57 protein-coding genes and 1 tRNA gene (2 of these 58 cut by a window edge) are annotated in these 56384 nt (G+C 74.3%); 40 read left to right on the top strand and 18 right to left on the bottom strand.

Annotated elements, in window-relative coordinates:
• From DQ240_RS14295 to DQ240_RS14275, 5 genes are all read left to right on the top strand, one after another.
• On the top strand, positions 1-281 hold the 3' portion of the coding sequence (locus tag DQ240_RS14295; protein ID WP_113840267.1) for a hypothetical protein. The gene continues 127 nt to the left of window position 1, outside the view; 281 of the gene's 408 nt are visible here — the last part of the coding sequence; its start codon lies beyond the left edge, outside the window; its stop codon occupies positions 279-281.
• A 74-nt stretch (positions 282-355) separates the two neighbouring features.
• Positions 356-1957, top strand: coding sequence for a hypothetical protein (locus DQ240_RS23290; RefSeq protein WP_158548690.1), 1602 nt, complete (start codon positions 356-358; stop codon positions 1955-1957).
• Complete coding sequence (locus DQ240_RS14285) at positions 1954-4368, top strand: HAD-IC family P-type ATPase (protein ID WP_304550308.1); 2415 nt, start codon at positions 1954-1956, stop codon at positions 4366-4368. The genes DQ240_RS23290 and DQ240_RS14285 overlap by 4 nt, the downstream gene beginning before the upstream one ends.
• A gap of 166 nt (positions 4369-4534) precedes the next feature.
• On the top strand, positions 4535-4987 hold the full coding sequence (locus DQ240_RS14280; protein WP_113840265.1) for a pyridoxamine 5'-phosphate oxidase family protein: 453 nt from the start codon (positions 4535-4537) through the stop codon (positions 4985-4987).
• Between the two features lie 183 nt (positions 4988-5170).
• Positions 5171-6223, top strand: coding sequence for a TerC family protein (locus DQ240_RS14275; RefSeq protein ID WP_113840264.1), 1053 nt, complete (start codon positions 5171-5173; stop codon positions 6221-6223).
• A 60-nt stretch (positions 6224-6283) separates the two neighbouring features.
• Here DQ240_RS14275 and DQ240_RS14270 read toward each other — a convergent pair.
• Positions 6284-6368 (bottom strand) — tRNA-Leu (locus DQ240_RS14270).
• A 249-nt stretch (positions 6369-6617) separates the two neighbouring features.
• Between DQ240_RS14270 and DQ240_RS14265 the strand changes: the two genes are divergently transcribed.
• From DQ240_RS14265 to DQ240_RS14255, 3 genes are all read left to right on the top strand, one after another.
• A complete protein-coding gene (locus tag DQ240_RS14265; RefSeq protein ID WP_199589305.1) occupies positions 6618-7271 on the top strand; it encodes an SHOCT domain-containing protein in 654 nt (217 codons plus the stop codon).
• Positions 7272-7406: 135 nt separating this feature from the next.
• Entirely contained in the window at positions 7407-8726 is a 1320-nt protein-coding gene (locus DQ240_RS14260; protein ID WP_113840262.1) for a M20/M25/M40 family metallo-hydrolase, read from the top strand.
• Between the two features lie 20 nt (positions 8727-8746).
• Entirely contained in the window at positions 8747-9544 is a 798-nt protein-coding gene (locus DQ240_RS14255) for an SDR family oxidoreductase (protein ID WP_113840261.1), read from the top strand.
• 4 nt (positions 9545-9548) lie between these two features.
• On the opposite strand, the gene DQ240_RS14250 is transcribed toward DQ240_RS14255, so the two are convergent.
• From DQ240_RS14250 to DQ240_RS14240, 3 genes are all read right to left on the bottom strand, one after another.
• Positions 9549-10469 (bottom strand): intradiol ring-cleavage dioxygenase, encoded by a 921-nt coding sequence (locus tag DQ240_RS14250; RefSeq protein ID WP_199589304.1) that lies wholly within the window; start codon positions 10467-10469, stop codon positions 9549-9551.
• A gap of 131 nt (positions 10470-10600) precedes the next feature.
• Positions 10601-11173 (bottom strand): class I SAM-dependent methyltransferase, encoded by a 573-nt coding sequence (locus DQ240_RS14245; RefSeq protein WP_113840260.1) that lies wholly within the window; start codon positions 11171-11173, stop codon positions 10601-10603.
• An 82-nt stretch (positions 11174-11255) separates the two neighbouring features.
• On the bottom strand, positions 11256-11459 hold the full coding sequence (locus DQ240_RS14240) for a DUF5703 family protein (protein ID WP_113840259.1): 204 nt from the start codon (positions 11457-11459) through the stop codon (positions 11256-11258).
• 122 nt (positions 11460-11581) lie between these two features.
• Between DQ240_RS14240 and DQ240_RS14235 the strand changes: the two genes are divergently transcribed.
• The 3 genes from DQ240_RS14235 (at position 11582) to DQ240_RS14225 (ending at position 13442) form a co-directional block, all read left to right on the top strand.
• Positions 11582-11851, top strand: a complete 270-nt coding sequence (locus DQ240_RS14235) for a hypothetical protein (protein WP_199589303.1) — start codon at positions 11582-11584, stop codon at positions 11849-11851.
• A gap of 274 nt (positions 11852-12125) precedes the next feature.
• Positions 12126-12602 carry a hypothetical protein gene (locus DQ240_RS14230; protein WP_147261998.1) on the top strand — a complete coding sequence of 159 codons (477 nt, stop codon included), beginning with the start codon at positions 12126-12128 and terminating at the stop codon, positions 12600-12602.
• Between the two features lie 63 nt (positions 12603-12665).
• Positions 12666-13442 (top strand): DUF2470 domain-containing protein, encoded by a 777-nt coding sequence (locus DQ240_RS14225; RefSeq protein WP_113840257.1) that lies wholly within the window; start codon positions 12666-12668, stop codon positions 13440-13442.
• Here DQ240_RS14225 and DQ240_RS14220 read toward each other — a convergent pair.
• The gene (locus tag DQ240_RS14220; RefSeq protein ID WP_113840256.1) at positions 13439-14179 is read right to left on the bottom strand and encodes an alpha/beta fold hydrolase; all 741 of its coding nucleotides are present in this window, start codon (positions 14177-14179) and stop codon (positions 13439-13441) included. The genes DQ240_RS14225 and DQ240_RS14220 overlap by 4 nt on opposite strands.
• A 90-nt stretch (positions 14180-14269) precedes the next feature.
• Between DQ240_RS14220 and DQ240_RS14215 the strand changes: the two genes are divergently transcribed.
• On the top strand, positions 14270-15262 hold the full coding sequence (locus DQ240_RS14215) for a YafY family protein (protein ID WP_113840255.1): 993 nt from the start codon (positions 14270-14272) through the stop codon (positions 15260-15262).
• Positions 15263-15307: 45 nt separating this feature from the next.
• On the opposite strand, the gene DQ240_RS14210 is transcribed toward DQ240_RS14215, so the two are convergent.
• On the bottom strand, positions 15308-17257 hold the full coding sequence (locus DQ240_RS14210; RefSeq protein ID WP_113840254.1) for an AAA family ATPase: 1950 nt from the start codon (positions 17255-17257) through the stop codon (positions 15308-15310).
• On the bottom strand, positions 17254-18225 hold the full coding sequence (locus tag DQ240_RS14205) for an aldo/keto reductase (RefSeq protein WP_113840253.1): 972 nt from the start codon (positions 18223-18225) through the stop codon (positions 17254-17256). The genes DQ240_RS14210 and DQ240_RS14205 overlap by 4 nt, the downstream gene beginning before the upstream one ends.
• Positions 18226-18362: 137 nt before the next feature.
• Here DQ240_RS14205 and DQ240_RS14200 point away from each other — a divergent pair, with 137 nt between their 5' ends.
• The 8 genes from DQ240_RS14200 to DQ240_RS14165 all read left to right on the top strand — a co-directional run bounded on the left by DQ240_RS14200 (position 18363) and on the right by DQ240_RS14165 (position 24622).
• Entirely contained in the window at positions 18363-19262 is a 900-nt protein-coding gene (locus DQ240_RS14200) for an undecaprenyl-diphosphate phosphatase (protein ID WP_233498723.1), read from the top strand.
• A gap of 21 nt (positions 19263-19283) precedes the next feature.
• Positions 19284-19988 carry a histidine phosphatase family protein gene (locus tag DQ240_RS14195; protein WP_113840252.1) on the top strand — a complete coding sequence of 235 codons (705 nt, stop codon included), beginning with the start codon at positions 19284-19286 and terminating at the stop codon, positions 19986-19988.
• Positions 19989-20035: 47 nt separating this feature from the next.
• Positions 20036-20587: a DUF3090 family protein gene (locus tag DQ240_RS14190; RefSeq protein WP_113840251.1), complete on the top strand. Its 552-nt coding sequence runs from the start codon at positions 20036-20038 to the stop codon at positions 20585-20587.
• Between the two features lie 31 nt (positions 20588-20618).
• The gene (locus DQ240_RS14185) at positions 20619-21371 is read left to right on the top strand and encodes an SCO1664 family protein (RefSeq protein WP_113840250.1); all 753 of its coding nucleotides are present in this window, start codon (positions 20619-20621) and stop codon (positions 21369-21371) included.
• Positions 21372-21454: 83 nt separating this feature from the next.
• The gene (locus tag DQ240_RS14180; protein WP_113840249.1) at positions 21455-21841 is read left to right on the top strand and encodes a VOC family protein; all 387 of its coding nucleotides are present in this window, start codon (positions 21455-21457) and stop codon (positions 21839-21841) included.
• Complete coding sequence (locus DQ240_RS14175; RefSeq protein WP_113840298.1) at positions 21838-22287, top strand: SRPBCC domain-containing protein; 450 nt, start codon at positions 21838-21840, stop codon at positions 22285-22287. Before DQ240_RS14180 ends, DQ240_RS14175 begins: the two co-directional genes overlap by 4 nt.
• Positions 22288-22337: 50 nt before the next feature.
• On the top strand, positions 22338-23594 hold the full coding sequence (gene mshC, locus DQ240_RS14170) for a cysteine--1-D-myo-inosityl 2-amino-2-deoxy-alpha-D-glucopyranoside ligase (RefSeq protein ID WP_113840248.1): 1257 nt from the start codon (positions 22338-22340) through the stop codon (positions 23592-23594).
• Positions 23594-24622: an HD domain-containing protein gene (locus DQ240_RS14165; protein WP_113840247.1), complete on the top strand. Its 1029-nt coding sequence runs from the start codon at positions 23594-23596 to the stop codon at positions 24620-24622. The genes mshC and DQ240_RS14165 overlap by 1 nt, the downstream gene beginning before the upstream one ends.
• A 12-nt stretch (positions 24623-24634) precedes the next feature.
• On the opposite strand, the gene DQ240_RS14160 is transcribed toward DQ240_RS14165, so the two are convergent.
• Positions 24635-25075, bottom strand: a complete 441-nt coding sequence (locus DQ240_RS14160) for a VOC family protein (RefSeq protein WP_113840246.1) — start codon at positions 25073-25075, stop codon at positions 24635-24637.
• Between the two features lie 58 nt (positions 25076-25133).
• The gene (locus DQ240_RS14155; RefSeq protein ID WP_113840297.1) at positions 25134-25991 is read right to left on the bottom strand and encodes a PAC2 family protein; all 858 of its coding nucleotides are present in this window, start codon (positions 25989-25991) and stop codon (positions 25134-25136) included.
• Between the two features lie 119 nt (positions 25992-26110).
• Here DQ240_RS14155 and metH point away from each other — a divergent pair, with 119 nt between their 5' ends.
• Positions 26111-29893: a methionine synthase gene (gene metH / locus DQ240_RS14150; protein WP_369832011.1), complete on the top strand. Its 3783-nt coding sequence runs from the start codon at positions 26111-26113 to the stop codon at positions 29891-29893.
• 2 nt (positions 29894-29895) lie between these two features.
• Here the strand turns inward: metH and DQ240_RS14145 are convergent, their stop codons facing one another.
• Positions 29896-30465: a TetR/AcrR family transcriptional regulator gene (locus DQ240_RS14145; protein WP_113840296.1), complete on the bottom strand. Its 570-nt coding sequence runs from the start codon at positions 30463-30465 to the stop codon at positions 29896-29898.
• Between the two features lie 206 nt (positions 30466-30671).
• Between DQ240_RS14145 and DQ240_RS14140 the strand changes: the two genes are divergently transcribed.
• The 4 genes from DQ240_RS14140 (at position 30672) to DQ240_RS14125 (ending at position 35734) form a co-directional block, all read left to right on the top strand.
• Complete coding sequence (locus DQ240_RS14140) at positions 30672-31535, top strand: amidohydrolase family protein (RefSeq protein ID WP_113840244.1); 864 nt, start codon at positions 30672-30674, stop codon at positions 31533-31535.
• A 2-nt stretch (positions 31536-31537) separates the two neighbouring features.
• Complete coding sequence (locus DQ240_RS14135; RefSeq protein ID WP_113840243.1) at positions 31538-33706, top strand: acyl-CoA dehydrogenase family protein; 2169 nt, start codon at positions 31538-31540, stop codon at positions 33704-33706.
• A gap of 73 nt (positions 33707-33779) precedes the next feature.
• Positions 33780-34967 carry an amidohydrolase family protein gene (locus DQ240_RS14130; RefSeq protein ID WP_113840242.1) on the top strand — a complete coding sequence of 396 codons (1188 nt, stop codon included), beginning with the start codon at positions 33780-33782 and terminating at the stop codon, positions 34965-34967.
• The gene (locus DQ240_RS14125) at positions 34964-35734 is read left to right on the top strand and encodes an enoyl-CoA hydratase/isomerase family protein (RefSeq protein WP_113840241.1); all 771 of its coding nucleotides are present in this window, start codon (positions 34964-34966) and stop codon (positions 35732-35734) included. The genes DQ240_RS14130 and DQ240_RS14125 overlap by 4 nt, the downstream gene beginning before the upstream one ends.
• A 9-nt stretch (positions 35735-35743) precedes the next feature.
• Here DQ240_RS14125 and DQ240_RS14120 read toward each other — a convergent pair whose 3' ends face one another.
• From DQ240_RS14120 to DQ240_RS14110, 3 genes are all read right to left on the bottom strand, one after another.
• Complete coding sequence (locus DQ240_RS14120) at positions 35744-37453, bottom strand: class I adenylate-forming enzyme family protein (protein ID WP_113840240.1); 1710 nt, start codon at positions 37451-37453, stop codon at positions 35744-35746.
• Positions 37450-37755: a hypothetical protein gene (locus DQ240_RS14115; RefSeq protein WP_113840239.1), complete on the bottom strand. Its 306-nt coding sequence runs from the start codon at positions 37753-37755 to the stop codon at positions 37450-37452. The genes DQ240_RS14120 and DQ240_RS14115 overlap by 4 nt, the downstream gene beginning before the upstream one ends.
• 89 nt (positions 37756-37844) lie before the next feature.
• Positions 37845-38648: a thioesterase family protein gene (locus DQ240_RS14110; RefSeq protein WP_113840238.1), complete on the bottom strand. Its 804-nt coding sequence runs from the start codon at positions 38646-38648 to the stop codon at positions 37845-37847.
• A gap of 51 nt (positions 38649-38699) precedes the next feature.
• On the opposite strand from DQ240_RS14110, the gene DQ240_RS14105 reads away from it, so the two are divergent.
• Positions 38700-39404, top strand: a complete 705-nt coding sequence (locus tag DQ240_RS14105; RefSeq protein WP_199589300.1) for an HAD family phosphatase — start codon at positions 38700-38702, stop codon at positions 39402-39404.
• Positions 39405-39408: 4 nt separating this feature from the next.
• Here the strand turns inward: DQ240_RS14105 and DQ240_RS14100 are convergent, their stop codons facing one another.
• Genes DQ240_RS14100 through DQ240_RS14090 form a run of 3 tightly spaced genes read right to left on the bottom strand, consistent with a single transcriptional unit; the run spans position 39409 to position 41726 of the window.
• Positions 39409-39918 carry an HtaA domain-containing protein gene (locus tag DQ240_RS14100; RefSeq protein WP_113840237.1) on the bottom strand — a complete coding sequence of 170 codons (510 nt, stop codon included), beginning with the start codon at positions 39916-39918 and terminating at the stop codon, positions 39409-39411.
• Positions 39919-39962: 44 nt separating this feature from the next.
• Positions 39963-40751, bottom strand: coding sequence for a maleylpyruvate isomerase family mycothiol-dependent enzyme (locus DQ240_RS14095; RefSeq protein ID WP_199589299.1), 789 nt, complete (start codon positions 40749-40751; stop codon positions 39963-39965).
• Positions 40752-40778: 27 nt separating this feature from the next.
• Positions 40779-41726, bottom strand: a complete 948-nt coding sequence (locus DQ240_RS14090; protein WP_113840236.1) for a PD-(D/E)XK nuclease family protein — start codon at positions 41724-41726, stop codon at positions 40779-40781.
• A gap of 134 nt (positions 41727-41860) precedes the next feature.
• On the opposite strand from DQ240_RS14090, the gene DQ240_RS14085 reads away from it, so the two are divergent.
• The 6 genes from DQ240_RS14085 (at position 41861) to DQ240_RS14060 (ending at position 48043) form a co-directional block, all read left to right on the top strand.
• Positions 41861-42718, top strand: a complete 858-nt coding sequence (locus tag DQ240_RS14085) for a tRNA (adenine-N1)-methyltransferase (RefSeq protein WP_113840235.1) — start codon at positions 41861-41863, stop codon at positions 42716-42718.
• Positions 42719-42828: 110 nt separating this feature from the next.
• A complete protein-coding gene (arc, locus tag DQ240_RS14080) occupies positions 42829-44607 on the top strand; it encodes a proteasome ATPase (protein ID WP_113840234.1) in 1779 nt (592 codons plus the stop codon).
• Positions 44607-45482, top strand: a complete 876-nt coding sequence (locus DQ240_RS14075) for a septum formation family protein (RefSeq protein ID WP_113840233.1) — start codon at positions 44607-44609, stop codon at positions 45480-45482. Before arc ends, DQ240_RS14075 begins: the two co-directional genes overlap by 1 nt.
• A 55-nt stretch (positions 45483-45537) precedes the next feature.
• Positions 45538-47043 (top strand): depupylase/deamidase Dop, encoded by a 1506-nt coding sequence (dop, locus tag DQ240_RS14070; protein ID WP_113840232.1) that lies wholly within the window; start codon positions 45538-45540, stop codon positions 47041-47043.
• 80 nt (positions 47044-47123) lie between these two features.
• Entirely contained in the window at positions 47124-47333 is a 210-nt protein-coding gene (locus DQ240_RS14065) for a ubiquitin-like protein Pup (protein ID WP_113840231.1), read from the top strand.
• A gap of 20 nt (positions 47334-47353) precedes the next feature.
• Positions 47354-48043 (top strand): endonuclease domain-containing protein, encoded by a 690-nt coding sequence (locus tag DQ240_RS14060; protein WP_113840230.1) that lies wholly within the window; start codon positions 47354-47356, stop codon positions 48041-48043.
• Positions 48044-48047: 4 nt separating this feature from the next.
• On the opposite strand, the gene DQ240_RS14055 is transcribed toward DQ240_RS14060, so the two are convergent.
• A complete protein-coding gene (locus tag DQ240_RS14055) occupies positions 48048-48686 on the bottom strand; it encodes a hypothetical protein (protein WP_113840229.1) in 639 nt (212 codons plus the stop codon).
• A 159-nt stretch (positions 48687-48845) separates the two neighbouring features.
• Here DQ240_RS14055 and prcB point away from each other — a divergent pair, with 159 nt between their 5' ends.
• From prcB to pafA, 3 genes are all read left to right on the top strand, one after another.
• Positions 48846-49715 carry a proteasome subunit beta gene (gene prcB / locus DQ240_RS14050; protein ID WP_113840293.1) on the top strand — a complete coding sequence of 290 codons (870 nt, stop codon included), beginning with the start codon at positions 48846-48848 and terminating at the stop codon, positions 49713-49715.
• Between the two features lie 4 nt (positions 49716-49719).
• A complete protein-coding gene (gene prcA / locus DQ240_RS14045; RefSeq protein ID WP_113840228.1) occupies positions 49720-50571 on the top strand; it encodes a proteasome subunit alpha in 852 nt (283 codons plus the stop codon).
• A 61-nt stretch (positions 50572-50632) separates the two neighbouring features.
• Positions 50633-51991 (top strand): Pup--protein ligase, encoded by a 1359-nt coding sequence (gene pafA, locus DQ240_RS14040; RefSeq protein WP_113840227.1) that lies wholly within the window; start codon positions 50633-50635, stop codon positions 51989-51991.
• Between the two features lie 10 nt (positions 51992-52001).
• On the opposite strand, the gene DQ240_RS14035 is transcribed toward pafA, so the two are convergent.
• Complete coding sequence (locus DQ240_RS14035) at positions 52002-53138, bottom strand: DUF3866 family protein (protein WP_233498721.1); 1137 nt, start codon at positions 53136-53138, stop codon at positions 52002-52004.
• 119 nt (positions 53139-53257) lie between these two features.
• Between DQ240_RS14035 and DQ240_RS14030 the strand changes: the two genes are divergently transcribed.
• From DQ240_RS14030 to tatC, 5 genes are all read left to right on the top strand, one after another.
• Positions 53258-54235 (top strand): YafY family protein, encoded by a 978-nt coding sequence (locus tag DQ240_RS14030; protein ID WP_113840226.1) that lies wholly within the window; start codon positions 53258-53260, stop codon positions 54233-54235.
• The gene (locus DQ240_RS14025; RefSeq protein ID WP_113840225.1) at positions 54232-55200 is read left to right on the top strand and encodes a YafY family protein; all 969 of its coding nucleotides are present in this window, start codon (positions 54232-54234) and stop codon (positions 55198-55200) included. The genes DQ240_RS14030 and DQ240_RS14025 overlap by 4 nt, the downstream gene beginning before the upstream one ends.
• A gap of 10 nt (positions 55201-55210) precedes the next feature.
• Positions 55211-55453, top strand: a complete 243-nt coding sequence (locus DQ240_RS14020; RefSeq protein WP_113840224.1) for a hypothetical protein — start codon at positions 55211-55213, stop codon at positions 55451-55453.
• A gap of 35 nt (positions 55454-55488) precedes the next feature.
• Complete coding sequence (gene tatA / locus DQ240_RS14015) at positions 55489-55821, top strand: Sec-independent protein translocase subunit TatA (protein ID WP_113840223.1); 333 nt, start codon at positions 55489-55491, stop codon at positions 55819-55821.
• An 82-nt stretch (positions 55822-55903) separates the two neighbouring features.
• Positions 55904-56384: the 5' portion of a twin-arginine translocase subunit TatC gene (tatC, locus tag DQ240_RS14010; protein ID WP_113840222.1), read on the top strand. It continues 380 nt past the right edge of the window; the window shows 481 of its 861 coding nt (coding positions 1-481); it begins with the start codon at positions 55904-55906; its stop codon lies beyond the right edge, outside the window.

Genomic DNA, 56384 nt, shown 5'->3' with positions numbered 1-56384 from the left:
AGGCCACGGTGCTGGCCGTGGCGCTGGTCGACAGCGGCGTGCCCGACCGGTTGCGCACGGCGGCGCTGGGCACGCTGGACGCCCTCGTGCTGAGGGCCGTCGGGCTCACCGGCGTGCACGGGCGGGCGCGAACCGCGCTGATGGACCCGCTCGTGTACCAGGCGCTCGCCGGCACCGCCCGCGGCGGCGACCTCGTCGTCGTCCGTCCCGAGGGCAAGACGCTGCTGCGGCCGGCGACACCGCGGTCACCGGCCGTCCGCCCGCTCGCCCGGACGGCGTGACGGCGCCGACCGCCGCTCCCGGCGCGGCCGGGCGAGGCGGGATCCGGCGTCCGTCGTGGCCCGACGGCGGGGGCGTGCGTCGCCCCTCCGGCCGCGACCGCCTCCTCCGCCGGCCGGTGCCGCCGCGGGTCTGGGCGTGGTCGGCGGCGGTGGCCGCCGCGGCGCTGCTCCTCGTGCTCTGGGCCGGTCGACCGGGCGGCCTGCCGCCGCTCGACCGGGCGGCGACCGACCTGCTGGCACCCCATGGAGGCCACCCGGACCTGGCCGCCGACCTGGCCCGCTTCGGCGCGCAGCTGGGCTACCGGGTGCTGTGGGTGCCCGCGGCGCTGGTCCTGGTCTGGACGGCGCGATGGCGGCACCTGCTGGTGTACCTCGGCTCCATCTCCGTGGTCGCCGCCGTGGCCCAGGTCGCCGTCGGCGAGGGCGTCCTCGTGCGCGCCGTCCGGGCGGAGCTGACGGGCTCGCCGGACGCCTTCTCGCTGTCGGCCTGGCCGGACGTCGTCCTGGCCACCGTCGCCGTCGGCACGCTGCACGTGCTCACCCCCTCCGGTCGGGCCCGCCGCTGGGGGTGGGGAGCCGTCGTCCTCCTCCTCGGTGCCTGCATCGCGCCCCGCATCGCGCTGGGCCTCGACGACGCGTCCACCGCCGTCGCCAGCGCCGTGCTGGGATGCGGCGCGGCCGTGGTCGTCTTCTCCGTGCTGGCACCGGAGGACGCCTTCCCGGTCACCTACCGCCGCCGGGTGAAGGCCCACCTGGCCCTCGACGCCGCGCGCACCGAGCGGATCCGGGCCGCGCTGCGCGACCAGCTGGGGCTGGAGCTGACGTCGATCGAGCCCTTCCGGCTGGACGGCTCCGCCGGCTCGACGCCGTGCCGGTTGCAGGTGACCGGCGGCCCGGTCGACGTGCTGTTCGGCAAGCTCTACTCGCGCACCCACCTGCGGTCCGACCGCTGGTACAAGCTCTTCCGCGTGCTGCGGTACGGCCGGCTGGAGGACGAGGCGCCGTTCTCGTCGGTCCGCCGCCTGGTCGAGCACGAGGACTACATGGTGCGGCTGCTGCGCGACGGCGGCGTGCACGTGCCCGAGCCGGTCGGGGTGGTCGAGGTGCTGCCGGGCGAGGAGTACCTGCTCGTCACCGAGCTCGTGCCCGACTCCGTCGAGATCCTGGACTCCGGCATGGGGGACGCGGTCGTCGACGACGCGCTGCACCAGGTCCGGCTGCTGTGGGCCGCCGGCGCGGCGCACCGGGACGTCAAGCCCTCGAACGTGCTGGTCCGGGGGGAGCGCGTCGTCCTCATCGACGTGTCCTTCGGCGAGCTCCGCCCGTCGCGCTGGCGGCAGGCGGTGGACCTGGGGAACATGCTGCTGGTGTGCGCCCTGGTCGCCGGGCCCGAGCGGGTCCTGGAGCGGGCCCTGCGCCAGTTCACGGCCGACGAGCTGGCCGAGGCGTTCGCCACGACGAGCTCCCTGACCGTGCCCCGGCAGCTGCGCCGGCGGTTGGACGCCGACGGCCGGGACCTGGTGGCGCAGTTCCGCCGCCGGCTGCCCGGGCACCCGCCGATCCGCGTGCAGCGCTGGAGCGCCCGCCGGGTGCTGCTGGCGCTGGGGACGGTGGGCGGCGTGGTGGCCACGGCGGGTGTGGTCGCGCTCAACCTGCGGGCGGGGGGCCTGCTGTGACGGTGGAACCGGCCGCGCGGCCGGCGGCGGGCCGGGTCACCCCGCCGACGGGTCTCACCGCGGCCGAGGTCGCCGAGCGGGTGGCCGCCGGCGCGGTCAACGTTGCGGCGGCACGGACCAGCCGGAGCCTCGCGGCGATCGTGCGGTCGAACGTCCTCACCTTCTTCAACGGCCTGCTGACCGCGCTGTGGGTGGTGGCGGTGCTGACCGGCCGCTGGCAGAACGCGCTCTTCGGCGGAGTGGTGGTGGCCAACGCGGCCATCGGCATCGTGCAGGAGCTGCGGGCCAAGCGGACGCTGGACCGCCTCGCCGTCCTCACCGCGCCGCGGGCGCGGCCGGTGCGCGACGGCCGCGAGGACGAGGTGGCGGTGGCCGAGGTCGTCCTCGACGACCTGCTGGTCGTGCGGGCCGGGGACCAGGTCCCCGTGGACGGCGTGCTCCGCGACGGCACCGGGCTGTCGGTCGACGAGTCCCTGCTGACCGGAGAGGCCGACGCCGTCGCCAAGGCGCCCGGCGACCGGCTGCTCTCCGGCTCGGTCGTCCTCGCGGGCGCCGGACGGATGCAGGCCACCGCCGTGGGGGAGCAGGCCTACGCCGCGCGGTTGGCCGCCGAGGCCCGGGTCTTCACCCGCGCGCGGTCGGAGCTGCAGGAGGGGACGAACCGGATCCTGCGCTGGATCGCGCTGGGCCTGCTGGTCGTCGGCCCGCTGGTGCTGTGGAGCCAGTTCCGCACGGAGGAGAACGAGGACTGGCGCGACGCCGTCACCGGCACCGTGGGCGCGCTGGTCGGGATGATCCCCGAGGGGCTGGTCCTGCTCACCACGCTGGCCTTCCTCGTGGCGACGCTCGGACTGGCCCGCCGCCAGGTGCTGGTGCAGGAGCTCCCGGCGGTGGAGGGGCTGGCCCGCGTCGACGTCGTCTGCCTGGACAAGACCGGCACGCTGACCCACGGCGACGTGACCTTCGACCGGCTGGTGCCGCTCCCGGCGCACGACGCCGCGGCCGCCGCGGGACTGGCGCTGCTGTGCGCCGCCGACGGCGGCAACGCCACCGCGCGGGCGCTGGCCGCGGCCTTCCCCGACGCCGGCACCGACGTCGCCGCCGGCGCGGTCCCCTTCTCCTCGGCGCGCAAGTGGTCGGCCATCCGCACCGCCGGCGGGACGAGCTGGGTGCTGGGCGCACCGGAGATGGTGCTGCCCGCTCCCGCCACCGCCGCCCAGCGGGAGGCCCGGACCGCCGCCGAGGAGCTGGCCGCGCGGGGGAGCCGGGTGCTCCTGCTCGCCCGGTCCCGGTCGCCGTGGAGCGGGGACCCCGGCGAGCCGGACCTGCCGGATGCGCTCGAGCCGGTGGACCTGGTGGTGCTCGCCGAGCGCATCCGGGACGACGCCGCCGAGGTGCTGCGCTACTTCACCGACCAGGGGGTGGCGCTGAAGGTCATCTCCGGGGACAGCCCGCGCACGGTGGGCGCGGTCGCCGCCTCGGTCGGCGTGCCCGGCGTGGCCGGCGCCGCGGACGCGGTCGACGCCCGCACGCTGCCCGAGGACGTCGGGGAGCTCGGCGCGGCCCTGGAGACCGCGAGCGTGTTCGGCCGGGTCACGCCGCACCAGAAGCGCGCCATGGTCCGGGCGCTGCAGGCGCGGGGGCACGTGGTGGCCATGACCGGCGACGGCGTGAACGACGCCCTGGCGCTCAAGGACGCCGACATCGGCGTCGCCATGGGCAACGGGGCGCCGGCCACCCGGGCGGTGGCGCAGCTCGTGCTGCTCGACGGGCGCTTCGCGCACCTGCCGCAGGCCGTGGCCGAGGGCCGCCGGGTGATCGCCAACATCGAGCGGGCGGCCAACCTCTTCCTGGTCAAGAACGTCTACAGCCTGCTGCTGGCGCTGGTCACCGTGGCGACGCTCGTGGCGTACCCGCTGGCGCCGGTCCAGCTCACCCTCATCTCGACGCTGACCATCGGCGTGCCCGGCTTCTTCCTGGCCCTGGCTCCCAACACGCGGCGCTACGTGCCGGGGTTCGTGGGCCGGGTGCTGCGGTTCAGCGTGCCGGTCGGGGTGGTCACCGGCGCCGCCGCCTACGCCGCGTACGCGGCCACCCGGTGGCTGGACGAGGACGGCGGGGTCGATGCCGCGCGGACGGCGGCCACGCTGGTCGTCCTCGTCGTCGCGCTGTGGACCCTCGGGGTCCTCGCCCGGCCGCTGACCGGCCCGAAGGCGGCTCTCCTGGCCGTCATGGCGGGTGTCGCCGCGCTCGTCGTCGCCGTGCCGGCGCTCGGGGAGGACGTCCTGTTCCTGCAGCCGACGGGCTCGTTGCTGCTGCTGGCAGCGGGGCTCGGGTCCGCCGGAGCGCTGCTCGTCGAGGTCGTCGCGCGGACGGGTGCGGCGACCGCCCCCGGCGCCCGCGTCGCCTAGCGTCGTCGCCGGCCCGGCGGACCGGAGACCTGCCCGACTGCATGCCCATCGGCGCGGCGAACGGGCCGAAGGTCCCCGGACCCGCCGGTGACCGCCCGCCGAGACTCGAGGACGAAACGAGGGCCGGGCAACGGCCGGGGACGGGTCCACGGGGGGAGCGGCGGACGTGCGGACGGTCGAGGGAGCGGAGACGCTGGGCGAGGGCGAGTGCCGGCGGTTGCTGAGCCGCGTCCCGGTGGGTCGGATCGCCTTCACGGCGCGGGCGCTCCCGGCGGTCCAGCCGGTGCCCTTCGCGCTCGACGGGACCCGGGTCGTCGTCGCCGCGGTGCCCGGCAGCACCCTGGCGGTGTCGTGCCCGGGCACCGTCGTCGCGTTCGAGGCGGACGGCTGGGAGCCGGACGGGGGCGCCTGGGCGGTGACGGTCGTGGGTCCGGCCCGCGTGGCCCACGCGGAGGCGGAGGTGGCCAGGCTCGACCGCCTGCATCTCCCCTCGTGGTCGCCCTCCGCGGGGCGCTGCTACCTGGTGATCGAGAACGGCATCACGAGCGGCTGGCAGATGCCGCCCGGATCGGTCGGCGTGCGCCGGTCCGTGGGCACGGACGGCCGCGCCAGCGCCTGACCAGCGGTGCGGCGCGCATGCCCTGCGCGAAAAGGCGAACTGTGGTTCACTTGTCCTCGTCGTGGAGGGGAGTACCCCGTCGCCGTCCGCCGTCAGCACGGCCCCCCTGGGGCCCGGCGGGCAGAGCTCCCGGACGTGGGAGCTGGGGAGACCTCCGGTCGGAACCGACCGGGAGGTTGTGCCGTGGACGTGCCCCTGTGGATCTGGCTCGCCGTGCTGGCGGTCATCCTCGCGATGCTCGCGATGGACCTGTTCGCCCATCGCCGGGCGCACGTCATCGGCCTCCGCGAGGCCGCGGTCTGGTCGGGGATCTGGGTGGTCTTCGGCGTGGCCTTCGGCGTCGGGGTCTGGTGGCAGGCCGGCGCCGAGTACGGGCAGCAGTACTTCGCCGGCTACCTGATCGAGAAGTCGCTGGCCGTGGACAACGTCTTCGTGTGGGCGATCGTGCTGTCGTACTTCGCGGTGCCCCGGGAGTACCAGCACCGGGTCCTCATCCTCGGCGTCGTCGGTGCGCTGGTGTTCCGCGGCATCTTCATCGCCGCCGGGTCGGTCCTCATCGCGAGCTTCAGCTGGGTGCTGTACGTCTTCGCCGCGTTCCTGCTCGTCACGGGGGTGCGGATGGCGCGCTCGCGCAGCGAGCACCTGGACCCGGCACGGTCACGGGCGCTACGGGCCTTCCGGCGCCTGGTCCCCATGACCGACGCCTACCACGGCCAGCGGCTGGTGATCCGGGTCGCGGGCCGGCTCGTGGCCACGCCGCTGCTCGCGGTCCTGGTGGTCATCGAGGTGACCGACGTCGTCTTCGCCGTCGACTCGATCCCGGCGATCTTCGCGGTCACCGACGAGCCGTTCCTGGTCTTCACGGCCAACGCGTTCGCGGTGCTGGGCCTGCGGGCCATGTACTTCCTGCTCGCCGACCTGGTGCACCGGTTCGTGTACCTGAAGACCGGGCTGGCGCTCGTGCTCGTCTGGGTGGGCGTCAAGATGCTGCTCAAGGTGGACCTGTACTACGTGCCGACGACGGTCTCGCTCGCCGTGATCGCCACGATCATCGGGGTGTCGGTCGTGGCCAGCCTCCGGGCGACGCGGGGTCAGGGCCGGGTGCCGGTCGGCTCCGCGACGCCGTCGCCGTTCCGGGTCGCGTCCGAGGAGGAGACCGCCGCGCTGGAGCCGACGTGGCGGCGGCGTCCGGCGGAGCGGGTCGGCGCAGGAGGAGGTCGGGACCCGGTGGGGTGACGTCCACCGCCTCCGACGACGAAGGCCCCGCGGTCAGCCGACCGCGGGGCCTTCGAACTGTGTCCGAGGGGGGACTTGAACCCCCACGCCCGATAAAGGGCACTAGCACCTCAAGCTAGCGCGTCTGCCATTCCGCCACCCGGACGAGTGCGGGACAAGACTACAAGACGCCTCCGGCCGCTCGACGCACCCCCGAGCCGTCCGCCGACCCCGGTGTCGGGCCCTGGTGTCGGGCCCTGGTGTCGGCCCTGGTGTCGGGCCTGGTGTCGGGCCTGGTGTCGGGCCTGGTGTCGGGCCTGGTGTCGGCCCTAGCCTCCGCTGCGGCTCCCCGCTGCCGGAGGTGGTCGTGACGTCGTCGGAACCGTTGTCGCCCGCGAGACGGGCACGCGCCGTCGTGGCGCTCGGGCTCGGTGTCGCCGCTGGTGCCGCCAGCATCACGATCCTGTCCCAGATCATGCGGTCGGTCAGCGCCGTCGGCGGCTCGTGCGCCGACGGCGGGCCGTACGTGTCGGCCCAGCCGTGTCCCGACGGCACGGGCGGCGCGCTGCTGCTGGTGTTCGGGTCGGCGCTCGTCTGCGTGCTCGGCACGCTCTGGGGTGCGCACGTGCTCCGGGCGCCCCAGCCGGTCCTGCTGGGCTGGCCCGCGCTGTTCCTGACCCTGGGCTGGAACTTCCTGGACGACGGCTGGTTCGACCCGCCGCCCGGCGCCGGGGTGAGCGGCGGCTTCATCTTCTGCGGGATCCTCTTCTGGGTGATGGGCGCCGGCCCGCTGCTCATCGGGCTCTCCGTGCTGCGGGGGAACCGCAGCACCCGGACGACCCCGCAGGCCGGGCCGCCGCCGGTCGTCGTCCACCACCCGCACCTGGAGGAGCCGCCGCCGGCTCCCCGGGCCCCGGACCTCCCCGGGGGCGACGACCCCCGCGCCTCCGCCATGTCGGTGGCCGGGCGACTGGAGCGGCTGGCCGCTCTGCACGCCTCCGGCGAGCTCACCGACGACGAGTACCGGCTGGCGAAGGCCGCGACGCTGCGCGAGGAGGTGTCGGGGTGACGCAGCCGCGGCGGAGCACCTGGCGCTGGTGGCTCTACTACCTGGTCGCGGCGGGGCTGGGCGTGTGGGCCGGCCTGGCACTGTTCACCTGGGTCACCTCCTGACCGGCTGCGGACCGGCGCATACGCTCGGCCGATGGAGCCCGCGCCGCTGACCCGCGCCCAGGACGAGGTCGCCGAGCTGCTCAGCGACCTCATCCGGATCGACACGACGAACACCGGCGACACCGCCACCGGCAAGGGTGAGCGCCTGGCGGCGGAGTGGGTTGCCGGCAAGCTCGACGAGGTCGGCATCGGCTCGCAGATCTACGAGTCCGAGCGCGGCCGGGCCAGCCTGGTGGCCCGCATCCCCGGCACCGACCCGAGCCGGCCGCCGCTGCTCGTGCACGGCCACCTCGACGTCGTCCCCGCCGATCCGAGCGAGTGGAGCGTGCACCCCTTCTCCGGCGAGGAGCGCGACGGCTACGTGTGGGGCCGGGGCGCGGTCGACATGAAGGACATGGACGCGATGACCCTCGCGCTGGTCCGGGACTGGGCGCGCACCGGCGTCCGCCCCGAGCGCGACATCGTGCTGGCCTACCTCGCCGACGAGGAGGCCGGCGGCACCCTGGGCGCCCGCTGGATCGTGGACGAGCACCCCGACCTGTTCGCCGACTGCACCGAGGCGATCAGCGAGGTCGGCGGCTTCAGCATCACCGTCCGCGACGACCTGCGCCTCTACCTCGTGCAGACCGCCGAGAAGGGGCTGGCCTGGATGCGGCTCACCGCCTCGGGCCGCCCCGGCCACGGCTCGTTCGTGCACGACGACAACGCCGTCACCCGGCTGTGCCAGGCCGTCGCCCGCATCGGCTCCACCCGGCTGCCCACCGTGCTCACCCCGCCCATGCGCGCCTTCCTGGACGCCGTCAGCGAGGCCTACGGCATCGAGATCGACCCCGACCAGCCCGAGGAGGCCCTCGCCCGGCTGGGGTCCATCAGCCGGATGATCGGCGCGGCGCTGCGGAACACCGCCAACCCCACGATGCTCGACGCCGGCTACAAGACCAACGTCATCCCCGGCACCGCCACCGCCACCGTGGACGGCCGTTTCCTGCACGGCCAGGAGGCGGAGTTCGAGCGGCAGCTGGCCGGCCTGATCGGCGAGGGCGTCCAGCGCGAGTGGATCGTCCACGACCAGGCCGTGGAGACGACGTTCGACGGCCCGGTCGTCGACGCGATGGTCGCAGCGCTGAAGAGCGAGGACGCCGGCGCCCGCCCGGTGCCGTTCACCATGAGCGGTGGCACCGACGCCAAGAGCTTCGAGCGCCTGGGCATCCGTTGCTTCGGGTTCTCCCCGCTGCGGCTGCCCCCCGAGCTGGACTTCGCCGCCCTGTTCCACGGCATCGACGAGCGGGTGCCGGTCGAGTCGCTGCGGTTCGGCATCCGCGTGCTCGACCGGTTCCTGCGCACCGCCTGACCGAGTGGTGTGATGCCCCGGTGAGCACACTCGAGCCCGGCGCCGTCGCACTGATCACCGGAGGGACCGGCGGCTTCGGCCGCGCCCTCGCCGCCACGCTGCGCGAGCGCGACGTGACCGCCGTCCTCGCCGACCTCGACACCGAGCGCAACCGCTCGGTCGCCGCCGACCTCGGCTGCCCGTTCGTGGCGCTGGACGTCACCGACCTCGCCGCCAACGAGGCCGTCGTCGCGCAGGTCGAGGCCGAGCACGGCCGGCTCGACGCCGCCTACCTCAACGCCGGCATCTCCGCCGCGAAGAGCGACGACGCCCTCGACCTCGACGAGTTCATGCGCGTGGTCACCATCGACCTGTTCGGCGTCGTCTACGGCGTCCAGGCCGCCCGCCCGGCCATCAAGCGGGCCGGCGGGGGAGCGATCGTGGTGACGGCGTCGCTGGCCGGCCTCTCTCCGATGGCCACCGACCCCGGCTACAGCGTGGCCAAGGGCGGCGCGATCGCGTTCGTCCGCTCGATGGCCCCCCGGCTGGCCCGCGAGGGGACGACGATCACCGCCATCTGCCCCGGCTTCGCCGACACCGCGATCATCGACCGCATCCGGCACGAGTTCACCGCGGCCGGCTTCCCGGTGCTCACCGCCCAGGAGGTCGCCGACGCGATGATCGCCGCCTGGACCGACGGCGAGCCCGGTGCCGCCTACGTCGTCCAGCCCGGGGTCGGCGTCGTGAACTACCGGTTCAAGGGCGTGCCCGCCGCGCGGACCGAGTCCGGCGAGCCCGCCGTCGTCCCGGAGGCACTGCGCCCGAAGGACATGCGCTAGCAGGTCAGGACGGGGGACCGCCCGGGCCGCCGGGACCGCCAGGAGCGGTGCCGCCACCGGTGGGCGTGGTCGAGGTGTCGACCCCGGCGGTGAGCCGGACGGTGTAGCCGCCGGACACGTCGCCGGTGACGGTCGCGAGCTGGAGGGCGCCGCCGTCGTCGCCGAAGACGTTGTCGCCGGTCAGGCTCACCCGGGCGAGGTTGCGCACCGAGGCCTCGTAACCGCTGGTGGCGTAGACGGTCGCGCAGACGTCCTCGGGCAGCGCGACCTGGGAGGTGGCGATCGCCGCGGTCGAGTCCGCGATCGAGGCCTGGTCGGGGTAGACCTCGAAGTGGATGTGCGGCCACCGCCCGTCGTAGCAGGCCGGGAAGACGCTGGTGAAGGTCACCGTCCCGTCGGCCCCGGCGACCTGCACGCCGCGCAGGAAGTTCTGGTCGGTGACTCCCTGCGAGTACAGCGAGTACCCGCCCTCCCGTGTGCAGTGCCACACGTAGACGGCCGCACCCTCGAACGGCACGCCGCCGCCGGCCAGATCGGTGACGGTGAGCTGGAGCGTCATGGGCACGCCCTCCGCGGTGCCGCGGTACACGCCGAAGCTGTCGCGGATGTCGCTGCGCACGATGCCGGACTGCTCCAGCACGTCGGGGCCGTTGGAGCCGTCGCCGGGGTAGGGCCCCGCGGTCTCGTCGGGGATCTCGCCCGCCGCGGCCGTCGTGCCCGCCGAGGAGGACGCGGACGCCGTCCCGCCGTCCCTACCGCAGGCCGCCAGTCCGAGCGTGGCGGCGCCGATCCCGACGAACCCGAGCAGCCTCCGCCGGCTCATCAGCGTGCCGACGTCGAAGCCCAGTCCCTGGTCGACGAGGTCCTCGCCGGGGCGGGGGAGGGGGCGTCCCTCGTAGGAGGAACGGGTGGGGGTGGTCGGCACGGGGACTCCCGGTGGTGACGGTGCGTTGTCGAGTCCACCCTGCGGAGTCGACCGCTGTGTCACCTGGGCTGCCGCTGTGCGTCTGCTGGGAGCCGTCCGCTCCGGCGCCGGGCCGTCCCGGCGGCCTGCGGTCAGTCCTCGCGGGGCCCGCGGCAGGCGAAGAGCACGGCCGGGGGCACGTTCCACGGCGAGATGCGCGTGGTCACCCGCGCGAACCGGCGGCGCAGCTCCTTGAGGATCAGCGGCGAGTACTGGATGACCAGCACCGCGCCGCCGGGCGCGACGATCCGCGGCAGCACGTCGAGGATCCGCTGCCGCAGCGCCGGGGCGAACGAGGTGTAGGGCAGGGCCGAGACGACGATGTCGGCCTGGCGCCCGTCGAGGTGCTCGCCGAGGTTCTCCGCCGAGTCGCACACCACGTGCAGCCGCGGGTCGCGGTAGCGGCCGGCCAGCAGCTCGGCCAGCTGGGCGTCGATCTCGACGGCGATCAGCTCCGCCTCCGGACCGAGCCGGGCCAGCAGCTCGCCGGTCTGCACGCCGGTGCCCGCGCCGAGCTCCACCACGAGCTTGGCGTTGGGCACGTCGCCCAGGTCGAGCATGTCGCGCACCGCCCAGCGGGAGGTCGGCAGGATCGCGCCGACCTGGCGCGGGTTGGCGATGAACGCCTTCAGGAACTTGAGGCGGTCGTCGAGGTGCTGGTTCACGGGTCCTCCCGGGCCGGGGTCCGGGCGGCGGATCGCCCGCGAAGACCCTGGCACGACACCCGTGGTCGCTGCCAGCGGGGGTCTAGACGTGCGGTCCCGGGAGGTAGGACAGCCGCGACCGGCGGCGCAGGATCACCTTGCGGGTGCCGTCGGCGTGCAGCTGCAACCGGGCGAGCTCCCAGCCGCCGGTGTCGGCCTGCAGGATCAACATGGTCGCCGCCGCGGACCGGGACGTGCCCGGCGGGATCCGCAGCGGCGCGAACTCGTAGTCCCCGGCCGCCTCCATCCGCCCGATGGTGCCACGCCGTTCGCCGGAGCGTCACCCTGCCGACACCCACCGAGCCGTCCGTCCCCTCCGACGGCAGGATGGGTCCGACGAACGACCCGACGCCCAGCGAGGAGGACGACGTGAGCCAGCCCGACCCCGCTCTCGGCGCGAACGACGCCGACCGCGCCGAGCAGGAGGCCCTGCTCGAGCCCGTCGCACCGGCCACCGCCGGCGACGCCGCCCCGGTGGGGGACGACGTGCCCGAGGGGGACGCCCTGGAGCAGCAGCTGGCTGCCCGCCCGGGCGAGGCCGGCCGGCCGGCCACGGTCGGCGGCGTCGAGGCCGACGAGGCCGACGTCCTGGAGCAGCAGGCCGACGTGCCCGTGGACGAGGACGACCTCCGCGGCTGACCTGGGCGGCCGGTGCTGTTCGCCGAACACGGGTTCCCCGCTCAGGACGCGCTCTGGTCGTGCAGCGGCACCGGCTGACCGGCGCCGCGGTGCACCCGCCGGCCCGGCACGTGGGGGTGTCGACGCAGTGGCCGACGCGGCGGCTGGAGGACCCGGTGTCCCGCGCCCGACCGACGTCCGGACGTCCGGGGGCGGCGGTCCTGCCGACGGCGACCGTCGCGCGTCCGGGTGACGGGGACCCGCGGCGGGGCCCCCACCGGGCATGCTGCCGCTCGTGGCCACCCTGATCGTCGTCTCGCTCGTCGTCGCCGTGCTGGCCCCGCTCGCGGCGTTCGCCGTCGCCGGCCGGCGCTTCTGGGCCTCGGTGGGCACCGAGGCCCCCGCCGGTCTGCTGCAGCGGCACGGGCTGGAGGCGGGCGACACCCTCGGCGTCCAGCGGGCGATGGCCCGGGGGCGCCGCGCGGAGTCCGACCGGCTGCGCCCGGCGGTGGTCGAGTGGGCGCGGACGACGCTGGAGGCGACGGCGGAGCAGGAGCGCCGGCACCCGCGGCGCCGGGCGGTGGCGCTGGGCCTCACGCTCCTCGGCGGCGTCGCGCTCGTGTTCGCCGTCCTCCTCGCGCTGACCGACGGCGGAGCGGGCGCGGGGTTCTGGCTGGTCGTCGTCCTGTCGCTGGGTCTGCTGGTCAACCTCGTGCTGCTGCCGCGGCTGGTGCGCCGCAACCTCGGCCGGGCGGTCGAGCTCAACGCCTGACGCCTTCCCCTCCGGGCGCCGATTTGGTTAGGCTTCCCTAACCCGATCGCCCGGAGGCTCCGCATGACCGCTCCGCACGGCTCCACCCCGGTGCACCCGTCCGCCCTGGACGGCGCCGCCCTCCCCGCGGAACGGGCCCGCACGGTCGCCGCGCGGGCGGGCGCCGCGCTGTGCCTCCCCGGCCGCGAACCCGCCCGCCCGCTGGCGCACGCGACCACCGCCGCGGGGCAGGTGCTCGTGCTCGTCCCCTCCGGCGGGGAGGCCGCCGCCGCGGTCGAGCACAGCCCGGAGCGCGACCTCAGCGCGCTGCTGATGGTCAGCGACCGGGCGCCGGTGCCGCTGCGCGACCCGGTCCGCGCCCAGGTCTGGCTGTCCGGCTGGCTCACCCCCGTCCCCGAGCGGGACGCGCGCGCGGCGGCGCTGGAGTTCGCCGCCGTCCGCCCGGCCGGGGACCTGCTCGACGTCGGGCGGACCACCACGCTGCTGCGCCTGGACCTCGCCGAGGTCGTGCTGCGCGAGGGGGAGCGGTGCACCGAGGTCGGCCCGGCCGACTTCGCCGCGGCCCGCCCCGACCCGCTGCTCGCGGTCGAGACCCGGATGCTCACCCACGTCGACCGCTGCCATCCGGAGGTGCTGGCCACCCTCGCCCGGCTGCTCCCGGCCGGGTCGGTGGGCGCCGAGGACGTCGTCCGCCCGCTGGGACTGGACCGGTACGGCTACCGGCTCCGCATCGAGCGGCCGCGCGGCGCCACCGACGTCCGCATCGCGTTCCCCCGGCCGCTCACCTGCGCCGGGCAGCTGCACGCGGCCACCCAGCGTCTGCTGCGCTCGGCCCCCTAGCGGCCGACCGACGCCAGCACCTCGGCGAGTTCCGCCGGTCGGCTCACCATCGGCCAGTGCCACGTCGGGAGCTCGACGTACGTCCAGTCGCCGGTGACCATGTGCGCGAAACCGGGTGCGTGGGGCGCCATCTCTCGCAGCTGCTCGAGGCCGAAACTGCACAGCACGCCCGTCCGTGGCAGCCGCTCCCAGGCGCCGGTGAGCGCGACCGGACGGGTGGCGGTGAGCCAGGGCTGCGGCCGCGAGCCGTCGACCAGCGCGGCGACGGCAGCGTCGTCGACCTCGGCCACCTCGGCGGCGAGCACGGCCCAGGGCGGCGGAGGGAGCTTCCAGCCCTCACCGTGGGCCATGACCAGATCCTGGTTGGCCGCGCGCGCGTCGGGTCCCTCGAAGTCGGCCTGCGCCATGCCGTCCGGCAGGGGCCCCGAGTCCACGTAGACCAGCCGCGCCACGCGCTCGGGCACGCGGTCCGCCGCACCGGTCGTCACGAGGGCGCCGTAGCTGTGTCCGACGAGCACGACGTCGTGCAGGTCCAGCTGCTCGAGCAGGTGCACGACGTCGTCGATGTGGGTCGTCAGGTCGGTCTCGGGCGAGGCGAGGTGGGCGCGCTCTCCCATGCCCGGGAGGTCGACGGCGTGCACGACGTGACCGCGCGCACGCAGCGAGTCGGCGACGGGGCGCCAGACCCGGGCGCCCAGCCAGAAGCCGGGGACGAGGACGTAGGTGGTGGCGTTCATGTGGGCGACGCTAGGCTGGAATGCGGGCAGATCCCGCCCGGTATGGCGACTCCGCTCCACCGCTCGTCCCAGCAGCACCGAGGAGGGCCGGTGACCCGCCCGACCGCCCGCGTGCTGGCCATGCTGGAGCTGCTCCAGACCGGCGGGCAGCGCACCGTCGGCGATCTCGCGGCCCGGCTCGGGGTCGACGAGCGCACGGTCCGGCGCTACGCCGAGCACCTCGTCGACCTCGGCATCCCCGTCCACGCACAGCGGGGCAGGTACGGCGGCTACCGGCTCTCACCGGGCTACAAGCTGCCGCCGCTGATGTTCACCGATGACGAGGCCATCGCCGTCGTCCTGGGTCTCAGGGCCGCGGAACGCGCGGGGCCTGCCACCACCGACCACGCAGCGGCGGCCAGCGCGCTGGCCAAGGTGTCGCGTGTCCTGCCGCGGGCCCTCGGCCAGCGGCTCGACAGCCTGCTGTCGACCGCACAGTTCACGACCCCGGTGCGGGAGACCGCTCCCGCCGGCGCCGACGCGCTGCTCGGTCTCGCCTCGGCCGCGCAGGCGCGTCGCACCGTCGTGATCGCGTACACCGCCTGGGACGGTCGGGAGTCGCAGCGTGAGCTCGACGTCTACGGCCTGGTCTTCCACTCCGGCCGCTGGTACGTCACCGGGCGCGACCACGGCCGCGACGACCTGCGGACCTTCCGACTGGACCGCATCGCCTCGGTCGAGCAGGGCGACAGCTCCTACGTCGTGCCGGCCGGCTTCGACGCCACGACGCAGGTCGTGACGGGGATCGCCGCGGTCAGGTGGTCGCACGAGGTCGCCGTCGTGCTGCGGACCACCCGCGCCGATGCGGGCGCTCGACTGCCCCGGAGCGTGGGACGGCTGAGCGAGCACGTCGACGGTGTGCTCCTCGAGACGCGCGCCGAGCACCTCGACGGCATGGCCCGCATGCTGGCCGGACTCGGCTGGGACTTCGAGGTGATCACCCCGGGCGCTCTCCGCGAGGAGGTCCTCGCCCTGGCCGACCGCCTCCGCGTCAGCGCACTGCGCGGCGCCGTCCCGGACACCGCGGCCACGCCCTCGACCTGACGCCGCCGCCCTCGCCCGGACCCGACGCGAGAGACACGCCCCCGCTCACTCGGCCAGGGCCTCGGCGAGCAGCGGCGCGAGCCGGGTGCGGCGGGGGCGGACGTCCACCTCCCGCACCGCCCGCGCCAGCGCCGCGCCCGAGGCGTGCACGATCGACAGGTGCGACTGCGCGCGGGTCAGCGCGGTGTAGACCAGCGGCCGCGACAGCATCCCGCCGGCCTCCGGGGGCAGGCAGACGACGACGCCGGGCCACTCCGAGCCCTGCGCGCGGTGCACGGTGATCGCCCAGCCGTGCCGGAGGTCCGACAGCGCGTTCGTCGGCACGGTGACCGGGCCCGAGGCGAAGGCGACGTCCAGGGACCCGTCGCCGGTGCCGGTCACCACGCCGGTCTCCCCGTTGGCGAACCCGATCGGCTCCAGGTCCAGGTGGTTGGCGGTCGCCACCACGCGGTCGCCCACGTCGAAGCCCCACACCGTGCCGTGGCCGGGGTTCAGCTCCGCCTTGAGCGCCTTGTTGAGCTCGATCGTGCCGGCCGGCCCGCGGTGCACCGGGGTCACCACCTGCACCGTCGCCGGGTCGATGCCCAGCGCCCGCGGGATCGAGTCGGTGACCAGCTGGACCACCCGGCGGGCGGCCTCCGCGCTGCCGGTCGCCGGGACGACGACCACCTCGCGGTCGGGGGAGTCCACCGGCGGCAGCTCCCCACCGCGCACCGCGTTGGCCAGCCGCGCGATCGCCCCACCCTCGGCCTGCCGGTAGAGCGTGGTCAGCTCGGTCACCGGGACGACGCCGGAGTCGATCAGGTCCCCGAGCACGTGCCCGGGACCGATCGAGGGCAGCTGCGCCGGGTCGCCGACGAGCACGAGGTGGGTGCCGTCCTGGCACGCCTCCAGCAGCGCCGCGGTCAGCTCCACGTCGAGCATCGAGGCCTCGTCGACCACGACCACGTCGGCGTCCAGCGGCCACTCCTCGTTGCGCGAGAAGCCGCCGGTCATGCCCTGCGCGCCCAGCAGCCGGTGCACCGTGACCGCGGGGTGGTCGGTGAGCTCCTCCAGCCGCTTCGCGGCCCGCCCGGTCGGGGCGGCCAGCGCCACCTCGCTGCCCTTGGCCATCAGCAGCTTCACGACGGCGGCCACGGTGCGGCTCTTGCCGGTGCCCGGACCGCCGGTGAGCAGCGAGACGCCGGCGCCGAGCACGGCCGCGACCGCCTTCTTCTGCGCCTCGTCGAGCCCCTTGGCCACCGAGCGCACCGCGGCGGGGTCGGCGATCCGCTCGGCGGTGGCCATCAGCCGGGCGACGTTCTCCGCCACGGCCTCCTCGGCCATCCCGTACCGGGCCAGCGACAGCATGCGCAGCGCCGGGTCGGGCTGGGGCGGTTCCTCGTCCGACTCCTCGTCCCACTCCGGCTCCGGGGGCTCGTGGTCGAGCACGTCCCCGGAGTCGACGGCGGCGGCGATCGCAGCGGCGGGATCGGCGATCCCCTCGGCCCGCAGCGCGGCGACGACGAGGTCGACCGGCAGCACGGTGTGCCCGTCCCGCGTCGCCGTCCGGAGGGTGAGGGCGACGATCGCCCGGCCGCGGCGGGTGTCCTGCCGGTCGGCGCCCGGGAGCAGGGCGATGGCCAGCCGGTCGGCGTCGGCCAGGGCCACCCCGGTCAGCCCGAGCAGCGCCCACGGGTCGTCGCGCAGCCGGCGGGCGGCGTCGGGTCCGAGCGCGTCGGCGGTGCCCGCGGCCAGCTTCGCGTCCAGCCCGGCACCGACCAGCAGCGTGACGACCTCGTAGGTCGGCGCCGCGGACAGGAAGCTGGAGAACAGCCGCTCGGCCCGCTGCTTGCCGACCTTGGGCAGCTTCAGCAGCTTGGCCGCGGTCACGTCGTCCGGGGAGGTGATCCCGGCTGCGGGCAGCTCGGCGGCGGTCCGCTTGCCCAGCCCCGGCCAGAGCCCGGCGGCGCAGAAGGCGGTGAAGACGCGGTCGGCCGTCGCGGGCGCGCTCATCGCCGCTCCGGATAGGCGAAGTGGGGCGCGGAGACGTCCTCCAGCGCCGTCCGGATGGCCGCGGGGAGGCGGACCCCCTCGGCGTCGAGCGAGGTCTGCAGCTGGGCGGCGGTGCGCGCGCCGACGACCGGCGCCACCACGCCGGGCCGGTCGCGCACCCAGGCCAGCGCCACCGCCAGCGGCGTCGTCCCCAGGCCGTCGGCGGCGGTGATGACGGCCTCGACGATCCGGTCGGAGGTGTCCGAGCGCAGCCCGTCGATGAACCCCTGCCACTGCGGCGAGGCGCCGCGGGACTCCGTCGGGGTGCTGTGCCGGTACTTGCCGGTGAGCAGCCCCCGGCCCAGCGGCGACCAGGCCAGCACGCCCAGGCCGAGCGCCTCCGCGGCCGGCACGACCTCGCGCTCGACGCCGCGCTGCAGCAGCGAGTACTCGACCTGCGTGCTCACCAGCGGCACCCGGCCCGGCCACGCCCGCTGCCAGGTCGCGGCCTGCGCGGTCTGCCAGCCGCTGAAGTTGCTGATCCCCACGTACCGGGTGCGTCCGGAGGTGACGGCCAGGTCGCAGGCGGCCAGGGTCTCCTCGAGCGGGGTGTGCTCGTCCCAGGCGTGCAGCTGCCACAGGTCGACGTGGTCCAGCCCCAGCCGCTCCAGCGATGCGTCCAGCGCGTTCAGCAGGTGCCCGCGGGAGGCGCCGCGGCCCATCGGCCCGGGCCCGGTCCGGCCCGCGGCCTTGGTGGCCACGAGGACCTCCGACCGGGGGACGACGTCGGACAGCAGCCGGCCCAGGGTCCGCTCGCTCTCGCCGTCGCAGTACACGTCGGCGGTGTCGACCAGGGTGCCGCCGGCGTCGACGAAGGCCGTGAGCTGCATCGCGGCCTCGTCCTCGTCGGTGTCCCGGCCCCACGTCATGGTGCCGAGCGCGAGCCGGGAGACGACCAGGCCGCTGCGCCCGAGAGCCCGTTGTTCCACGGGATGCCAACCTACCGGCGCACCCGACCGGGGCACGGGGGCGCGCGGGCCTCCTGGGGACGGCGCGCCGCGCGGGCAGCCTGGGACCGCGCGGGACGCCGCCTAGGCTCTGCCCCCGTGCCTGTGGAGTCGCTCGAGTGCAGAAACCGTTCCCGAGCGACTCCGACGGTGGGGGGCTGAGCGGCGTGGGCTGGTTCGAGGCCGTCGTCCTGGGGCTGGTGCAGGGGCTGACCGAGTTCATCCCCATCTCCTCCAGCGCGCACCTGCGCGTGGTGGGGGAGGCCTTCGGCTGGGACGACCCGGGAGCGGCCTTCACCGCGATCATCCAGATCGGCACCGAGCTCGCGGTGCTGCTGTACTTCCGCACCGAGATCTGGCGGATCATCCGTCAGTGGACGCTCGCGCTGTTCCGGCGGGAGCTGCGCGGCGACCCCGACGCCCGGATGGGCTGGCTGATCATCGTCGGCAGCCTCCCGATCGTCGTCCTCGGCCTGCTGTTCCAGGACGACATCGAGACGACGCTGCGGGACCTGCGGATCGTCGCCATCTCGCTCGTGCTCTTCTCGCTCATCCTGTTCTGGGCCGACCGGGTGGGCCGCAAGCAGCTGGAGCTGCGCGACCTCACCGCCCGCTCCGGCATCGCCTTCGGCTTCGCGCAGGCCATGGCGCTCATCCCCGGTGTCTCCCGCTCCGGCGGCACGATCACCGCCGGCCTGTTCCTCGGCTTCAGCCGGGCGGCGGCGGCCCGCTACTCGTTCCTGCTCGCCATCCCGGCCGTGCTCGGGTCCGGCGGCTTCCAGACCTACGAGGCCCTGGCGGGCGAGACCGAGGGGGCGCCGATCGCCTGGGGCCCGACGATCCTCGCGACGGTCGTCGGGTTCGCCGTCGGCTACGTCGTCATCGCGTGGCTGCTGCGCTACCTGGACCGCGGCAGCTTCACCCCGTTCGTCGTCTACCGCGTCGTCCTCGGCCTGGCCCTGCTCGCGCTGGTCGGCGCCGGCGTCCTCGACCCGCTGCCTCCCGAGACCAGCCCCTGACCAGCGCCTAGGCTCGGGGCCGTGACCACCGTCATCCTGCTGCGGCACGGCCGGACGACGGCCAACACCGGCGGCGTCCTCGCCGGCTGGACCCCGGGCGTGCAGCTCGACGAGACGGGCCAGGCGCAGGTCGCCGCGGTCGCGCAGCGGCTCGCCCCGGTGCCCCTGGCCGCGGTGGTCAGCAGCCCGCTGGAGCGCTGCCAGGCCACCGCCGGCGCCGTCCTCGCCGGACGGGACCTGGAGCTGCAGACCGACGACCGGCTCGGCGAGGCCCGCTACGGCGACTGGACCAACCGGCCGATCAAGGAGCTGGTCAAGGAACCGCTGTGGAAGGTGGTCCAGGCCCACCCGTCGGCCGCGGTGTTCCCCGGGCCGGAGGGGGAGGGGCTCGCGCAGACCCAGGCCCGGGCCGTCGCCGCCGTCCGCGAGTGGAACGCGCGGCTGGGCCCCGACGCGGTGTGGCTGGCCTGCTCCCACGGCGACGTGATCAAGGCGGTGCTGGCCGACGCCCTCGGCCTGCACCTGGACCAGTTCCAGCGGATCGTCGTCGACCCCGCCTCGATCTCGGTGGTCAGCTACACCGAGACCCGGCCGTTCGTGCTGCGGGTCAACGACTCCGGCGGGGACGTGGGCGCCCTGGTCCCGCCGCCGAAGAAGAGGGGACGACGCCGCCGCGCGGCCGACTCCGACGCCGTCGTCGGCGGCGGCGCGGGCGCGACCGTCTGACCCGCGACCGGCGGCGGTCCGTCAGCGCTCCCGCGTAACCTGGCAGCGTGCCGCGCCAGGTCCACCTCTTCGAGCGCCCCTCCCGCTTCGTCGCGGGGACGGTGGGCCAGCCGGGCGACCGGACCTTCTACCTGCAGGCGTCCGACGACGCCGGCCGCGTGGTGAGCGTCGCGCTGGAGAAGAGCCAGGTGCAGGTGCTGGCCGACCGGATGGCCGAGCTGCTCGACGAGGTCGCCACCCGCCCGGGCGCCGTCGTCCCGCCGGACGCCGACGTCGACGACCTCGACCCGCTCACCGCCCCGGTCGACGAGGAGTTCCGCGTCGCCGCGATGGGCCTGGCCTGGGACGCCGAGCAGCAGGCCGTCGTCGTGGAGGCCGTCGCCGCCGGCGAGGAGCCGATCGAGGAGGACGCGATCCTCTCCGACAGCGACGAGGGCCCCGACGCGCTCCGCGTCACGATCGCGCCCGGCGCCGCGCGGGCCTTCGTCGCCCGCGCCCGCCGGGTCATCGCCGCCGGCCGGCCGGCCTGCCCGCTGTGCTCGCTGCCGCTGGACCCGACGGGCCACGTCTGCCCGCGGCAGAACGGCTACCGGCGCTGAGCCGGTCGACGAGGCCCCGGTCCGTCCCCCGATGAGCGAGCAGCCCGCCGCCGACCCCGGCCTGCGCGGTCCCGACGGCGCCGCCGAGGCGCGGTCGCTGCTGGTCGACGGCGAGATCGACCTCGAGGGCCGCATGCTCGACGCCTCGAACGTCACCCTGTTCGGCACCGTCCGCTCCGGCGAGCTCACCGCGGAGTGCGTCTACAAGCCGGTGGCGGGGGAGCGGCCGCTGTGGGACTTCCCCGACGGCACCCTCGCCGGCCGGGAGGTCTCCGCGGCGCTGGTCTCGGAGGCGACCGGCTGGGACGTCGTCCCCCCGACCGTGCTGCGCGAGGGCCCGTTCGGCCCCGGCATGGTGCAGCTGTGGATCGACGGCGACGAGTCGGTCGACCTGGCCGCGTTCGTCCGCACCGACCATCCCGGGCTGCGCCGCATGGCGGTGTTCGACGCGGTGGTGAACAACGCCGACCGCAAGGGCGGGCACATCATCCCGACCGTCGAGGGCCACGTGTACGGCGTCGACCACGGCATCTGCTTCTCGCCGGACCCGAAGTTGCGCACGCTGCTGTGGCGCTGGGCGGGCAAGCCGCTGCCCGTGGCCGCGCTGGAGGTCCTCGAGCGGCTGGCCGACGACCTGCGCGGCGACCTCGGCGAGCAGCTCCACGAGCACCTCACCCGGCGCGAGGTCCGCGCCACCCAGCAGCGGGTCGCCGAGCTGCTGCGCACACAGCTGCACCCCGAGCCCAGCGGCGAGTGGCCCGCCCTGCCCTGGCCGCCATTCTAGAAGGACCACCATTCCCCCCCACGACTCGCAGGCTCGCCGCGGGACCCTGGAGGCTGGCCGTTCCAGCACGTCACCATGGGGCCATGCCGCACCGCTCGCGACTGTCGATCCTGCTGCTGGACCTGCCGCCGGAGCACCACGCCGCGGGGACGGCGTTCTGGGCCGGGGCCACCGGCCGCAGCGCCACCCCGGACCCGACCGACGCCGACTGGGCGACCCTCGGCTCGTTCGCCGACGGGTTCCACCTCGAGGTGCAGCGCACGCGGGAGGGGACGCCGCCCCGCTGGCACGTGGACGTCGAGAGCGACGACGTCGAGGCCGAGGTCGCCCGGCTGGAGGCCCTCGGCGCGCGCCGGCACCGCGACATGGGCTCCTTCTGGCAGATGACCGACCCGGCCGGGCTGGTGTTCTGCGTGGTCGGCGTCCAGACCGGCGCGGAGTTCGAGCGGCACGCCGTGACGTGGCCGTGAGCACGACCACGGTGTCGGCCGTGCTGGCCGCACCGCGCGACGCCGTCCACCGCGCGCTGACCGAGCCGGCGCTCATCGCCCGCTGGCGGTACCCCGAGGGGATGCGCAGCGAGGTCGAGGAGCTCGGTGACGGCGGGCTGCGCGTCACCCTCACCTACGACGCGCCGGACGCCCGCGGCAAGACGACGGCGCACAGCGACACCTACCGCGCCCGCTTCACCCACCTCGTGCCCGGCGAGCTCGTGGTCGAGGTCGACAAGTTCGAGACCGACGACCCCGACCTGCGCGGCGAGATGACCACGACCGTGACCCTGCGCGACTCCCCGGACGGCGGCACCGAGCTCACCGCCGTCCACGAGGGGGTGCCGGCCGGCATCGACCCGGAGCAGAACGAACTGGGCTGGCGCATGGCGCTGGACCGGCTCGCCGCGCTCCTCGACGGCTGAGCCGCCGATCGCCCGGGGAGGGCGTCGGCACTCGCAACTAGGCTCGGGACGTGCTCTCCTGGCCCGCCCCCCTCCTGCCGACCCTGCCGGGCACCGGCCCCGCGCTGAAGCTGCACGACACCGCGCGCGGTGAGGTGGTGGCCACCAGCCCCGACCGTGTGGCCCGGATGTACGTCTGCGGCATCACGCCCTACGACGCGACGCACCTGGGGCATGCCGCCACCTACCTGGCGTTCGACCTGGTCAACCGGGCGTGGCGGGACGCCGGGCACGCCATCCACTACGTGCAGAACGTCACCGACATCGACGACCCGCTGCTGGAGCGCGCCGACCGCGACGGCGAGGACTGGGTCGTGCTCGGCATGCGGGAGACCGCGCTGTTCCGCGAGGACATGACGGCGCTGCGGGTGCTGCCGCCGGACGACTACGTGGGCGCGGTCGAGTCGGTGCCGCGGATCGTCGCGCACATCGAGGACCTGCTGGACGCCGGCCTGGCCTACGCGCTGGACGACGGCACCGGCGACGTCTACCACGACGTCGCCCAGGCACCGGGTTTCGGCGGCGAGTCCCGCTACGACGAGGCGACCATGCTGCGGTTCTTCGCCGAGCGCGGCGGCGACCCCGACCGCCCCGGCAAGCGCAACCGGCTGGACCCGCTGCTGTGGCGCGGCGAGCGGCCGGGCGAGCCGTCGTGGCCCGGTCCGCGAGGCACCGCCGGCCGGCCCGGCTGGCACATCGAGTGCGCCACGATCGCGCTGGAGACCATCGGCATGGGCTTCGACGTGCAGGGCGGTGGGAGCGACCTGGTGTTCCCGCACCACGAGTTCTCCGCCGTCCACGCCGAGGCCCTCACCGCCACCAAGCCCTTCGCCCGCGCCTACGTGCACGCGGCGATGATCGGCCTGGACGGCGAGAAGATGAGCAAGAGCCGCGGCAACCTGGTCTTCGTCTCCAAGCTCCGCGGCGAGGGCGTCGACCCGATGGCGATCCGGCTGGCCCTGCTGTCCGGGCACTACCGCACCGACCGGGCGTGGACGCCGCAGCTGCTCGCCGACGCCGAGGAGCGGCTGGACACCTGGCGGCAGGCGGTCGCGCGGCCGGCCGGAGCCCCCGCCGCGGCGGTGCTGACCGGGCTGCGCGAGCGGCTGTCCGACGACCTCGACAGCCCCGGCGCCCTCGCCGTCGTCGACGCGTGGGCGGCCCGGACGCTCGCGACCGGGGACGACGCCGACGTCGAGGACGGCGCCCCGGCGATCGTCGGCGACGCGGTCGACGCGCTGCTCGGGATCTCGCTGCGGGACTCCTGATGAGCGCCTTCCGGCTCACCGACCGCGCGGCCCGCGAGCGGGCGGAGGATGGGCTGGCGCCGGCGGCGAGCCGGGCGGCGGCCAGCCGCGGCCGGGCGCGGCCGGAGCCGGAGGACGACCTGCGCACCGCCTTCGAGCGGGATCGCGACCGGATCCTGCACGCCAAGGCCTTCCGGCGGCTCAAGCACAAGACCCAGGTCTTCCTGAACCCCGACGGCGACCACTTCGTCACCCGGCTGACCCACACGCTCCAGGTCGACCAGGTGGCCCGCGCACTGGCCCGGGCGCTGGGACTCAACGAGACCCTGGCCGAGGCCATCGCGCTCGGCCACGACCTCGGGCACTCGCCGTTCGGCCACATCGGCGAGGACGCGCTCGAGCCCTACGTCCCCGGCGGCTGGCACCACGCCGCCCAGGGGGTGCGGATCGTCGAGGTGCTCGAGGACCTCAACCTCACCTGGGAGGTCCGCGACGGCATCCGTGCGCACAGCTGGAAGATCACCCCGCCGCCGGCCAGCCGCGAGGCCGAGTGCGTGCGCTACGCCGACCGGATCGGCTACCTCTCCCACGACGCGCTGGACGCCGTCCGCGCCGGCGTGCTGCGCCCCGGCGACCTCCCGGCCAGGGCGCGGGCGGTGTTCGGCGAGCCGGGCAGCGCGATGGTGGGGGCGATGATCGACGCCGTCGTCGCCGGCTCGCTGGCCGACGGCGGCCGGGTGGTCATGGCCGCCGAGGCGCTCGAGGCGATGCACGAGCTCCGGGCGTTCATGTTCGAGCGGGTCTACGCGCACGAGACCGCCGCGGGGCAGAAGCAGCTGGCCATCGACGTCATCCGCCGGCTGGTCGACCACCACCTGGCCCACCCCGAGCTCATCCCGGCCACCTACCGCGACGCGGGCGCCGACCTCACCACGCAGGTCGTCGACCACGTCTCGGGCATGACCGACCGGTTCGCGCTGACCACGCACGACCGGCTGTTCGACGGCGACGCCACGGCGCGGATGCGCCCGCTGCTGCCCGCCGCCTGAGGCCCGGGGCGGCTACTCCACCACGCCGATGTGCACGGTGCCGTCCTCGGCCACCCGCCATCCGGGGTTGTGCGCGACCTCCCAGCGGACGCCGGCCGGGTCGGTGACGTAGGCGTGGAAGCCGCCGAACGCCGCCGGCTGCGGCTCCTTGACCGGCCGGGCCCCGGCGGCGACGGCGGCGGCGAACACCCGCCGGACCTCCTCGGGGCCCGCCACGTTGTGCGCCAGCGTGAAGCCCCCGCCGGGGACGACGGCCTCGGGAGCCACGCCCATGTCCGCGGCCAGGTCGGCCGCGCCGAAGAGCGCCAGGAGCAGCCCGGAGTTGACCTGGACGAAGAGCACCTCGCCGGGCACGTCGAGGGCCGGCGTCCAGCCGAGACCGTCGACGTAGAAGCGGCGGGCGGCGTCCAGGTCGGGGACGGCGACGGTCAGCATGTCCAGGCGCGGCTCCATGCGGCCACCCTGCCCCACCCCACCGACACCCCGGGGAGCACTTCGCGCGCGAGAGGCTCTAGCTGGTGCCGCCGCGGCGGCGGAGGTACCGCTCGAACTCGCGGGCGATGGAGTCGCCGTTGGCCTGCGACAGGTCGACCTCGGTCGCCCGCTCCTCCAGGGAGCGGACGTACTCGACGACCTCGTCGTCCTCCTGCGCCATCTCGTCGACGGTCTTGACCCACTCCTCGGCCTGCACGGGGAGGGCGCCGAGCGGCACGGTCACCTCCAGCACCTCCTCCACCCGCTGCAGCAGCGCGACGGTGGCCCGTGGCGAGGGCGGCTGGGAGACGTAGTGCGGCACGGCCGCCCAGAAGCTGATCGCCGGCAGCCCGGCCTGGACGCAGGCGTCCTGGAAGACGCCGAGGATCCCGGTCGGCCCCTCGTAGCGGGAGGTCTCCAGGCCCCACTTCTCGGCCGTCTGGGTGTCGTAGGCCGAGCCGGTCACCGGCACCGGGCGGGTGTGCGGGGTGTCGGCCAGCAGCGCTCCGAGGCCGACGACGGTGGTGGCCCCCAGCTCCTGGCACAGCTCGATGAGCTCCTCGCAGAAGCTGCGCCACCGCATGTTGGGCTCGATGCCCCGGATGAGGACGACGTCGCGTTCGCCGCCCGGCGCCCGCGCCACCGAGATCCGGGTGGTCGGCCACTCGATCCGCCGGCTCACGCCGCCGACGAGGGAGACGGTGGGCCGGTTGACCTGGAAGTCGTAGTAGTCCTCGGGGTCGAGCGCGGCCAGCGGGGTGGCGTCCCAGATGAGCTCCAGGTGCTCCAGCGCCCCGGTGGCGGCGTCGCCGGCGTCGTTCCAGCCCTCGAAGGCCACCACCACCACGGGGTCGGTGAGCTCGGGCAGGTCCTCGGACGGGGACTTCGGGTCCATCACCCCTGGAAGCCTACGTCGGCCGGGCGCCGGCGCCGTCCTCCCGCGCCCGTCCGAGTGACCGCGCCGGGCCCGCGCGGGATGAGACCATGGACCACGTGCCCGACACCCCCCGCGACCTGCGTCCGGACGCCACGGCCGAGCTGACCGCGCTGCTGCGCGAGCGCATCCTGGTGCTCGACGGGGCCATGGGCACCGCGATCCAGCGCGACCGCCCCGACGAGGCGGGCTACCGCGGGGAGCGCTTCGCCGACTGGCCGAGCGACCTGCAGGGCAACAACGACCTGCTCAGCCTCACGCAGCCGCAGATCATCGCCGGCATCCACCGCGAGTACCTCGAGGCCGGCGCCGACCTGATCGAGACGAACACGTTCAACGCGAACGCGGTCTCGCTGCGCGACTACGACATGGCCGACCTCGCCTACGAGCTGAACGTGGCCTCGGCCCGGCTGGCCCGCGCCGAGGCCGACGCGATGACCGCCCGGACGCCGGACCGGCCCCGCTTCGTCGCCGGCGCCCTCGGCCCGGCCAACCGCACGGCCTCCATCTCGCCGGACGTCAACGACCCCGGCGCCCGCAACATCAGTTTCGACGAGCTGGCCGAGGCCTACCTCGAGCAGGCCAACGGCCTGGTCGACGGCGGAGCCGACGTCCTCCTGATCGAGACGATCTTCGACACCCTGAACGCCAAGGCCGCGATCTTCGCGGTCGAGACGCTGTTCGAGGAGCGCGGCCGCCGCTGGCCGGTGATGATCTCCGGCACCATCACCGACGCCTCCGGCCGCACGCTCACCGGCCAGGTCACCGAGGCGTTCTGGTACTCGGTGCGGCACGCCCGGCCGCTGACCGTCGGCCTCAACTGCGCGCTCGGGGCCAAGGAGATGCGGCCCTACCTGGCCGAGCTGGCGCGGCTGGCCGACACCTTCGTCTCCTGCTATCCCAACGCCGGCCTGCCCAACGCCTTCGGCGAGTACGACGAGGCGCCCGACGACATGGCCGCCGTCCTCACCGAGTTCGCCGGCGCCGGCCTCATGAACGTGGTCGGCGGCTGCTGCGGCACCACCCCGGCCCACATCGCGGCCATCGCCGCCACGGTCGAGGGCGCCCCGCCACGGACGCCGGTGGAGAGCCGGCCGGCGCTGCGGCTGTCGGGTCTGGAGCCGTTGACCGTCGACGAGGACTCGCTGTTCGTCAACGTCGGCGAGCGCACCAACATCACCGGCTCGGCGCGCTTCCGCCGCCTCATCCGCGAGGGCGACTACGGCGCCGCCCTCGCCGTGGCCCGCCAGCAGGTCGAGGCCGGCGCCCAGGTCATCGACGTCAACATGGACGAGGGCATGATCGACGGCGTCGCGGCGATGGACCGCTTCCTGAAGCTGGTCGCCGCCGAGCCCGACATCTGCCGGGTGCCGGTGATGGTCGACTCCTCCAAGTGGGAGGTCATCGAGGCCGGCCTCAAGTGCGTGCAGGGCAAGTCGATCGTCAACTCGATCTCGCTGAAGAACGGCGAGGAGGAGTTCGTCGCCCAGGCCCGGCTGTGCCGCAAGCACGGCGCCGCCGTCGTCGTCATGGCCTTCGACGAGCAGGGCCAGGCCGATGACCTCCAGCGGCGCAAGGAGATCTGCCGGCGCGCCTACGACATCCTCGTCGACCAGGTCGGCTTCCCGGCCGAGGACGTCATCTTCGACCCGAACGTCTTCGCCGTGGCCACGGGCATCGAGGAGCACGCCAACTACGGCGTCGACTTCATCGAGGCCACCCGCTGGATCAAGCAGAACCTGCCCGGCGCGCTGGTCTCCGGCGGCGTCTCGAACGTCTCGTTCTCCTTCCGCGGGAACAACAAGGTCCGCGAGGCGATCCACGCGGTGTTCCTGTTCCACGCGATCGCCGCGGGCATGGACATGGGCATCGTCAACGCCGGGGCGCTCGAGGTCTACGACGAGGTCCCCGAGCTGCTGCGCGAGCGGATCGAGGACGTCGTCCTCAACCGGCGGCCGGACGCCGCCGAGCGGCTGCTGGAGATCGCCGGCGACTTCGCCGGTACCGGTGAGGTCGCGGAGGCCGCCACCGAGGAGTGGCGCTCGCTGCCGGTGGGGGAGCGGATCACCCACGCCCTGGTGAAGGGCATCGACGAGTTCGTCGAGGCCGACACCGAGGAGTTGCGCGTCGAGATCGCCGCCCGCGGCGGCCGGCCCATCGAGGTCATCGAGGGGCCGCTGATGAGCGGCATGAACGTGGTCGGCGACCTGTTCGGCGCCGGCAAGATGTTCCTGCCCCAGGTGGTCAAGTCTGCCCGCGTGATGAAGAAGGCGGTCGCCCACCTCATCCCCTACATCGAGGCGGAGAAGCAGCCCGGGGACGCCGAGCGCAGCAACGGCAAGGTCGTCATGGCCACCGTGAAGGGCGACGTCCACGACATCGGCAAGAACATCGTCGGCGTCGTCCTGCAGTGCAACAACTACGACGTCGTCGACCTGGGCGTGATGGTGCCCGGGCAGAGGATCCTGGACGCCGCCAAGGCCGAGGGCGCCGACGTCATCGGCCTCTCCGGGCTGATCACGCCGTCGCTGGACGAGATGGTGAACCTGGCCACCGAGATGGAGCGGCAGGGCTTCGACATCCCGCTGCTCATCGGCGGAGCGACGACGTCCCGCGCGCACACCGCGGTCAAGGTCGCCCCGGCGTACCACGGCCCGGTCATCTGGGTGAAGGACGCTTCGCGCTCGGTGCCGGTGGTCGCCGCGCTGCTGTCGGACGAGCAGCGCCCGGGCCTGCTGGCCGGCGTGGAGACCGAGTACGAGCAGCTGCGCGAGCGGCACGCCGCGCGGCAGGACACCCGTGCGCTGATGTCGCTGGACGCCGCCCGCGAGGCCGCGCCCGCGCTGGACTGGTCGGCCTACAGCCCGCCGCGGCCGCGGATGCTGCTCCAGCAGGCCAAGGACGTCTGCACCGGGCCGGACTGCGACCACCGCCACGAGGTGGCCACCCAGTTCGTGAAGACGCTGCCGGACTACCCGCTGGCCGAGCTGCGCGAGTACATCGACTGGCAGCCGTTCTTCAACGCGTGGGAGATGCGCGGCCGGTTCCCCGACATCCTGCACAACCCCGCGACCGGAGAGGCCGCGCGGCGGCTGTACGAGGACGCGCAGGCGATGCTCGACCGGATCGTCGACGAGCGGTGGCTGCGGGCCAGCGGCGTGTTCGGGCTGTTCCCGGCCAACCGGGTCGACGGCGAGGACATCGAGGTCTACACCGACGAGACCCGGCGCGAGGTCCGCACCACGCTGCACCAACTGCGCCAGCAGACCGAGGGCCGCGACGGCTCGGCCCGCAAGTCGCTCGCCGACTTCGTCGCGCCGAGGGAGACCGGCCTGCGGGACTACGTCGGGGCCTTCGCGGTGACCGCGGGTCTCGGGTCGGCCGACCGGGTGGCGGCGTTCAAGAAGGACTACGACGACTACAGCGCGATCCTGCTGGAGTCACTGGCCGACCGGCTCGCCGAGGCCTTCGCCGAGCGGTTGCACGAGCGGGTGCGCCGCGAGTTCTGGGGATACGCCGGCGACGAGCGCCTGGACAGCGGCGAGCTGATCGCGGAGAAGTACCGCGGCATCCGCCCCGCACCGGGCTACCCGGCCTGCCCCGAGCACACCGAGAAGCGCACGATCTGGGAGCTGCTCGACGTCGAGGCGGCCACCGGGATCGAGTTGACCGAGAGCATGGCCATGTGGCCCGGCGCCGCGGTCAGCGGGCTGTACTTCGCCCACCCCGACTCGCGGTACTTCGTGCTGGGCCGCCTGGGGCGCGACCAGGTCGAGGACTACGCGCGGCGCAAGGGCTGGACGCTGCGCGAGGCCGAGCGCTGGCTGTCGCCGAACCTGGGGTACCGCACCGACGACGAATGAGGTCAGGCGGTGGCACCGGCGAGGAGCAGCCGGGCCACCGCCTCGACCCGCTCCACGGCCTCGTCCAGCGTCGCCCGCCCGGTGACCAGCGCGGTCACCGCGTTCATGAGGACCGCCTCGAGACCGCGACCGACGACCGGCACCGTCTCCGGCGGCAGCCCGTCGAGCAGCTGCTCCATGACGGCGGTGCTGCGGGTGCCCATCTCGGCCAGCGTCTCGACGACGTCGGGGTCGCCGGAGGTCTGCATGAGCACCATCAGCGCGCCCATGTGCGGGTTGCGGTGGAACGCCCGCAGGGCCCGCCGCAGGTAGGCGGCGACCAGCTCGGACGGGCCGGCCTCGGTCGTCCGGCCGGCCGCGGCCATCCGCTGCATCAGCGGCTGCTGCCACTCCGCCAGCGCCGCGGCCAGCAGCTGCTCCCGGGACCGGAAGTACTTGTAGGCGGTGCCCAGCGCCACCCCGGAGCGCTCGGCGACCTCGCGCATCTGCAGGGCGTGCGGGCCCACCTCGGTGACGATCTCGACCACGGCCTCGAGCAGCCGCGCGCGGCGGGCCAGCTGGCGTGCGGTCATGGCCTCCCGCGGCAGGGGAGCGGGAGTCTCGACGCCGGTCACATCCGCAGACGGTAACGGCCGCCGCAGCGGGGGAGGGGCACCACCGCGGGTCCCTGCCCCTCCCGGGGGAGCCCCACGGCGTCCTTGACGGGGATAGAACGGTGTTCCAAAGTGGGCGGGCCGGAGCGTCGCCCGGTCCCCACCGCCGTCTGCGAGGTAGCCCCATGCCCGGCCCGACCGACCTCCCGGTCATCGACACGCTCATCGGCTTCCCGACCGAGGGCTCGGCGCAGTACGACTTCATCCGCCGGCAGACCAAGGACGCCGCCTCGAAGGCGTCGCACATGCCGGCCGAGTACATGTTCACCGACGTCCCGACCGCCTCGCCGACCTCGGACCCGGTGTCGATCACGCTGCACGAGATGGACCGCTTCGGCGTCGAGAAGGGCATGGTCCACGTCAACGGCGAGGTCGCCGCCCGGGCGGTGACCGACCACCCCGACCGGTTCCTCCCCGCCGGGGTGGTGAGCGACCCCAACGACGTCATGGGCACCGTGCGCGCGCTGCGGCAGCAGTACGAGGAGCACGGGATCCGGGCGACGACGGTCTTCCCGGCCGGCACCTTCCCGCAGGTAGCGATCGACGCCCCGCAGATGTACCCGGTCTACGCGACCTGCGTGGAGCTGGGCATCCCGATCTTCGTGTGCGCCGGCGTCCCGGGGCCGCGGGTGCCCTACGAGGTGCAGGAGGTCGGTCGGATCGACCGGGTGATGTTCGACTTCCCCGACCTGGTGTTCGTCACCCGCCACGGGTGCGAGCCGTGGGAGGAGCTGGCCGTCAAGCTGATGCTCAAGTGGTCGAATCTGTACTACTCGACCTCGGCGTTCGCGCCGAAGTACTACCCGAAGGCGATCGTCGACTACGCCAACAGCCGCGGCGCGGACAAGGTCATCTACGCCGGGTACTTCCCGGCCGGGATGTCGCTGGAGCGGATCTTCCGCGATCTGCCGTCGGTGCCGTTCCGGGACGAGGTCTGGCCGAAGTTCCTCCACGGCAACGCCGCCCGCGTGCTCGGCCTGGACGGCTGAGCGTGGGCATCGCGCTGCTCGACGAGCACGTCGCGCTGGCCGACTCGGTCGCCGGGGTGGCCGCCCGCTCCCTCCCGGTGGCCGGCACCCGCGCCGCGCTCGCGGAGCTCGCCACCGGAGCCCGGCCGGCGGGTTGGGACCGGCTGCACGCCCAGGGCCTGCTGTCGCTGCACCTGCCCGAGACCGCCGGTGGGGACGGCGCGGGGCTCGCCGCGCTGGCCGTCGTCGTCGAGGCGGCCGGGCGGTCGCTCGTCCCCGGCCCCTTCCTCCCCACCGTGCTGGCCGGCGCGCTGCTCGCCCGGCACGGCGGATCGACGGCGGCCCTCACCGCCCTCGCCGGCGGGGCGACCGGCTGCCTGGCACTGGCCTCCGGCGGGATGACCGCGCGGGAGGACGACGGCGGCTGGGTCCTCTCCGGGTGCAGCGAGCCGGTCCTGGGCGCGCTGGCCGCCGAGGTCGTCGTCCTCGCGGCACGGACGACGGACGGCGAACGGTGGTTCCTGCTCGACGCCGACCGCGCCGGGCGGCTGGTCCGGCAGCCGGTCGAGGGGGTCGACGTCACGCGGGACGTGGGCCGGCTCGAGGTCGCGGAGCTGTCCGTGCCGGCCGACGCCGTCCTCGACGTCGGCGCCGACGAGGTGCGCACGCTGGCCGAGCTGCTGTTCAGCGCGGAGGCCGCGGGGCTGGCGCGGTGGTGCCAGGAGACCGGGCTGGCCTACGTGGGTGTGCGGGAGCAGTTCGGCCGCCCGGTGGGGTCCTTCCAGGCGATCAAGCACAAGTGCGCCCGGCTGTTCACCCGCACCGAGCTGATGGCCGCCGCCGTCTGGGACGCGGCCACCGCCGCGGACGAGGGGGCCGACCAGTTCGCCCTCGCGGCCGCCTGCGCCGCGGAGACCTGCGTGGCCGACGCCGTCGACCTGGCCCTGGACACCGTGACCCTGCTCGGCGGCATCGGCTACACGTGGGAGCACGACCTGCACCTGTACTGGCGGCGGGCGATCGGCCTCGCCGCGCTCCTCGGTCCCCGGGTGAACGGTTCGCTGCGGCTGGGGGAGCTGGCGCTCACCACCGCGCGCACCGGCGCCCTGGAGCTCGACGACGAGCCGGCCGGTCTCCGCGAGCGGGTGGCGGCCGACCTCGCCCGGATCACCGCACTACCCGAGGCCGAGCGGCGCCGCGCGCTGGCCGACGCCTGCCTCGTCGCACCGCAGTACCCGGCGCCCTACGGCCTGGGCCTGGACCCGGTCGGGCAGGTCGTCGTCGCCCAGGAGTACGAGCGGGCCGGGCTCGAGCAGCCCTCCACCGTCATCGGCGAGTGGGCGCTGCCGACGCTGCTGGCGCACGGCACCGACGAGCAGCGCGAGCGCTACGTGCTGCCCACGCTGCGCGGCGAGCTGGTGTGGTGCCAGCTGTTCAGCGAGCCCGGCGCCGGCTCGGACCTGGCCTCGCTGACCACCCGGGCGGTGCCGGTGGACGGCGGCTGGCGGCTGGATGGGCAGAAGGTGTGGACGTCGAAGGCGCAGCTGGCCGACGTCGGCATCTGCCTGGCCCGCACCGACCCCGAGGCGCCCAAGCACCGGGGGCTGAGCTACTTCCTCGTCGACATGCGGGCGCCGGGGGTCCGGATCCGGCCGCTGCGCGAGGCCAACGGGCAGTACATGTTCAACGAGGTGTTCCTCGACGGCGTCGTCGTCGGACCGGAGGCCCTGGTCGGGGCGCCGGGCGAGGGCTGGCGGCTGGCCCGCACCACGCTGGGCAACGAGCGGGTCTCGATCGCCACCGGGCGCTCCGGCGGCGGCGGTCCCGGGGACCTCGCCGCGCACGCGCGCGCCGCCCTCGACGCCGGCACGGACCGGTGGAGCGTGCTGCGCGACCTCGCGGCGCTCACCGCGCGGACGTCGGCCCTGGAGGCGCTCGGCCGCCGGTCCCTGCTGCGGCGCCTGGCCGGTGGACCGCCGGGTGCGGAGGCCAGCGTGCTCAAGGTCGGCTCCGCCGAGCACCACGCCCAGGTGACGCGGACGGTGCTCGGCTGGCGCGGTCCGGAGGCCGTGGAGACCGACGGGCCGGCCGCGGCGTACCTGTCCACGCCCCAGCTGCTGATCGGCGGCGGGACGGTGGAGATCCAGCTCAACGTCGTCGCCGAGCACGTGCTGGGCCTGCCCCGGGGCTGAGCCTTGTCCTAACTGAAACGCTGTTCTATTCTAGTGGCCCGGCCCGCCGCCCACCTCGGAGAGAGGCACCCCCGTGACCGACCTGCCGTTCCGGTTCTTCGACTGCGACAACCACTACTACGAGGCCCTGGACGCCTTCACCCGGCACATCGAGCCGCAGTTCCGCAAGCGCGCGATGCAGTGGGTGCAGGTGGAGGGCAGGACGCGGCTGCTGGTGGGGGAGAAGGTCAACAAGTTCATCCCGAACCCGACCTTCGACCCGGTCGCCGCCCCCGGCGTCATGGACGAGTACTTCCGCGGGCGCAACCCCAAGAGCGCCGACCCCAGCAAGCTGTTCGGCGAGCTGGAGCCGATCCGGGCCGAGTACCGCGACCGCGACGCGCGGCTGGCGCTGATGGACCGCCAGGGCATGGACGCCTGCATCATGCTGCCCACCCTGGGGGTCGGCATGGAGACCGCACTGTGCCACGACATCCCGGCGATGACGGCGGCGTTCCGGGCGTTCAACCGCTGGCTCGACGAGGACTGGGGCTTCGCGTACCGGAACCGGATCTTCGCGGCGCCCTACATCACGCTGTCGGACCCGGACAACGCCGTCCGCGAGCTCCAGTGGGCCCTGGACCGGGACGCCCGCTTCGTCGTCATGGTCGGCGGGCCGGTGAAGACGGTGCTCGGGCACAAGGCCCCGGGTGACGCGATGTTCGACGGGTTCTGGCAGCTGGCCAACGACTCCGGGATCACCGTGATCTACCACGGCGGCGACACCCTCTACACGAAGTACCTGGGCGACTGGGGCGAGAACGACTTCGCCGAGGCGTTCCGCGCCAACGCGTTCCGCAGCCTGCACTCGGCCAGCTACATGCAGGACACCATCGCCAGCCACCTGGCGCTGGGGCTGTTCTCCCGCTTCCCGAACCTGCGCATCGCCGCCATCGAGACCGGCTCGTCGTGGGTCTTCCACCTGTTCGAGAAGCTCACCAAGGCCTGGGGTCAGGTGCCGCACCTGTTCCCCGAGGACCCGCGGGAGACCTTCAAGCGGCACGTCTGGGTGGCACCGTTCTACGAGGACGAGCTGAAGAGCCTGCTGCAGCTGCTCGGGCCCGAGCACATCCTCATGGGCTCGGACTACCCACACGTGGAGGGCCTCGCCGAGCCCGCCAGCTACATCAAGGACCTGCAGAACTTCGACTACACGATGGCCGACGCCGAGAAGGTCATGAAGGACAACGGCTGGACCCTCGCCACCCGTCGCCCGGCATGACGGTGGACGGCGAGCGGACCGCGGTGTCGGTACGCGTGCACGACGCCGTGGCGGAGGTGACCCTGGTCGACGTCGGCCGGCGCAACAGCTGCAACCCCGTGCTGGTCGACCAGCTCGCCCGGGCGTGCGAGCGGCTGCGCCAGGACCGGTCGGTACACGTGGTCGTGCTGCGCGCCGAGGGGCCGGTGTTCTCGGCCGGCGGGGACGTGGACTCGCTGCTCGAGCCCTCGGGCGACCCGACCGCGGTGTACCGGGGCTTCGCGGCGCTCGCCGCGCTCCCCGTCCCGGTGGTGGCCGCCGTGCACGCGCCGGTCATCGGCGCCGGCGTCAACTTCCTCCTCGCCTGCGACGTCGTCGTCGCGGCCGAGAGCGTCACCTTCGACATCCGGTTCCTCGACATCGGCATCCACCCCGGCGGCGGCTACCTCACGCGCATGCAGGAGCGGATCGGCCGCCAGGGCACCGCGGCCCTGGTCCTGTTCGGCGACCGCATCACCGCCGAGGAGGCGCAGCGGTGCGGACTGGTCTGGCGCACCGTGCCCGACGCCGACCTCGACGAGACGGTCCGGGGCCTGACCTCGCGGGTCGCCGCCCGGGACCGGGAGCTGCTGCGCCGCACCAAGGCCACGCTGGCGCTCGGCGGCGCGCTGTCGGTCGGCCGCACGGCCGGCGAGGTCGAGCAGATCGCGCAGGACTGGTCGCAGCGGCAGCCGGCCTACCTCGAGGGCGTGGAGCGGCTGCGCGCCCGGGTGCGACCCGGCTCCTGACGGCCGGGGTCAGCGGCTCCGTTCCTCGTCCTCCAGCGTCTTCTTGAGCAGCTTGCCCGTGTCGCTGTAGGGCAGTGCGGTGCGGAACTCGACCGAGGCGGGGACCTTGAACGGCGCGAGCGCCCGGGCGCACCACTCGCGCACCGCGGCCTCGGTGAGCCCGGAGCCCGCCCGCGGGACGACGAAGGCCTTCGGCTCCTGCCCCAGGTCGTGGTGATCGACGCCGATCACCGCGGCGTCGTCGATGTCCGGGTGCTCGACCAGCCGGTTCTCGACCTCGATCGGGTAGACGTTCTCCCCGCCGCGGATGATCAGGTCGCGGCGGCGGCTCTCCAGGTACAGCAGGCCGCCGGACACCCGCCCGAAGTCACCGGTGCGATACCAGCGCTCCGCGTCGAGGGCGGCGGCGGTGGCCGCGGGGTCGTCCCAGTAGCCGAGGAACACCGAGGGGCTGCGCAGGAAGACCTCGCCGACCTCGTGCTCGGCCGCGACGGACCCGTCGTCCCGCCGCACCTCGATCTCGACGGTCACCTGGGCGGGCCCGACGGACTCGGGGACCTCGAGGAACGCGTCGTTGCCGATCCGGGCGCCCAGGCCGACGGTCTCGGTCATCCCGTAGCCGTTGCCGAGCCTCACCCGCGGGAACCGCTCGTGCAGCGCACGGACCAGCTCGGGCGGGAAGGCCGATCCGCCGGTGGAGGTGGAGGTGACCGACGACAGGTCGTAGCGCTCGATGTCCGGGTGCCGCAGCAGCCGCCAGAACTGCGTCGGGACGCCGGCCAGGTAGGTGGCCCGGTGCTCCTGCACGAGTTGCATCAGGACCACCGGGTCCCACCGGCCGGGGGCGGGGAAGACCAGCTTGGTGGGGGAGGAGGCGGCGGTGACCAGCACCGGCGCGATGCCCGAGACGTGGAACAGCGGGCCGGTGACGATGGAGCAGGCCTGCGGCGGGGTCCAGCCCGGGGGCACCGGCGCGGTGGCCGTCGCCATCGCGCCGGACAGCCGGCCGACCAGGGCGAAGTTGACGATGTTCCGGTGCGACAGGAGCGCGCCCTTGGGGCGGCCGGTCGTGCCGCTGGTGAAGAGCAGGACGGCGGGGTCGTCCTCGGCGACGTCGACCGCCTCGGGCACCTGGCCGAGGTACTGCTGGGCGTCGGCGTGCAGCCGGTCGAGGCGGAGGACCGGGACGCCCTCGGGCACCGAGCCGGGCTCGAGCCGCTCCAGCCGGCGCTCGTCACCGACCAGCACGGCCGGCGAGCTGAGCGCGATCCCGTGGCGCAGCTCCGGGCCGGTCCACCACCCGTTGAGCCCGGTCACGACCGCGCCGACGGAGACGACCGCCCACATCAGCAGCGCGTACTCGGCGTGGTTGGCGGCCACGACCGCGACGCGGTCACCGGCCCGGACGCCGTGGCGCCGCTGCAGCAGGACGCCGATCGCGTCGATGTCGGCGAGCGCCTCGCGGTAGGTCCACGTCCGCCCGGCCGGCACCGAGTACAGGAACGGCAGCTCCAGCTGCGCCGGCGTCTTGTCCTCCAGCAGGGCGCGCAGGGTCCGCGGGCGGCGCACGAAGACGGTGTGCGGGACGCCGAGGACGTCCTCGGTGGTCAGCTCGAACGGCGCGCCGGGGCCGAGCAGCGCCTCGCGGACCTCCGGGGGCAGGGCGGCCGCCCCCTCCCAGTGCAGGCGGGCCGGAGCGGTGTCGGTCAGCCCGGTCATGCCTCGCCCCGCCCGGTCCGGGGCCCCGTGGTCCAGGCCGACACGAGGTCGGCCCAGCGGGAGGAGAGGGTGTGCCGGACGGCGGCGTCGCGGCTCTCGTCGGGGACGGCGGGCGTCGCGGCGGGCAGCGCCGGGAGTAGCGCCTCCAGCTCGTCGCGGTCCAGCCCCACCGCGGCGAGGGCGGCCGCGTCCCGGTCGGTGTCGAGCACGTCGGGCAGGTCCGCCCGGGCGACGAGGACGGCGAGGTCCTCCTCGCCGTCCTCCAGGAGCAGGTTGCACAGGCTGGACCTGGTCAGCCTCACCTCGGCGCCGTTCCGCGGCGGAGCGTCCCCATCATGGCTAAGATTGTGCCCTATGCGGGCCGCCTCGCCCAAGGGTGCGGCACGGGTCGCTACCGCGGACGGGGCTGCACCAGCTGGCAGACGGTGACGTGCGCGAAGACGCCGTCGAGGTCGCTGAGGGCCGCCGTCGACACGCCCCGGCCCAGGCCGGGATGGAACTGGGTCTGCCCGGTGAGCGCCACCCACTCGCCGGTGGGCTCGCGCAGGACGTGCGCGCTGACGTCGGGGTTGATCGTCGTGGCCGAGCCCGGGCCCATCTCGACCCCGATGTTGTTCGCATAGTCGAAGGCCAGCGCCGTCCGCGCGAGGGTGGATACCGCCTCGCCGGCGACGACCGGCACCTCCAGCCGCAGCCACACCCCGCGACCGGGCCCGTCGGTGCGCTCGGCGTAGCGCATGTCGACGGCGCCGAGGAACCCCGCCTGCGAGATCGACGTCTCGCGCAGGCTCACCGCTCGATCCGGCGGGACCAGCGGCGGAGACGAGGCGGCGGGTGCGCCGGTGGGCAGGTCGTCGCGGTCGGAGAGGTCGGCGTCGCGCAGCCGCAGCGCCGAGGCGCGGGCGAGCAGCACGTCGCCGACGAGCAGGTGCAGGTCGACCAGCTGGATCTTCTTGCCCTCGCGCACGACGGTGGAGGCCACCGTGACCGGCCGGCCCAGCGGGAGGGGCCGCACGAGGTCCGCGGTCATCCGGCTCAGCGTCATCGGCACCAGCGTCGGGACGTCGGCCAGGCAGTGCGCGAGCAGCGCGAGGGTCGAGCCGCCGTTGGCGTCGCGGGGGTCCCAGGCGCCCTGGGACAGCTCGGTGGCGACGAAGGCGTCGCCGTCGCGGACGAACAGGGCGCGCTCAGCCATGCCCGCACCGTCTCACAGCGCGTCCGGGCCGCCCCCGTACCGTGGCCGACGATGAGCAGCTTCCCCGCCCCCGCCGCCGTGCTCTTCGACATGGACGGCACGCTGGTGGAGACCGAGGAGCTCTGGGGCCAGGCCCTGCACGAGCTCGCCGCCCGGCGCGGCGGGGCGCTGAGCGCCGAGGGCCGCGCGGCGACGGTGGGCACGAGCATGCGCACCTCGATGGCGATCGTCCACGCCGAGCTCGGCCTGCCCGCCGACGAGCAGCGCGTGGACACCGACGCCCGCTGGGTCGAGGACCGCGTCGCGGAGCTGATGGGCGCCGGTGTGCAGTGGCGGCCGGGTGCCCGCGAGCTGCTGGCCGGCGTCCGCGCCGCGGGCGTGCCGACGGCGCTGGTGACGACGACGCCCCGGCGCCTCACCGACCTGGTGCTCGCCGCCATCGCCCGGTCGTTCGAGGGCTCGGCGCCCTTCGCCGTCACCGTCTGCGGCGACGAGGTCCCGGCCCGCAAGCCCGATCCCGCGCCCTACCTGCAGGCCGCCGCCGCGCTCGGGGTCGACGTGCGCTGCTGCGTGGTGGTGGAGGACTCGGTGGTGGGCGTGACGTCGGGCCTGGCGGCGGGCGCCGCGGTGCTCGGGGTCCCGGCGATGCAGGTGATCGACCCCGCACCCGGGCTGGTGCTGCGGGAGACCCTGACCGGGGTCGGCGTCGCCGACCTCGGGGCGCTGCTCACCGACCGGGAGACCGCCGGCTGCTGAGCGCTCAGCCCTCGGCCGGGAGGACCACGCTGAGCTGCTCGAACGGCTCGCCCGGCTGGTAGACGTCGTTGAACAGCGTCGCGCCGGCCTCGGTCAGCCGGACGTCGGAGCCGAGCCACACCCGGGCCCCCTCGGGAGCCGGGCCGGGCCGGAGCTGCAGGGTGACCAGGGGGACGCGGTCGGCGTCGGCCCGGGCGTACGGGTCCTCGATGGAGAGCTCGGCCCGATCGTCGCGCACGGTGATCAGCGGCGCCGCGACGCGGACGAACAGCATCCCGCCGTGCCCCTTGAAGCGGACGTCCCCGCGGAAGGCGAACGTGCTCCCGCCGGCGTCCACGCCTCCGACGGCGGGGAACAGGATGGTGTCCTCGCCCAGCGGGACGGCACCGTCGTGGATCGACCCCTGACCGTCGGGCATCCGGCGCACGTAGGCGACGAACGACCGCTTGATGCCCCACAGCAGGCCGAAGGGGATGTCGCCCGGGATCGGCCCGTCCGCCGGCTGCTCGGTCATGGGCACCGATCCTGCCGCATCCCGGTGCCGCTCCGGGGCGGGGTTCAGCCGAAGGGGTTCGAGGCCAGCCAGGCGTCGAGCAGGGCGCGGTCGCCGAAGACCTCGGCACCGGTCTGCTCCACCGCGCGCCGGCCGTAGACCAGCAGCACCAGCCCGGTCAGCGGGCCGCGGACGGCGACCGCGGACTTCTCGTGCGCCCGCCGCCATGAGGGGACGCCGCCGGTCAGATCCACCACCCACTCCGCCTCGAGGTCGGTGGGGGTGTCGGTGGCGTGCAGGTGCACGGTCCGGCCGGGGCCGAGGAGGGCGCGGCGCTCGGGGAAGATCTCCAGCATCTGCGGCGCCGACCCCAGCTCGAGCCACTCGTCCACGGCGTCGACGGCCACCTCGGGGTCGAGGTCGTAGGGCCGGCCGGCGGCCAGGGTGGCGTCGGCGCGGTGCACCGCGGTCTCGTGCGCGAAGCGGCGGGCGAAGAAGGCGGTCGGGCCGGGTCCGAACGGCGTCCAGACCTCGGCGTCGGGTCCCGCGCCCCGGAGCGCGGCCGTCAGTGCGGCGGAGCTCTCCGCCAGCTGGGCGTCGAGCTCGGCGGGGGACTGCTCGGGATCGCGCACGACGTCCCGGAAGAAGGCGTCCTCCGGTGGCTCGATCGCGCGGGTGGCGACCAGCTCGGCGGCCCAGCGCTGGCCGCCGGCCAGGTGCCGCACGAGGGCGCCGATCGTCCAGCCGGGGCAGCTCGGCACCGGCGTCGCCGGATCGGCCTCGCGGACGATCTCGCGCAGCAGCTCGGTCTGGTCGGCGAGGACGGCGGTCAGCCGGTCGAACTCGAGGGCCACGGGCGGGAGCCTAGGTGCGGTCCTCCGTCAGTCGCGCTCGACGACCGGCAGCGTCGCCCAGCCGGCGGCCGCGGCGGCCTCGGCGGGGAACGGCGGGGGAGTGCCGCCGAACGACGGGCACAGCGCCTGGTGGTCGCACCAGTCGCACAACCGGGTCCGGTTGGGCCGGAAGTCCTGGGTGGACACCGCGCGCTCGATCGCCGACCAGATCGCCTGCAGCGTCCGCTCGAAGCGGACCAGCTCACCCTCCTCGGGCGCGTAGGTCAGCGCGTCGGCGCTGCCGCCGAGGTAGATCAGCTTCAGCTGGCTGGCCACCACGCCGCGGGTGCGCCACAGCACCAGCGCGTAGAACTTCATCTGGAACAGCGCCTTGCCCTCGAAGGCCTCGCGCGGCATGGCGCCGGTCTTGTAGTCCACCACCCGCAGCGCGCCGTTGCGGGCGACGTCGAGCCGGTCGACGAAGCCGCGCAGCAGCAGCCCGTCGGGCAGCGTGACCTCGACCAGCTGCTCCCGACCCTCGGGCTGGATGCGGGTCGGGTCCTCCAGGGAGAAGTAGGACTCGACCAGCTTCCCGGCCGAGGCCAGCCACGCCTCCAGCGACGGCGGCGCCTCCTCGCCCTCGACCGGCGTGAACAGCTCGGTGACCGCCGGGTCGGCCGACAGCTCCTCCCACGCCGGGGCGAGCAGCGCCTGGGCCGACTCCGGCGTCCGCTCGGGGGCGGGCAGGTCGTACAGCTTCTCCAGGACGGCGTGGACCAGGGTGCCGCGCACCGCCGCGAGGCTCTTGCGCTCGGGCAGCCGGTCGATGGTGCGGAAGCGGTAGAGCAGCGGGCAGGTCTTGAAGTCGGCCGCCCGGCTGGGCGACAGCGAGGGCCGGCGCGGAGCCGAGGCGGGCTGCTCCGGCGCCGGCCCGCCCGCGACGTCGGCGGAGGTGGCCGGGGGAGCGGAGACCGGATCGGGGTGGAGCGCCGTCATGCACCCGAGGCTAGGTCGGACCACCGACAGTTCCGAGTGCTCTGCGGCGCGTCGCCGGTGAGTCCCAGCCCACTCCGGGCCTCTCCGTACGCTCGGCGCCCGTGGACCCGCAGCAGGAGCAGCCCCCCGAGACCGTGCCCGACGCCGCGCCGGCGCCCCGCGAGCCCGTCGCGGGAGCGTTCCGGGTCGGGGACCGGGTGCAGCTGACCGACCCGAAGGGGCGGCACCACACCGTCGTCCTCGAGGCCGGCAAGCAGTTCCACACCCACCGCGGCGCGATCGAGCACGACGACCTCATCGGCGCCCCCGAGGGCTCGGTCGTCCACTCGACCGCCAACACCGGTTACCTCGCGCTGCGCCCGCTTCTGGCCGACTTCGTGCTCTCCATGCCGCGTGGCGCCCAGGTGATCTACCCCAAGGACGCCGCCCAGATCGTCGGCTTCGGCGACGTCGGGCCCGGGATGCGGGTGCTCGAGGCCGGCGCGGGCTCCGGCGCGCTCACCTGCTCGTTGCTGCGTGCGGTCGGCAGCGGCGGTTCGGTCACCAGCTACGAGCGCCGGGAGGACTTCGCCGACGTCGCCCGTGGCAACGTCGGCGCGTTCTTCGGCGAGGTGCCGGACAACTGGAGCCTGCGGCTGGGCGACCTGGCCGACCACCCCGCCGAGGAGGTCGTCGACCGGGTGGTGCTCGACATGCTCGAGCCGTGGGCGGTGCTGCCCACGGTCGCCGCGGCGCTGCGCCCGGGCGGCGTCCTCGTCGGCTACGTGGCGACGACGACGCAACTGTCGACCTACGTCGAGGCGCTGCGCGAGCAGGGGGTGTGGACCGAGCCGCACGCCTGGGAGTCGCTGCTGCGCCCCTGGCACGCGGTGGGCCTCGCCGTCCGTCCCGAGCACCGGATGGTCGCCCACACGGCGTTCCTGGTGACCACCCGCCGGCTGGCCGACGGCACCGTCGCCCCGGTCCGCCAGCGCCGCGCCCAGAAGTACTGAACCGCGGCCGGTACCAGCTCCGGAACGGCTGCGCGAGGCGGCGGCGGTGTCGGTCCTCGCGTGTATAGATTTGCGTCCTGGCTCCCCCCGAGCTGTGCTGGAGGTGCGCGATGACCCTGGGTCCCGACGAGTTCCGAGCGCGGCGTGAACGTGACGTGACGGCGCTGCTCAGCCAGATCTCCTACCTCGAGGAGGAGATCGGTCTCCTGCGCCGCAAGGTGGCCGAGAGCCCCCGGACGGTGCGTGCCCTGGAGGAGCGGATCGCCGAGGCCGAGGGCCGCGCGGCGTTCCTCTCCGAGCGCAACGACAAGCTGGCCGGCACCCTGCGCGAGGCCCGCGAGCAGCTGGTCGCGCTCAAGGAGGAGGTCGAGCGGCTCGGGCAGCCGCCGTCGGGCTACGGCGTCTTCCTCACCCGCCACGAGGACGACACGATCGACGTCTTCACCGGCGGCCGGAAGCTGCGCGTCGCGGTGTCCCCGTCGGTCGACCTCGACGAGCTCCAGCACGGCCAGGAGCTGATGCTCAACGAGGCGATGAACGTCGTCGAGGCGCGCGGCTTCGAGCGCGGCGGCGAGATCGTGCTGCTCAAGGAGCTGCTCGAGCCGGTCGACGGCGAGGTCCGGCGGGCCCTGGTGATCGGCCGCACCGACGAGGAGCGCGTGGTCTTCCTCGCCGACTCGCTCACCGGGACGACGCTGCGCAGCGGCGACTCCCTGCTGCTGGAGACCCGCTCGGGCTACGTCTACGAGAAGATCCCCAAGAGCGAGGTCGAGGAGCTCGTCCTCGAAGAGGTCCCCGACATCGACTACAGCGACATCGGTGGCCTGTCCCGGCAGATCGAGCAGATCCGCGACGCCGTCGAGCTGCCGTTCCTGCACGCCGACCTGTTCCGCGAGTTCGAGCTGCGGCCGCCGAAGGGGATCCTGCTGTACGGCCCGCCCGGCTGCGGGAAGACGCTGATCGCCAAGGCCGTGGCCAACTCGCTGGCCAAGAAGGTCGCCGCGGCCCGGGGCGAGGAGAGCTCGAACTCCGGGCGCTCCTACTTCCTCAACATCAAGGGCCCGGAGCTGCTCAACAAGTACGTCGGCGAGACCGAGCGGCACATCCGGCTGGTCTTCCAGCGCGCCCGCGAGAAGGCCAGCGAGGGCACGCCGGTCATCGTCTTCTTCGACGAGATGGACTCGATCTTCCGCACCCGCGGCTCGGGCGTGTCCTCCGACGTGGAGAGCACGATCGTCCCGCAGCTGCTGAGCGAGATCGACGGCGTCGAGGGCCTGGAGAACGTCATCGTCATCGGCGCCTCCAACCGCGAGGACATGATCGACCCGGCGATCCTGCGGCCCGGCCGCCTCGACGTGAAGATCAAGATCGAGCGGCCCGACGCCGAGGCGGCGCGCGACATCTTCGGCAAGTACCTGACGACGACGCTGCCGCTGCACCCCGACGACCTGGCCGAGCACGGCGGCAGCCGCGAGGCGACGATCGCCGGGATGATCCAGCGGACCGTCGAGCGGATGTACACCGAGAGCGAGGAGAACCGCTTCCTCGAGGTGACCTACGCCAACGGCGACAAGGAGGTCCTGTACTTCAAGGACTTCAACTCCGGGGCGATGCTGCAGAACATCGTCGACCGCGCCAAGAAGATGGCGATCAAGGAGCGGCTGGAGACCGGCGCCGGCGGCCTGCGGGTCGGGCACCTGATGCAGGCGTGCCTCGACGAGTTCAAGGAGAACGAGGACCTGCCCAACACGACCAACCCCGACGACTGGGCGCGGATCTCGGGGAAGAAGGGCGAGCGGATCGTCTACATCCGCACGCTCATCAGCGGGAAGGGCAACGAGTCCGGCCGCGCCATCGACACCGCCACCAACACCGGCCAGTACCTGTAGTGGGCGTCCGCCCGGCCCTGCTCCTCGTGGCCGGGCTGACGCTGCTGGCCGGCTGCACGGGGACGGTGGCCGGGGACGCCTCGCCGGCCTCGTACGGGGCGGCGAAGCCCACGGTGCCGGTGGCCGGTCCGGGCGGGGCCGATCCGGCGGCCCCGCCGGTCGTCGGTACGTGCTACGACCTGGCCGACGGCGACGAGTACGAGGTGCTGGACCCGCCGCCGCCGGTGTCGTGCGGCGAGGACCACTCCGCCGAGACGATGGCCGTCGGCGACACCGGCCTCGGCCCGGACGACGAGCGGCCGTCGGAGGACGAGCTGTACGAGGACGACGACCTCGCCACCGCCATGGGCGAGCTGTGCGGGCTCGACGACCTCGTGACCTACCTGGGCGGGGAGGACCCGGAGGACCCGTACGCCTACTACTCGGTCTTCCTGCCCGACGAGGACCAGTGGGAGGCGGGGGCACGGTGGATGCGCTGCGACGTCTACTACGGCTACGCCGGTCCGGAGACCGCGCCGGGGGTGATGGCCGGCGCGCTGGACGGTCCGGACGCGGCCGCGTACCGGGTGTGCCTGGCCGGCAACGCGCGGGACCACTTCATCGTCCCCTGCTCGGAGCCGCACGGGGCCGAGCCGGTGGGGTACGCGCTGGCCGACCTCGACTACGACGCGCCCTACCCGGACGAGCCGACCCGGCTGGGCCTGGTGCCGAGCTGCGCCGAGGCGGTGCAGGAATACCTGGGCGGTGCGCCGCCGCTGGGCTACGCGGCCGACGTGTGGGTGGACACCGCCGACGACTGGGGGTCGGCCGGTGAGCCGCGCTGCGTCGTGGCACCCGCCGGCGGCGGCACCGTGACCGGGACCGTCCACCCCTGAGGCGGGCCCCGGACGGGTCCGACGGCCGGACGGCGCAGCGGCCTAGGGTTGGCCCATGAGCGTGCGGCGGGTCATGGGCACCGAGGTCGAGTACGGCATCTCGGTGCCCGGGCAGCCGACGGCGAACCCGACGACGCTGTCCAGCCAGGTGGTCAACGCCTGGTCGGTCGCCGAGGCGCCCACCCCGCGCCGCGCCCGCTGGGACTTCGAGGAGGAGTCGCCGCTGCGCGACGCCCGCGGGTTCGACCTGTCCCCGGCACAGGCGCTGGACCACAACGACTACGAGGACGACGCGGGGATGGCCAACGTCATCCTCACCAACGGCGCCCGCCTGTACGTCGACCACGCGCACCCCGAGTACTCCACGCCGGAGGTGACCAACCCCCGCGACATCGTCCTCTGGGACAAGGCGGGGGAGCGGGTCATGGCCGAGGCCGCCCGGCGGGCCGCCCGTGTGCCGGGGACGCAGCCCATCCAGCTCTACAAGAACAACACCGACGGCAAGGGCGCCTCGTACGGCGCGCACGAGAACTACCTGATGGACCGCCGGACGCCGTTCGTCGACATCATCCGCGGGCTCATCCCGTTCTTCGTGACCCGCCAGGTCTTCGCCGGGTCCGGCCGGGTGGGCATCGGCACCGAGGGCCGCACCCAGGGCTTCCAGCTGACCCAGCGCTCGGACTTCTTCGAGGTCGAGGTGGGCCTGGAGACGACGCTCAAGCGGCCGATCATCAACACCCGCGACGAGCCGCACGCCAACCCCGACGAGTACCGCCGGCTGCACGTGATCATCGGCGACGCCAACCTCGCCGAGGAGTCCACCTATCTCAAGGTGGGGACGACGTCGCTGGTGCTGGCGATGATCGAGGGCCGGGCGCTCACCCGGGACCTGACGATGGAGGAGCCGGTCGCCGCGCTGCAGGCGATCAGCCACGACCCGTCGCTGTCGTACAAGGTGCGGCTGCGCACCGGCCAGCGGATGACCGCGCTCGAGGTGCAGGAGGCCTACCTCGAGCAGGCGCAGCGCTTCGTCGAGCAGCGCGGCGAGAGCGACGAGCAGACCGACGACGTGCTGCGCCGGTGGGCCGAGGTGCTCGAGGTCCTGGCCGACGACCCGATGCGGCTGGCCGACCGGCTGGACTGGCCGGCGAAGCTGCGGCTGCTGGAGGGCTACCGGTCCCGCGACGGCCTGGCCTGGGGTGACTCGCGGCTGAAGCTCGTCGACCTGCAATACAGCGACGTGCGCCCGGAGAAGGGGCTGTACCAGCGGCTGGTGGCGCGCGGCTCGATGCAGCGGCTGCTGACCGAGGAGGAGGTGACCCGCGCGATGGTCACCCCGCCGTCGGACACCCGGGCGTTCTTCCGCGGCGAGTGCCTGCGCCGGTACCCGGCGCAGATCGCCGCCGCGTCCTGGGACTCGGTCGTGTTCGACCTCGGCCGGGAGAACCTGGTGCGGGTGCCGACCATGGAGCCGCTGCGGGGGACCCGCGAGCACGTGGGCGCGCTGTTCGAGGCCACGGCCACCGCGCAGGAGCTGGTCGACACCATCACGGGTGGTTGAGCCCGTGGGACGCCTGGATGTCACACCCCGCGGGTAGCGTTCGGTCCAGCAGGCACTTCGACTCTGTACAGGAGGTCGGCATGGCCACGAGGGACACCGGCGGGCAGCAGAAGGCCACGCGGTCGCGCGAGGAGACCGACGAGGTCGAGGCCTCGGTCGACACCGACGTCGCCGAGCGCCAGGAGAAGTTGACCGAGGACGTCGACTCCATCCTGGACGAGATCGACGAAGTCCTCGAGGAAAATGCAGAGGAGTTTGTTCGGTCCTACGTTCAGAAGGGCGGAGAGTGATCGTTAGGTCACTCTGAGCGATGAGCAAGACCTGTCCTCACTGTGGACGCCACCTCCCCTCCGCGGAGTTCGGGCGCAACCGCGCACAGGCCGATGGTCTGTCGTTCTACTGCCTCGAGTGCAATCGCGAACGCAACCGTCGCTGGTATCGGGAGAGTCGCCGCAAGCTGGGCCGAGAGGTCCGAGACCACTCCTGGATCCCGGACGGCTATCGGTGGTGTCCGACGTGCGAGCGGGCGGTCGCGCATGCCGACTACACGCGAAATGCGAGAAGCGCTTCCGGCTTCGGCAGCCGCTGCAAACGGTGCCACAGCGCAGCGAACGCGGACGGGTACTTCTATCGCCAGTACGGCCTCACGAAGTCGGCGATTGCCGCGCTCCGTGACATGCAGGGCGATCGGTGCGCCATCTGTCGTGACCTGCACCCTCAGCACCTCGACCATGACCACAGCTCGGGTCGTGTTCGACAACTGCTCTGTCAGCGGTGCAATCACGGATTAGGCCTGTTCCGTGACGATCCGCCGCTTCTGCGCGAGGCTGCCCGTTACGTCGAGCGGCACGGCGAGTCGGCGGCTCCTCGACCGGCCCGGCGGGCGCCGCGTCCCGAGTCGGTCGTGCTCCGCCATCGGGTGGCGGGCTCCACCTCGCGCGAGCGCGTCCGCGCCCGGCTGGCGGCGCTGATCGCGGAGACGGACCGGCCCTCCGCCTGACGGCTCACACGACGAACGCGAGCACGACCCCCACCGCCGCCGCGACAAGAGACGCAGCGGTCACCGCGCGGTCGACCGCCCGGTCCGGTGCCGGCCGCAGCTCCGGCGGGATCGCGCCGCGGTCAGTCGCCCCCGCGACGGGCTCCTCACCCCACGCCCGGCAGAGCGCGGTCGGGAGCACGACGCCGTGCCGCTGCCGGTCGAGCAGCGCGGCCCGGACCTCGTCCGCCCCCGGTGTGGCGGTGAGCAGCGCCCACTGCACCTCGAGGTGCCCCGCATCGTCGGCCAGGCCCAGCTGCAGCACCACGTCGTCCTTGCCGAGGCCGACCTCCACCGCCCGGACCCGCGCCAGTTCGACGCCCTGCCAGCCCAGGGCGGTGCGCCCGGCGAGCACCGCGCCGTCCCACCGCACCTCCCGCACCGCGTTGCCCCGCACCTGCAGGTAGGAGCCGAACGGCAGCCCCGCCACCAGGAACGGCACCACGAACGCCAACAGCGCGCTCCCGGCGACGAACAGCCACACCGCCACGAACGCCGCGGCGCCCGCGAACGGCACCAGCAGCACCCCGCGCAGCGCCAGCGAGCGCGTCCGTCGGGCCTGGGGCACGCGGGGGACCTCGACCGGGTGGGGCTCGGCGGACACGGCGACTCCTCGCGATCCGGGACGGCGACCCCGGCACGGTAGGGGACCGGACTCGCCTGGCGGCGTCGGAGCGCGCCGGTAGGGTCGGACGGGCGCGCCGGTCGGTGCGCGGACCAGTGATCGTCAGCCCCTCGTCGAGGGTGCGGAGAGGTGGACGGGTTGAGCCAGTGGCCGACCGAGCGGAGCGGGTTCCCGGCCGCGTACCTGGACCGCGTGGGCTCCTCCTTCACCGACTTCCTGGCGACCACCGCCCCCGACCTGCTGCCCGGCCGCCGGCCGCTCCCGCAGCTGCCGGCCGGTGACCTGACGCCGCACGGGACGACGATCGTGGCCGTCACCTACGACGGCGGCGTCCTCATGGGCGGCGACCGCCGCGCCACGATGGGCAACCTGATCTCCAGCCGCGACATCGAGAAGGTCTACCCGGCCGACTCGTGGTCGGTCATCGGCATCGCCGGCGCCGCCGGCATCGCGATCGAGATGGTCCGGCTCTACCAGGTCGAGCTCGAGCACTACGAGAAGATCGAGGGCCTGACCCTCTCCCTCGACGGCAAGGCCAACCGGCTGGCCGGCATGATCCGCGGCAACCTGGGCGCGGCGATGCAGGGTCTGGCCGTCGTCCCGCTCTTCGCCGGCTTCGACCTCGACGCCGCCCCGGGCACCACCCCGGGCACCACCCCCGGGCGGATCTTCAGCTACGACGTCACCGGCGGGAACTACGAGGAGCGCGGTTACGCCGCGGTCGGCTCGGGCTCGCTGTTCGCGAAGAGCTCGCTCAAGAAGACCTGGCGCCAGGACCTGTCCGCCGACGCCGCCACCCGCACCGTCGTCGAGGCCCTCTACGACGCCGCCGACGACGACTCCGCCACCGGTGGCCCCGACCCGGTCCGCCGGCTCTACCCGATCGTCTACCGCGTCGACGCCGAGGGCGCGGTGCGGCTGACCGACGACGAGGTGGCCGCCGTCGCCGACACGATCGTCACCGAGCGGTCGGCCGCCGACCGCGACGCCACCGGACGGGGGGCCTGACGCCATGACCATGCCCTACTACGCCTCCGCCGAGCAGGTCATGCGCGACCGCTCGGAGTACGCCCGCAAGGGCATCTCCCGCGGTCGCAGCGTCGCCGTCCTCACCTACGCCGACGGCATCCTGTTCATCGCCGAGAACCCCAGCGCCACCCTGCACAAGGTCAGCGAGCTCTACGACCGGATCGGCTTCGCCGCGGTCGGCCGTTACTCGGAGTTCGAGAGCCTGCGGGTCGCCGGGGTCCGGCTGGCCGACGTGCGCGGTTACTCCTACAACCGGCGCGACGTCACCGGCCGGGTCATCGCCAACGCCTACGCGCAGACCCTCGGCACCGTCTTCACCGAGCAGATGAAGCCGTTCGAGGTCGAGCTCTGCGTCGCCGAGGTCGGCACCAGCCCGGAGACCGACCAGCTGTACCGGCTCACCTTCGACGGCTCCATCGTCGACGAGTCCGACTTCGTCGTCATGGGCGGCCAGGCCGACGCCGTTGCCGGGCACCTGCGGGAGAACTTCACCCCCGGCATGGCGCTGGCCGACGCGCTCTCGGTCGGCGTGCGCGCCCTGTCGGCGGTCAGCCCCGCCGTCAACCAGAACGGCGGGGACGGCGAGCTGCTGCCGGCGTCCCAGCTCGAGGTGGCCGTCCTCGACCGGCGCCGCCCCAAGCGGGCCTTCCGCCGGGTCGTGGGCGCGGCGCTGGCCTCCCTGCTCGGCAGCGACGCCGACGGGGGAGCCGACGGCGCGACGGCGGCGCACGTCCCCAGCAGCCCCGCCCCGGGCACCCCGCCCGGCCTCGGCGACCCCGCGGCGCCGGACACCGCCGGCGGCAGCGAGGACGGCGGCGAGGGCGCTCCGGTCTGACGACTCCGGCCGGTCCCGCGCGGGACCGGCCGATGTCGTCCCGGACGCCTAGGCTCGGGTCGTGGACCGACGGATCTTCGGGATCGAGACCGAGTACGGCGTCACGTGCACCTTCCGGGGCCAGCGGCGACTGTCCCCGGACGAGGTCGCCCGCTACCTGTTCCGCCGCGTGGTGTCCTGGGGCCGCAGCTCCAACGTCTTCCTGCGCAACGGCTCGCGCCTGTACCTGGACGTGGGCAGTCACCCCGAGTACGCCACCGCCGAGTGCGACGACCTCACCGAGCTGGTCGTCCACGACAAGGCGGGCGAGCGGATCCTCGAGGGCCTGCTGGTCGACGCCGAGCAGCGGCTGGCCGAGGAGGGCGTCACCGGCGACATCTACCTGTTCAAGAACAACACCGACTCCGCCGGCAACAGCTACGGCTGCCACGAGAACTACCTGGTCGGCCGGCACGGCGAGTTCAGCCGCCTGGCCGACGTCCTCATCCCGTTCCTCGTGAGCCGGCAGATCGTCGTCGGCGCCGGCAAGGTGCTGCAGACCCCCCGCGGCGCGATCTACTGCGTCAGCCAGCGCGCCGAGCACATCTGGGAGGGCGTCTCCAGCGCCACCACCCGCTCCCGGCCGATCATCAACACCCGCGACGAGCCGCACGCCGACGCCGAGCGCTACCGCCGGCTGCACGTCATCGTCGGCGACTCGAACATGAGCGAGACGACGACGCTGCTCAAGGTCGCCTCCACCGACCTCGTGCTGCGGATGATCGAGGCCGGCGTCCCCATCCGGGACATGGCGCTGGAGAACCCGATCCGCGCCATCCGCGAGATCAGCCACGACATGACCGGCCGGCGCAAGGTCCGCCTGGCCAACGGCCGGGAGATGTCGGCGCTGGAGATCCAGGGCGAGTACCACGCCCGAGCCACCGAGTTCGTCGACCGCGAGGGCTTCGGCCCGGTGCACCGGCAGATGCTGGAGCTGTGGGGGCGGGTGCTCAAGGCCGTCGACAGCGGCGACCTCTTGCTCATCGACCGCGAGATCGACTGGGCGACCAAGTTCCAGCTGATCGAGCGCTACCGCGCCAAGCACGACATGCCGCTGTCGCACCCGCGGGTGGCGCAGCTGGACCTCGCCTACCACGACATCAGCCGCAAGCGCGGGCTGTACTACCTGCTCGAGCGCAACGGCCAGGTCGACCGGGTGGCGCACGAGCCGCGGGTCTTCGAGGCGAAGAACGTGCCGCCGCAGACCACCCGCGCCAAGCTCCGCGGCGAGTTCATCCGCCGGGCGCAGGAGAAGCGCCGCGACTTCACCGTCGACTGGGTGCACCTGAAGCTCAACGACCAGGCCCAGCGGACCGTGCTGTGCAAGGACCCGTTCAAGTCCGTCGACGAGCGCGTCGAGAAGCTCATCGCCTCGATGTGAGGCGCGCCGGTCAGCCGGCCGTGGCCGCCTCGGACTCCTCGGGAACGGGCGGGAGCGGAACCTGCAGGGCGGCGTAGCGCCCGGCGGCCGCGGCGGCGAGGAAGTACGGCCGCTCCTGGTCGTAGCCTCGGCCCATCGTCGACAGCGGCACGGGGGAGAGGCCCAGCGCCTCCTCCAGCCCGTCGACGTCGATCCACACCACCGGGTTGCGCTCCGGCTGGCCGGCGAGGTCCTCCTCGACCTGGCGGCCCAGCTCCGAGCCGAGGCCGCGCGGCGCCACGAGCGTGACCCCGCCCAGCGCCACCCGCCCGAACGCGGTCAGCGAGTGGTGCGACACCCCGCGGTGCCGTGGCCGCGGGTCGGCGTCGGAGATCCGCAGCGCGCCCACCGGCAGTCCGCCGAGCACCGCCACGGCGTTGCACGCCTCCCCGGCGGCCACCCCGGAGAACCCCCAGGGCGTCCCGGTGCCGAGGTTGCCCGGCCCCTGGCTGACGACGGCGACGTCGGCGCCGAGCACGTGGCGGGCCGCCAGCAGGCCGGTGTGCACGGTGACCGCCTCGAGGTCCCCGCCGAAGGCCTGGCCCACCGTGACGACCCCGGCCAGGGAGGCCCGCAGCGCCGACAGCGTCCGGGAGAAGCCGGCCGGCAGCGCACCGCCGTCGGTCATCACGTAGGCGACCTTGAGGTCGGGGTCGGTGGCCAGGATGCCGATCAGCACCGCCGGCAGCGCCGAGTGCAGGTCGGCCACGACGACGGGCATGCCGTCGATGTCGTCGGCCGCCGCGATCGCCTCGTGGTGCTCGGTCTCCTGCTCGTCCACGCCCTGCACGCTCACCTGCAACGGCGTGTACCGGGCCTTGACCAGGTGGCCAGGGCCGGTCGGGTCCGGCGGCAGCCGGTCCGGGACGGCGACCACGAGGGCGTACCCGCCGGTGCCCAGCCGCTGCGCCCACGCCGTGGTGTTGAGCAGCACGTCGTCGCCGACCTCGGGCGTGCCGACGAGCGAGGGGTGCGCCAGCGAGCGGACCGCGCCGTCGCCGGGGACCTCGACGGTCAGCTCGACGGCGTCGCGCCACGAGCGGCCCACGGCGGTCACCGTGCCGCGCCGCCACCGGATCCTGGTCTCGGTCGTCTGGTCGTCCCCCACGGCAGGGAGGCTAGAGGAAGGACCCCGGTGCCCCCCACGCCTCGCACGCTCGGCGCGGGCCCCTGCACCGGGGCCGGGCAGCGAGAGCCGGTCGGTGGTGTGGCCCTACGCTGAGCTCCGTGGCGGCGAAGCGGGCGGAGCGACTGGTCAACCTGGTCATCGCCCTCCTCGGCACCCGGCAGTACGTCAGCGCCGCCCGCATCCGCGCCACGGTGCCCGGGTACGAGCTCGACGACGGCACCGAGCGCGCCGACGAGGCGTTCAAGCGGATGTTCGAGCGGGACAAGGCCGACCTCCGCGAGATGGGCGTCCCGCTGGAGACCGGTCGGACCAGCGCGTTCGACACCGAGGACGGCTACCGCATCGCGCGCGCCGACTACGAGCTGCCCGAGCTCACCCTCACCGGCGAGGAGGCCGCCGCCGTGGGCCTGGCGCTGCGGCTGTGGGAGTCCGCGCAGCTGGCCGGCGCCGCGCAGAGCGCCCTGGTCAAGCTCAAGGCCGCCGGGATCGACGTCGACCCCGCCCGCGCGCTGCCGCTGCGCCCCCGGCTGGACTCCGACGAGCCGGCCTTCGAGCCCTGCTACGCCGCGGCTCGCGACCGCCGCCTGGTCGAGTTCGACTACCGCCGTCCCGACGAGGGCGCACCGGCCCGCCGCCGGGTGCACCCCTGGGGGGTCGTCGCGTGGCACGGCCGCTGGTACCTGGTCGGCCACGACCTGGACCGGCAGGCCCCGCGGGTCTTCCGGCTCTCCCGGGTCGTCGGCGCTCCGCGGGTGAGCGGTCCGGCCGGCGCCTTCGAACCACCGCCGGACCTCGACCTGGCCGAGACGGTGGCCCGCCAGGACGGGGGAGAGGAGCAGCTGGTCGTCGTCCGGGCCCGCCCGGGTGCGGCGATCGGGCTGCGCCGGCGCGCCACCCCGCTCGGCCCGGCCGCCGACGGCGACGACCTGCTGCAGCTGCGCACCACCGACGTCCGGCGGCTGGCCGACGAGCTCGCCGCCTACGGCGCCGACGTCCTCGTCGAGTCCCCGCAGGCGGTCCGTGCCGCGGTCGTCGAGCGGCTGACCCGGCTCGCCGCGATGGAGGTGCCGGCATGAGCGCCCCGGGCACGACGGAGCGGATGACCCGGCTGCTGTCGCTGGTCCCGTACCTGACCGCGCGGCCCGACGGCGTCCCGCTGGCCGAGGCCGCCCGCGACTTCGGGGTGACCGAGCGGCAGCTGCGCAAGGACATGGAGCTGCTGTGGATGTGCGGACTGCCGGGCTACGGCCCCGGTGACCTCATCGACCTCTCCTTCGAGGGGGACCGGGTGCGGGTCACCTTCACCGCCGGCATGGTGCGGCCGCTGCGGCTGACCACCGACGAGGCCGTCGCCCTGGTCGTCGCGCTGCGCGCGCTGCTGGAGTCGCCGGGCCTCGCCGAGCGGGAGGCGGTGAGCCGGGCCCTGGCCAAGATCTCCGCGGTGGCGGGCCACGCGGCCGAGCGGTCGGCGCCGGTGGCGCTCTCGGTCGACGCCCGCGAGCACGCCCTCGCCGTCGTCCGCGACGGGCTGGAGCGCCGGCGGGCGCTGCACCTGCACTACTACGTGCCGACCCGGGACGAGCGGACCGAGCGGACGGTCGACCCGATGCGGCTGCTGCTGGTCGACGGGCACAGCTACCTCGAGGCGTGGTGCCGGCGCGCCGAGGGCGTGCGGCTGTTCCGCATCGACCGGGTGGACGAGGTCGAGGTCCTCGACGAGCCGGCCGCGCCGCCGCCGGAGGCGCACGAGCGCGACGTCGAGGGCGGGGTCTACCACCCCGGTCCCGAGGCGCCGCTGGTCCGGCTGCGGCTGGCCCCGACCGCGCGCTGGGTCGCCGAGTACTACCCGGTCGAGGAGGTCCGCGAGGTGGCCGACCCGGCGGGCGGCCTCGCCGTGGGGATCCGCACCGGCGACCTCGCCTGGGCCCGCCGGCTGGTGGCCTCGCTGGGCGGCGGAGCGGTCGTCGACGAGCCGGCCGACCTCGCCGCCGCCGTCGCCGGTGACGCGCGCGCCGCCCTCGCCCGCTACGCCGAGGGCTAGGGTCGGTCCCGTGCTGCTGGTCGTCTGGATCGCCGTGCCCGTGCTCGGCCTGCTCGTGCTGGGCGTGGTGGCGTACGGCGTCCTGGGGGCGCTGCAGCGGCTGGGCCGGGAGGCCGCCCAGCTCCAGCGCGACGTCGCGCCCCTGCTCGCGCAGGCCCAGCAGGTGCAGGCGCGCGCCGGGGCGGGCGAACCGCAGGGTGAACCGGCCACGAACACTCTCCAACTGCCCGGTTCCGGGCAGCCCCCGGCGTAGCATCAGCCGGGACCACCCACGTCTGGAGGAACCCGATGAACCTGGGCCCGCTGGAGATCGGCCTGATCATCCTGGCCGTCCTGCTGCTCTTCGGGTACAAGAAGCTGCCCGACGCCTCCCGCTCGCTCGGCCGCTCGCTGCGGATCTTCAAGGGCGAGATGAAGGGCATGAAGGACGACGACAAGGCGGCCGACCTGCGCGGCAAGGCGCCGGCGTCGACGTCGGCCCCCCTGCAGGGCGAGATCGTCGACCCCGCCCAGGCGCACGCCGCCCAGCTCGAGGCCGAGGCGTGTGCCGCCGAGGCGCGCGCGGCGGAGCTGCGGGCCCGAGCCGCCCAGGCCGCGGGCCCCGCCGATCCCGCACGCTGACCCGCCCGGCACGGCTCCGGTGAGCGAGAGCGCCCCCCGACGGTCCCGGCGGCGTCGGCCGCCGCGGGACCCCGCGGCGACGATGTCGCTCATCGCGCACCTCACCGAGCTGCGCAACCGCATCGGCAAGGCGCTGTTCTTCATCCTGATCGCCACCGCCGTGGCGTTCTGGTGGTACGAGCACGGGCTGGGGGAGTTCATCCGGGCGCCCTACTGCGCACTGGACCCCTCCGACCGCGCGTTCGGCACCACCGACGCGGGCGACTGCGACCTCCTGGTCACCGACGTCTTCGGCGGCGCCCTGATCCGGCTGAAGATCTCGTTCATCGTCGGGATCGTGCTGTCGGCACCGTTCTGGCTGTACCAGGTCTGGGCCTTCATCACCCCGGGGCTCAAGCGGAACGAGAAGCGGTACGGCGTCGCCTTCGTGGCCGCCTCCAGCAGCCTGTTCGCCCTCGGCGCCGGGCTCGCGTACATCTCCCTGGCCAAGGGCCTGGAGCTGCTGCTCGGGCTGGCCGGCGAGGGGGTGTCGATCGCGCTGACCGCGCAGGACTACATCGGCT

Origin of the sequence: Blastococcus sp. TF02A-26 (assembly GCF_003319125.1) — a bacterium.
Lineage (GTDB): Bacteria > Actinomycetota > Actinomycetes > Mycobacteriales > Geodermatophilaceae > Trujillonella.
The sequence above is the reverse complement of the archived record's forward strand: the minus strand, read 5'-3'. Positions and strand labels throughout refer to the sequence as shown.

Bases quoted from the DNA above. Each gene is read 5' to 3' on its own strand.
- DQ240_RS14220 (WP_113840256.1), bottom strand. From the start codon at position 14,179: ATGAACGCCACCACCTACGTCCTCGTCCCCGGCTTCTGGCTGGGCGCC.
- DQ240_RS14110 (WP_113840238.1), bottom strand. From the start codon at position 38,648: ATGGCTGAGCGCGCCCTGTTCGTCCGCGACGGCGACGCCTTCGTCGCC.
- DQ240_RS14145 (WP_113840296.1), bottom strand. From the start codon at position 30,465: ATGACCGCACGCCAGCTGGCCCGCCGCGCGCGGCTGCTCGAGGCCGTG.
- DQ240_RS14160 (WP_113840246.1), bottom strand. From the start codon at position 25,075: ATGGAGCCGCGCCTGGACATGCTGACCGTCGCCGTCCCCGACCTGGAC.
- tatA (WP_113840223.1), top strand. From the start codon at position 55,489: ATGAACCTGGGCCCGCTGGAGATCGGCCTGATCATCCTGGCCGTCCTG.
- DQ240_RS14210 (WP_113840254.1), bottom strand. From the start codon at position 17,257: ATGAGCGCGCCCGCGACGGCCGACCGCGTCTTCACCGCCTTCTGCGCC.
- DQ240_RS14240 (WP_113840259.1), bottom strand. From the start codon at position 11,459: ATGGAGGCGGCCGGGGACTACGAGTTCGCGCCGCTGCGGATCCCGCCG.
- DQ240_RS14120 (WP_113840240.1), bottom strand. From the start codon at position 37,453: ATGACCGGGCTGACCGACACCGCTCCGGCCCGCCTGCACTGGGAGGGG.
- DQ240_RS14165 (WP_113840247.1), top strand. From the start codon at position 23,594: ATGAGCGCCTTCCGGCTCACCGACCGCGCGGCCCGCGAGCGGGCGGAG.
- DQ240_RS14140 (WP_113840244.1), top strand. From the start codon at position 30,672: ATGCCCGGCCCGACCGACCTCCCGGTCATCGACACGCTCATCGGCTTC.
- DQ240_RS14260 (WP_113840262.1), top strand. From the start codon at position 7,407: ATGGAGCCCGCGCCGCTGACCCGCGCCCAGGACGAGGTCGCCGAGCTG.
- prcA (WP_113840228.1), top strand. From the start codon at position 49,720: ATGACCATGCCCTACTACGCCTCCGCCGAGCAGGTCATGCGCGACCGC.
- DQ240_RS14060 (WP_113840230.1), top strand. From the start codon at position 47,354: ATGAGCAAGACCTGTCCTCACTGTGGACGCCACCTCCCCTCCGCGGAG.
- DQ240_RS14185 (WP_113840250.1), top strand. From the start codon at position 20,619: ATGAGCGAGCAGCCCGCCGCCGACCCCGGCCTGCGCGGTCCCGACGGC.
- DQ240_RS14105 (WP_199589300.1), top strand. From the start codon at position 38,700: ATGAGCAGCTTCCCCGCCCCCGCCGCCGTGCTCTTCGACATGGACGGC.
- DQ240_RS14065 (WP_113840231.1), top strand. From the start codon at position 47,124: ATGGCCACGAGGGACACCGGCGGGCAGCAGAAGGCCACGCGGTCGCGC.
- dop (WP_113840232.1), top strand. From the start codon at position 45,538: ATGAGCGTGCGGCGGGTCATGGGCACCGAGGTCGAGTACGGCATCTCG.
- DQ240_RS14100 (WP_113840237.1), bottom strand. From the start codon at position 39,918: ATGACCGAGCAGCCGGCGGACGGGCCGATCCCGGGCGACATCCCCTTC.
- DQ240_RS14025 (WP_113840225.1), top strand. From the start codon at position 54,232: ATGAGCGCCCCGGGCACGACGGAGCGGATGACCCGGCTGCTGTCGCTG.
- arc (WP_113840234.1), top strand. From the start codon at position 42,829: ATGACCCTGGGTCCCGACGAGTTCCGAGCGCGGCGTGAACGTGACGTG.
- DQ240_RS14155 (WP_113840297.1), bottom strand. From the start codon at position 25,991: ATGGACCCGAAGTCCCCGTCCGAGGACCTGCCCGAGCTCACCGACCCC.
- DQ240_RS14225 (WP_113840257.1), top strand. From the start codon at position 12,666: ATGACCGCTCCGCACGGCTCCACCCCGGTGCACCCGTCCGCCCTGGAC.
- DQ240_RS14090 (WP_113840236.1), bottom strand. From the start codon at position 41,726: ATGACGGCGCTCCACCCCGATCCGGTCTCCGCTCCCCCGGCCACCTCC.
- DQ240_RS14180 (WP_113840249.1), top strand. From the start codon at position 21,455: ATGCCGCACCGCTCGCGACTGTCGATCCTGCTGCTGGACCTGCCGCCG.
- DQ240_RS14125 (WP_113840241.1), top strand. From the start codon at position 34,964: ATGACGGTGGACGGCGAGCGGACCGCGGTGTCGGTACGCGTGCACGAC.